Here is a 45,858-nt window from a genome sequence, read left to right as displayed (position 1 = left end):
CAGCGGAAGACGGTGCGCACACTGACTCCATACGCTTTGGCAACGGACTCGGGAGATTGGCCTTCGCCAACCGCTTTCACGGCCTGCTGGCGCATGACCTGAAGGGAGTAATGATCGATGGCACGGCCATCTGAGCTACGTTTACATTTCATGCGCCGATTGTATCACATTTTATGACTTTACTTTTCGAAAAGTTAGTAACAACTATTATAAGCTCTCCTCACACTTAGGTTTCAGCTCTTTGATCAAGTTTATTAGTAGAAAGACCATATCGTTTTGGAAGTACTCCTCTAATATTTATATCTAAACACTTCCATATATTCTCTTGCCATCTTACCCCGTCAGCCAAATATCTAACTATTGAATAGCTGCATTATTAACGGCTTTTTAATGAGAACTGAAAAAAAAATTAAACACGTGATGAACTTCAGTCTTAAATTTATAAATTGAACTAATGAGCACCAAAAACCAAAAAATATACATCCAGGTACTTATATTCTGTCCCCATAAAGTAAAAATAGCCGCACCAGCAACTAAAATAGTTGTGTAAGTATAAAGCAAACCCCGAGGAATGGGCTTCCATACATAAATAGATAGCTCTGTTCTTAAAATAAAGAAAACCCAAAAAGAAATACTAGTACTTACCGCCGCACCTGCAGCACCAAATCGTGGAATCAACAACCAATTTCCAATACAGTTAACGGCAAATGCTACTATTGCCGGCAGCATCGCGAAAATACTGCGTCTGGTTACACCGATACCGACCACAGTGGTTTCTGACAATGTGTAAAGCAGGGGATAACCTAAGCAGGAAACGACAATCCATTGAACTGAACCGTACTCTATTGGCAAAAATAAAGTTAGAATCCAGGACAACAGCCCTGCTAAGCAATAAGCAATAACAACCACTGCTAGGGCATAACGAATCACACCGAGGACTCTGTCCAAACCATCCCCTTTACTAACCCATTTGTACACTGTTGGTATCCATACGGTTGTAAAAATACTTTGCAATATTGTTGCCGCTGCTGCGAAACTAACAGAGACAGAGTAAATACCAAGTTCCTCAAAGTTGGCCAAAGTGCGCAAAAAAAGTTTATCTATGGCCGTTAGCCCCCAAAAGGCGACGCCACCCAGTATTAAAGGCAAGCCAAACATCAGCATACTTTTCAATTGCTGTATATCCAGCTTTGATAAAACGCCTGCAGCCCAATCAGCGCGTGTATTAAACGCAAATATAGCACTCACAAGAACAACGGAAAGAGTGTTAGCTAAAAGTAGATTGTTTAAATTTTTATCCTCGCCAATTATTACGTATAGTCCAATCACACCAAGCAATAACAGTTTAGGCAATACCTGGCTCATTGAAAATGCCAAGCCGCGCTCGCTCATTCTCAGTATAAGAGACAAAAAACGGGATATAAAAGTTGATAATATCGCTACTACTACAAGTAAGGTGAGATACCATTCGTGTCGTTCAAACAACCAACCCGCCAGAGCGCCCCCTCTCGATATTAATAAAACCAGAGTAATAAGCAGTAGTATCAAGCCTGGAAGAACTGCACATTTGAGCAACGCGGCCTTGTCTTCAGCTTCATGAAATTCACGAACATACGCCTGATCAAGCCCTAGGCTAAAAAGTAAGGTACTAAACCCAACTGCCACTTGTAGCATTGCCAACCGGCCTATATCTTCCTGAGAAAAAAACCAAGTTATTATAGGCAGTGTTACAAAGCCCAATAGAGCGCTACCAATAGGTCCAATCGCAAAGGCTGCTACTTTTCTTGGTGTCACTGGTAAAACTCTTTTATCATATCAATGACATACTGCTGTTTTACCTCATTCAACCCATACCACATCGGCAAACGTAGTAAACGTTCGCTTTCGATTGTTGTATATCGATCCTTTCCTATAAATTCTGCATATTTTAAACCTGCCGAAGATGTATGTAGTGGAACGTAATGAAAAGCAGCCATTATGTCATTATCCTTTAGATACGCTATAAGAGAGCTTCTTTCCTCTAAGTTTGCTACCTTGATATAAAACATATGAGCATTATGGCAACAACCTGATGGAATAATTGGGAGACTTAACTTACGAGTGTCCTGCAAAGATAGTAGGCCTTTATAATACCGCTTCCATATTGATAAGCGATTTTCATTTATCTCTTCCGCAAACTCTAGCTGACCCCAAAGGTACGCTGCCTGTAACTCACTCGGTAGGTAGCTACTTCCGATATCGACCCATTGATACTTATCTACCATCCCTCGGAAAAATAGGCTACGATTAGTACCTTTTTCGCGGATGATATCTGCTCTTTCCTTAAAACCCTCATCATTTATAATAAGAAGCCCTCCTTCGCCTCCACTAGTATAGTTTTTGGTTTCGTGGAAACTGAAAGCTCCAAAATGACCAATTGTTCCAAGGGCCTTTCCGTTGTAGCTGCTCATCATTCCTTGTGCAGCATCTTCGATGACATACAGATTGTGACGTGAAGCTATCTCCATAATTATATCCATTTCGCAGCTAACACCGGCGTAATGAACTGGCACAATAGCGCGAGTTTTTTTAGTAATTGCAGCCTCTATAACGTTTTCATCTATGTTCATCGTATCAGGGCGTATATCCACAAATACGACCTTCGCCCCCCTTAGAACAAATGCGTTTGCAGTACTGACGAAAGTGTAGCTCGGCATGATCACCTCATCACCGGGCTTAATATTTATTAATAATGCAGCCATTTCCAATGCTGATGTACAAGAAGGAGTAATTAGTACCTTATTAGCAGGCAGCATTTTTTCAAACCAAGCTTGGCATTTTTTACCGAATGGACCATCTCCCGATTTTTTTTGGCTATTTATAGCTTGAATTACGTATCTTTCCTCATTACCTGTCACGGTAGGACTATTGAATTCAACGGTCAAAATCAACTCCCAAACCTTGTCCTGAACGGAATTTTACCAATTAATGATTCGCCCTTACTATTAACGACATCTATCAACTCAATTAAACCTTCACCGCATATAATAGTCGGGCGCCCTTCCGTCATAAATATAATTTTTCCAATATGCGAAGACCGATCCTCCACGAAGACATCATTTAAGGCTATCGAATCGTTAATTAATATATCTTCACCGTTTATTCTTGATTTTGCACCAAGATATGGATAGCCTACAGCATCGATAAATCGAGAAATATACTCAGCACTTTTACTCCAATTGATCGAATAATCATCCTCATCTCGCCAAGGGCTAAAAGATGCCTTGGAATGATCCTGTTCAATATAAAGCAGGCTTTCCCCATTGATTGTTTTTCTAGATATATCTAATAACAAACGAATATAAAGCTTAGTGATTTCATCTATAGCATCTGCTATCTTTTTCGGATAGATAACCTCAATTGAATTCTGACCGATAATATTCCCAGCATCATATTTAGAATCTGCACGCAATGCTGTAACGCCTATATTCTTCTCACCATTTATCAGCGCATTAACCAAAGGAGCAAATCCACGATATCGAGGTAAAATCGAATCATGAAATACCACAAGATTATCATCATCGTGGATAAGCCAGCGCCAACCTATAGCAAAACTTAGAGAAGATTCTCTTTTATTAAGGGATAGACGATCACTAAAAAAAACATCATTCGCCTCACAAAAATATTTTATATCCTGAAAATAATCGTTCTTAACATTAATATCCCTTGACGAAACCACAAATGACACATATAAAGATCCAAATTCTTCAACAAAGGCAGACAAACAATCAAATCCCTTTTTACCCACAATATAAAAACCGAATCTCTTCATTTACGTAACAGCTTTGAGTATTGTTCTATTAGTTTTTTACGACTGAAATTTTCAATCACGATTTCTTTATTCCTAGCCAACCTAGTTGAATCAAGCGTACTACTATCAAAATCAGCAATATTCAGTATTTTTATACCCTTACTAGAAAACAAATCCCACTGACTGACATCTGATCTCATGTAAACTGTTTTTCCCAACGCCAGCAATGTGATTGTATTACCCATCGCCTGTTGTCTCTCATGATTAAAAATAGCAATATCAATATTTTTAAGAAACTTAAAATAATCGTCGTATTCCATAAAAGAAGTAAGCGGATAAAACCTATCGCCAAACCATTCATATCCCAGAGACATAACCTTTTTTGCATGCTCCTGATCCCCATAAGACAGTGGTACATAGATTCTTATATCCTTATCTCTATACGGTAGAATCTTTTTAAAGGATTCAACATGGTTATTGCTCGGATCTGCGGAATTCCCCACCAGTATATGTAAACCGGAATGCGATTCTGATATCCTCTCTACCGCTTTAATTTTTTCCAAACTCACTACATTACTGAGATACATCAGGCATTCATGGTATTCTCCACGAGCAGCACACCATTTCTGAGCTCGCTTAATATCTCCAGGCACATACGTAACCAAATGCCCTATTTTTTTTATCACCTGACGAGAAAAGAAATTTCTAACTCTCACCTTCCAGTTTTTTTTACCATTTTTATGGGAGTAAAGATCACCACCCCACATAATCCAATAGCATTTATAAGCCACCCATGGCATCATCCATAACATCAGTATAATTCTAGTATCAAATAACCCATGAAGTATCACCTTTTCAGCAGAAGATACATTTTTTATGAAAACAAGGCAGCCTTCCAATCTATTTATGTAACCATTTTTTACTTTATATACATTATTTTCTTTATTAAGTGGATATCTATCATGATCACCATACACCCAAAAATAATGGTTACCTAAATCAAAGGATTCTTCTAAAAAATCAACATATGGCGGAATAATGGGACCCAAACCACAAACATGTAAAATTTCTTTTTTCACTGATCCGATCCCAAACGTAGCAAATATTGCCCATACCCATTCTTAATTAGGGCATGTGCTTTCTTTATCAACTGCTCTTTACTCAACCAGCCACTACGGTATGCAATTTCTTCTAAACACGCTATTTTAAGTCCTTGCCTATGTTCAATCGTCTCAACAAACTGAGATGCTTCGAGCAAGCTTTCATGCGTCCCTGTATCCAACCAAGCAAAACCACGCCCCAGCAATTCAACATTAAGATCTCCACGCTCTAGGTATGCTTGGTTAACGCTGGTGATCTCCAACTCTCCACGATGAGAGGGTTTTACCTGTTTGGCGATTTCCACCACATCATTGTCATAAAAATATAGTCCGGTCACAGCGTAGTTGGATTTAGGTTGAGTCGGTTTTTCCTCTATCGATATCGCACGATTGTTTTCATCAAACGCCACCACGCCAAAACGCTCAGGATCTTTTACCTGATAACCAAATACTGTAGCACCACTACTGCGGGCTGCAGCTTGCTTTAGCTTGGGTGAAAAACCCTGTCCATAAAAGATGTTATCACCGAGAACCAAACACACGCTGTCATCACCAATAAAGTCCTCGCCAATTATAAAAGCCTGAGCAAGTCCATCCGGATTTAGCTGTTCAGCGTAGCTGAGCTGAATGCCAAAATTACTACCATCACCCAGTAGTTTTTCAAAGTTTGGCAAGTCCTCTGGCGTCGATATAATCAGGATGTCGCGGATTCCCGCTAACATGAGAACTGACAGCGGATAATAGATCATCGGTTTGTCATAGATTGGCAACAACTGCTTGGACACACCTTTCGTGATGGGATACAACCGGGTGCCGGAGCCGCCGGCAAGAATAATGCCTTTCATTGTTTGTCCTCGCTGTAATCAGATCTGCCCCAGGCGCTCACGCTGGTATGTGCCATCCTGAACACGGCGGCACCAGTCAATGTTGTCGAGATACCACTGAACCGTTTTGCGAATACCGGATTCAAAACTTTCCTCCGGCCGCCAACCCAATTCGCGCTGGATCTTACTTGCATCAATTGCATATCGTCGGTCGTGGCCTGGGCGGTCTTGTACGAACGTGATCAATTCTTCGTAAGAGCTAATTTTAAGATAGTCTTTTGGCGGTGCCAGTTGCTGAAGAACTTCACAAATGGTTTTAACCACTTCTATATTCCGCTTTTCGTTATGCCCACCAATATTGTAGGTTTCACCAATTTTTCCTTCAGTGATAACTATATAAAGTGCCTGGGCGTGATCTTCAACATAGAGCCAATCACGAATTTGATCTCCCTGACCGTACACAGGCAAAGGCTTACCTTCTAACGCATTAAGGATCATCAGAGGAACAAGCTTTTCCGGAAAATGGTAAGGACCATAGTTGTTGGAACAGTTGGTTATCATAACTGGCAAGCCATAGGTACGCATCCAGGCACGTACTAAGTGGTCCGAACTGGCTTTGCTCGCAGAGTACGGACTGCTAGGCCTGTATGATGTTGTTTCAGTAAACATATACTGCCCTGCATCGTCCATCTCTGACGGGTGTGGTAGGTCACCATATACTTCATCAGTAGAAATATGATGAAAACGAAACGCCCGCTTACGCGTGCTATCCAGCTCCTGCCAATAGTTTCGTGCAACCTCAAGCAGTGTGCAGGTACCAACAATGTTTGTCTCAATAAATGCAGCCGGTCCATCAATCGAGCGATCTACATGACTCTCAGCAGCGAGATGCATAATAGCATCTGGCTGCTGCTCAAAAAATACGCGCTCCAGCTCGGCTCGGTTACATATATCCACCTTCTCAAAAAAATAACGATCTGACTTATAGATTTCGTTCAGATTTTCAATATTACCCGCATAGGTAAGTTTATCGACATTTATGATGGAATCCTGAGTATTTTTGATGATATAGCGAATAACAGCCGAACCAATAAAGCCAGCTCCACCAGTAACAAGAATTTTCATTGTAACAAGTCTCCACTAACATCAAAAATCATGCTAAAAACAATCAAAGCTTATACTCTAATCCCATACTGATATATAGAATTAAAATTGACAGACTATTTTCGATCAGCGTCATAGTATAAAACTAAACTTATCGCACACAATCAGCATTATTATTAAAAATCTATTATGTAATAGGTTACAAGACCGGCAGATCTATCCCTATATTTTATTTATCCATCATCAAGCTGGTAACTACCATTTCATTAAGAACGCAAAAAACGTATTACTGACATAAGTTGCCTATATATCTAGAGAACTCGCGACTACATTCAGGACGTCGTCTAGTATGTTCGTCACCAGAGTGCACGCCGTATTAGCGCTAACTTCTGGCGACAGGGGAGGTTCGTAAGGGCTGTCAACACCGGTAAAGTCTTTAATCACCCCACTGCGTGCTTTTTGATAGAGGCCCTTCGGATCACGCTGTTCACAAACCTCGAGCGGTGTTTCGACATACACCTCGATGAAATCCCCCTCACGGAACAACATGCGTGCTGCATCCCGGTCCGCCCGGAACGGCGATATGAATGCGGTAATGACGATAAGGCCCGCCTCGGTCATCACTTTGGCAAGTTCGCCAACCCTGCGGATATTTTCCGTTCTATCAGCTTCTGACATCCCCAAGTCTTTACATAGGCCGTGGCGAAGGTTGTCACCATCCAGCAGCATGGTGTGGTAGCCCTTCTCTACCAGTGCTTTCTCCAGCGCATTGGCGAGGGTGGATTTGCCGGAGCCGGAAAGTCCGGTAAACCAGATACATTTGGGATGCTGGTTTTTCTGCTTGGCGCGTACTTCAGGGGTTACCGAGGTGTGGTTCCACACCACCTCAGCCTGGCTGTCGTTGGCTCGGAATTCGTATTGGGAGGGTTTCGGTTCATGAGTACGGCCCGATGCCCAGACGTCAGACACCTCCGAGCAGACCATGAACCAAGGGTTCAACAGTGTGTCTTGGCGGGTGTTGTAGCGCATAGGCTTAAGGCTGGGGTACTCCAAAACCTGTCCACCTGCGGCTTCTACCACGGCTTGGGCGGCTGCCGTATCCCACTCGCTGGTCGGTCCAAGCCTTGGGTAGAGGTCTGCCTTGCCTTCCGCCACCAGGCATAGCTTGAGTGAGCTGCCCATGGAGACGATTTCGGCCTTTGGCAGCACTTCGATGAATTCACGGAACTCGTCGCTCTGATGCGAACGACTGCCGACAACCTGCCAGATTTCGCCCTCTTCAGGAATGGGCTTCACCTTGATGGCTTGTGTGACGCCACCTTCGACCTTGAACGCCCCCCGCTCAGCCTCACCGTAATAGGTGATCTCTTTGGCCGGCACGTAGACAACACCCAGCACCGGCTTATGGTTATCGATCAATGCGATATTGACGGTGAATTCGCCGTTTTTCTTGATGAACTCTTTGGTGCCGTCCAGCGGGTCGATCAGCCAGTATCGGGGCCAGCTCATGCGCGCTTCGATATCACTCTTCGAAGACTCTTCCGAGAGAACGGGGATCTCGGGTGTCAGCTTGTGAAGACCATCGACGATGCAGTGGTGAGACGCCAGGTCCGCCTCGGTCAAAGGGCTACTGTCGGCTTTGTCGTAAACAGCAAAATCCTGCGCGTAGATTGCCATGATTTTTTCACCCGCGTGGCGGGCGATCTCAATCACGGCCTGTAGATCGGGCATTACTTCTTCTACTCCGAAAGTGGTGTTAATACTGTGTGCAGACTAGCGTTCCGCGTTCGCATACCGGCGCCAGTGCGGCTTTCAATAACTCTTTGGCACCAAGGTTACCATGCACCAGGCGTATCTTCTTTGGCTTGTGCCTGATCCCTTTGACGAAATTCACCAGCCCCCCGCTGATTCGCATGGGCGGAGTAGCCACCAATGGTCTGGATATGGGGCACAGGTACTCCGGACAAACGGTGAGAGATAAACGACTTGCCGCAGCTATAGGCTCTCTACGCGGCCTGGATCGCCGGACTCTTCAACATCGCCTCAATGCTCAGGTGATAGTCGATCTCCGGCCATTCGATGCCGGTCGCATCGCAGATAAACCGGTAGTTGCGCACCGCTTTAACGGGCGCCGACTCCAGCTCTGGATACCAGGTCATAGGGGTTGAAATGATACGGCCATCCTCCAGTTCGACATGGAGATAACTGTCGTCAAAATGCACAGATTTACCGGCCAAACCAGCCATACCACGCCTCCAGGAACTCGGAACGGTTCTCTTCAATGATGGTTAAACTCTCTTTCAGCTCTTGTGTCTTGGGTGTTGAGCAGCGTCGGCATGGTTACTCACCCCATCACTGATGCACTGCACACTTTACTCAGTGCTGCGCTCAACGCTTGTTTCGCTCCCTCATTCCCATGCACCAACCGAACCTCCTCCGGTTTATGCCGCATCCGTTTCACAAAATTCACCAGCCCGCGCTGATCGGCATGGGCGGAGTAGCCGCCGATGGTCTGGATATGGGCGCGGATGTCGATACGCTCGTCATCCAACCAGACATAGCCGCCGCGCGGGCCATACTGCTGGATATCGCGCCCGGGCGTGCCCTCTGCCTGATAACCGACGAACAGCACGGCGTGTTTCGGCTCACCCAGCATCGCCTTCAGGTAGTTGACGATGCGTCCGGCGTTGCACATGCCGCTGCCCGCGATGACGATGGCGGGACGGCCCGATGTGGCCAGGTGCGCCACCATCTGCTGGTGCTGTGCGTGGCTGTCGACGGTCAGCAGATTGTCGAAGCCGAGCGGTTTATGCCCCTGCGCCAGCCGGCGATGCGCTTCGGCATCCCAGTAGGGTTTCAGCTCGCGATAGACCTGGGTAAACCGCGCGGCCAGCGGCGAGTCGAGCACCACGGGTAGCTCGGTCATGCCGAAATCCGATTGCAGCGCCTCCAGCTCATAGAGGATCTCCTGGGTGCGACCGATGCTGAACGCGGGGATCAGCAGGGTGCCGCCGTTGCGCTGCGCCCGCTCGATGGCGGTGCGCAGGCGTTCTATACGCGTACGTCGGTCATCGTGCAGGCGGTCGCCGTAGGTACTCTCCAACACCAGCACATCGGCGCGGTAGGGCGCACGGGGCGCCGGCAGCAGCGGCGCATAGGGGGCACCCAGGTCGCCGGAGAACACGATCCGCCGGTTCCGGCCGCTGACTCGATCCAGCAGATCGCACTCCACGTAGGCGGAGCCGAGTATATGCCCGGCCCGCTGCAGTTTGATCCTGACCCGTCGCCGGTCGTCATCGATCAGCGTGAACCAGGCTTTGTACGGCAGTGCGATCGTGCGGGCGCTCAGCTGCGCCAGGTAGCGCTCCACCAGCCGGGTGTCACGGCTGATGCCGAGCTTGAACGCATCCTCCAGCACCAGCGGAAGCAGCCTGGCCGAGGGTTCTGAGCAGATGATCGGCCCCTTGAATCCCGCCGCCAGAAGCCAGGGTATCCGTCCCACATGGTCGATATGTACATGGGTAACGATCAGCGCACGGATGCCGTCGGTACTGAACGGGATCGCCTGCGGATCGCTGTCGTCATGTTGTGTGCCCGACACCTCCGCGCCCTGAAACAGTCCGCAGTCGATCAGCAGGCTCTGCCGGTCGTCTATATGGAGCTGGTGGCAGGAGCCGGTGACGCCATCTTTTGCGCCGTGGTGTTCGATGCGTCTGTAAGGCATATCCTTTGCCCTCTTGGTTTTATCGTCTGGTTTAATCGCTTGGGTTAATAGATGTCTCTGGACAGCAGCGTAAACGGGGTCTTCAGCAGGATCTTGATATCCAGCCAGAGCGACCAGGAGTTGATGTACTGCAGGTCCAGCTCGACTCGCCGCTGCATCTTGTCCAGTGTTTCCGTCTCGCCGCGACAGCCACTGACCTGCGCAAGCCCGGTGATGCCCGGCTTGATGCGATGGCGTGCCATGTAGGCGGTGATCTTGTCCGAATAGTAATCGTTATGTGCTATCGCATGGGGACGCGGGCCCACCAGGGACATCTCGCCGCGCAGCACGTTGAACAGTTGCGGCAGCTCGTCGATCGACGTGCGACGAATAAAGCGCCCGACAGCGGTGATACGGGGGTCATGGCGGGTTGCCTGCTTCACCTGCAGGTCGTCATGCATACGCATGGAGCGAAACTTGAGCACATGAAACACCTTGCCGTAACCATGGCGCGGCTGCTTGAACAGTACAGGTCCGGGAGAGGAGAGCTTGACCGCAAGGGCCGTGATCAACAGCAGTGGGCTGATCAGCAGGATGCCGATAAGCGCCAGCCCCCTGTCCATCACCGCTTTTAGAAAGGCCCCGGTGGGGTAGGCGGTCAGCGGACTCTCGTTTAGGTGGATGGCCGGCAATCCATCGATGTCCGATACCGAGTGGTTCAACATCACCATGCTGGCCAGATCGGGTATCCAGACCACATCGACGTTGGTGTCGAGCAGATCGATATAGAGCGACTCGATCTGATCCATTCGCGCCGCGGGAAGTGCGATATAGAGGCGGCGCAACTCGTGCTCGTCGATCAACTGACGCAGATGCGCCGCCTGCCCGATGATCGGGTAGAGGTTGTCGTCCTTGCCCGGTTGATCATCGGTGTCGATCAGGCCAATCAACGGCTCGCCGCGTTTGACGTTTAACGTCTCCGCCAACTGCAGCGCCAGTTCGCCGGTACCCAGTATGGCCGCCCGGCGGCGGGCCCTGAGTTTGCTGTGGTACTGTCTGGATGCTCTATGCAGGGGCAGAAAGGCAACCGCCTGGACGATGAACCCCAGCGTCAGCCACTGCAGCAGCACCTCGCGGGAGTAGAGCTCACTGGTTTTGGTCACGAAGGCCAGCACCGCCAGAAGGCCCAGGAGCAGTAGCCAACCAACCAGCAGATGACGTAAGCCGGCAAGATACCCCAGGCGCTTATCGTAAACCTGGGTGAGGTTGTAAACAGGGACGGAGCCCAACAATGTGAGCGCGGCCAAGGTACGGTAATGGGGCGCGACATCGCCGGTTTTGAGGATGGTCAGGACAACGAGGAGCGAGATCAGCAGCAGGTTTGCCACCGACAGCTGAATCCAGAAGGTCAGCCCGCGTACACGTGTTGACGATGAGTGTCCAAGCTTCATTTGGTTGACTACAGTCCTTTATCTAACCAATTGCGGTCTAATCATGAGTGATCAAACACGCTACCGCCCTGAGGTTGCAAACGGGCTTCCTCAACGCCGGGGTGTCTCGATCCGCTTAATCGTACTAACTTGGGTTTAAAATAAGCGAAAGATCTTACACCATGATGGATGGGCGACACAGAGAAAGGGATAAACCGACCGTTATTCAAAACCGGGTAGCGGAAGACCAATACTCAACACCCGTATCCATCCGGGTTTTGTGATTGCCAACGCCAGGCATCGGCCATCATCTCCTCCAGGCCTCGGCGGGCTGTCCAGTCGAGCTCGGTACGTGCCTTGGCGGGATCGGCATAGCAGGTGGCGATATCCCCCGCTCGTCTGGGCACAACCTGATAGGGCACCGGCCGTCGAGATGCGCTCTCGAACGCCTTGACCATCTCAAGCACCGAATAGCCCTGGCCAGTACCCAGGTTCCAGATATGCGCGCCTGCTCGATCCTGCAGATATCGAAGCGCCGCCAGATGCCCTGCCGCCAGATCGACCACATGGATATAGTCACGCACCCCCGTCCCGTCTGGGGTCGGGTAGTCATTACCAAACACCGACAGCCGCTCCAGCTTACCGATCGCCACCTGCGCGATATAGGGCAACAGGTTATTGGGGATGTCGTTGGGGTCCTCCCCGATAAGCCCGCTTTCATGGGCACCGACGGGGTTGAAGTAGCGCAGAATCGCGATCCGCCAACGCGGATCGGAACGGACGGCATCCTCGAGCATCTGCTCCACCATCAGCTTGCTGCGCCCATAGGGGTTGGTCGGCAATCCTGGCGGACAGGCTTCACTGATAGGGATTTGCTGCGGGTCGCCATACACCGTCGCCGAGGAGCTGAACACCAGTGTGAACACCCCCGCGGCCTGCATCGCCTGGGTCAGCACCAGAGATCCGTTGACGTTGTTGTCGTAATACTTGAGCGGTTGATCGACACTCTCCCCGACCGCCTTCAATCCGGCGAAATGCAGCACCGCACCTATCTTGTGCTCGGCAAACAGCCTATCCAGCAGCGCGCGATCACGAATATCACCTTCGATAAACGCGGGCGAACGCCCGGTTATTCTCTCGACCCTCGCCAGCGACTCGCGACTGGCGTTGCAGAGGTTATCCAGCACCAGCACATCATGGCCGGCTTGCAATAATTCAACACACGTATGTGAGCCGATATAGCCGGCGCCGCCGGTTATCAGGATTTTTTGACTCATACTGCGCTCGGTGCCCCGTTGTCCTTTGCCAATTTTCGCCGCACGAAATCAGTGCTTTGCAATCCGATCCATGTGGATCCCTTCGGTATGCAGCCAATCGACAATGCTAGAAGAGGGTGTGAATCCACGTACGGCGCGTTCCAGAGTATGTCTCGCGGTATTACTATCCGAATTGGTCACCGCAATCTCCAAAGTCTGTAACAGGTCATGTAGCGTCTGTGAGGGCAGGACCTCCTCTTCGGCACGCATGATCTTGGGATGCGTCGTGCCTACGACGTTTTCTCCGATCAGCAACTCTTCATACAGCTTTTCTCCCGGACGCAGTCCGGTGTACTCGATCCTGATCTCTCCGCCGGGTGTTTCATCTGAGTGGATCTCTCGTCCCATCAGGTTGATCATACTCCTGGCGAGATCGACAATACGGACTGGCTCGCCCATATCCAGCACGAATACATCGCCGCCTCGCGCCATGGAACCGGCCTGAATCACAAGGGAGGCCGCCTCGGGGATGGTCATGAAAAAACGGGTAATTTCGGGATGGGTGACGGTAACCGGGCCACCGGCTTGTATCTGTTTTTTGAACAGCGGCACGACCGAGCCGGATGATCCCAGCACGTTACCAAATCGAACCATTGAAAATACGGTTTTCCCATCCGCTCTCGCGGCCAGATCCTGCAGCACCAGCTCGGCTAGACGCTTGGTCGCTCCCATAACGTTGGTTGGACGTACGGCCTTGTCGGTGGATATGAGCACAAACCTTTCCACTCCATGCTTCAGGGCGGCCTCCGCCATTACCTGTGTACCGAACGAATTGTTGCGGACCCCTTCGATTACGTTGTGCTCAACCAGAGGGACGTGCTTATACGCCGCTGCATGGTAAACAGTCTGTACTTCGAACCGCTTTAATATTCGCTCAACTCTGCCGATATCCAGCACCGACCCCAAAATAGGATAGATGGCAACCCCCAATCCATGCTCGTCAGATAGATCTTTCAACTCCTGCTCTATTGAGTACAGTGCGTACTCACTCAGTTCGTAGAGCACGAGCGCCTTTGGAGCGCTAAACAGCGTTTGACGGCAGATCTCCGAGCCGATAGAACCGCCGGCGCCACTTACCAATACCACCTTTCCACGAATACTGCTGTCCAGTAAAGACTGGATAGCCGGTACCGTTTCCCGCCCCAGCAGATCCTCCGGGTCGACATCGCGCAGGCTGTCCACGGCTGCGCCGGAAACTATCTCCACCATCGATGGAATGGTTTTTACATGGACCGAATACTCTGAAAGCTGTTCCAGTATTTTCCGGCGTTCTGACGCACTAATCGAGGGCAAAGCCAGCAGCACATGGGACACCTTGTGCTCCTGGATCAGCTTGCCTAGCGATGCAGGTGAATTCACCGTCAAGCCCGCAACCGTTCCTTTCCAAAGTGCCGGCTCATCGTCGACAAAGCCGACTGGTACGTACTCTGCTCCACTCGACAATGATGCTGCCAACTGGACACCGGCGCCCCCGGCGCCGTAGATGAGCACGGGCTCGCGAGTGGTCTTGCGGTTAAGCAGCCAGTGATAGTAGTTGCGAATAAACAGCCGACTTCCACCCACATACACCAACGCGACCAGTGCAAAGATGACCGGTACCGAGCGTGGGAAAGGATCAACCCTGAATAGAAATGCAGCTGCCCACATAGAGAGAGCGAGCAATACAACGCCCTTGGCAACCGCGAGAATCGCCTGGGCGCCCATAAACCGCACAACTGCGCGATATAGGCCTAACCGCATGAAGATATACAGGCCTGCTATAGGCGTGACGATGAAAAGCCACCAAGCCTCATGCAAGTAATATGACGGCCACCATTCAGCCATCCTGAGCGCATAGCTCGACCACAACGCAAACGGCAACGCGATAAAATCGGCCACCACCATAATCAGCTTCTTGACATTTCGGCTCAGCGATAAGAACCGATAATGAATGGGGGACTGGGGGTTACCCAAAATGTTCATGCATGGAACTCTCTTAGTGCCTGACCCGATCGCCCGTGCCTTTACCCACCAGGGTCATGGCGATATAACGGAAATAGTTCCTCAGCGACATGCTGCTCACCATCTCCTTATCGGTCTTCGCGAGCAGTTCAGGTGTAGACATATCGATCTCGTTGACCTGTGCCAACCCGGTTATCCCAGGCCTAACCGCAAATACGCCCTGCGCATCGCGGGCGGCTATCAACTCCTCCTGGTTGAACAGACAGGGCCTCGGCCCGACCAGGCTCATCTCCCCCTTGAGCACGTTCCACAACTGCGGCAACTCATCCAGCTTACTGCGGCGCAGGAAACGACCAAACGGCGTGATCGAGGTGCTGCTGGCCAAATGAGTGGCAACCGATGCCGTATCCACCTTCATGGTGCGAAACTTCACCAGCGTAAACGGTTTCTTGTTCCGCCCCACCCGCTCCTGGCGAAATATTGGTGAGCCAGTATCGAACAGCCCGATAAGCGTAAGCAGCAGCAATACTGGAAAACCGAACACCAACCCCATCAGGGCAAATACAAAATCCAATAAACGAATCAACACGAAACCCTTCTATTCCGAGCCCTAGACCAAGTGCATACGCCGCAGGGACATATCAACGATTAGCGAAGCAGCGCCTCAACCCCTCTTCCACACCAACCGGCGGCGTCCACCCCAGCAGGTTTCGCGCCTTGCTAATGTCCACCTGCAAAGAGCCAAGCAGACGCTGTGCAACGGCTTTTTTACCCAAGAGTGTAGCCCCCAGCATTAGCACTCCGGTCGGTACTGGAATCAGACGTGGAGGCTTGGCCATCGCTCCAGCGACTCCACGCAACAACTCCGTGGTCGACAAATCATGACCGTCTCCGGCCAGAAATACCTGATTAGCGGCAGCAGGATGCTCGATGCAGGTGACGATCAGGTCAACCAGGTTGTCGAGTGCAACCAGAGAACGTTTATTGTGGATAGAACCTAACGGCAGCGGGATGCCTCTCTCGACCATCTTGATCATGCTGGCGAAGTTGCCTTTGACGCCGGGGCCATACACCAACGGTGGACGCACGATGACGACATCCATACCCGTTTCTTCCGCTATGCGTCGCAGCCCCTGTTCAGCTTCCAGCTTGGAAAGTCCATAGGCGTCTTCCGGCGAGGGGTTATCTTCCGCCGTAAAAGGCGCCCCCGAAAAAGTCTGCTCGCCGTTCACTTTGATGGAGCTGATGAATATAAAGCGCTCGACACCACTTTTCGCGGCTTGGCGAGCCAGGTTGAGTGTGCCGTCAACATTGATCTTTCGATACTCGGCTAAGGGATCTGCCACCTCATCTTTCATGATGTGGGCGCGGGCAGCGGTATGGATGATAACCTGCTGTCCAACAAGTGCGTTGGACCAATCCTGAGCGGAGTTCAGCCCCTCAATGACAACCTGTTCTCCAGCCACCGGGGTGACCTGACGCCTTACCACACAGGTAAGTTGATAGCGAGCGTTCTGCGCCAGACGCCTGGCCAACCGTTGACCAAGAAAACCCGTTGATCCAGTAAGCAGGACCTTCATGACTCCAACCCTTCGAACAGGATATTACTAAAGTTTTGAGCCAGCTGACTGTACTCGTGTTGTTCCAAGGCCGCCTTGCGTCCGTTCTCTCCCAACGCATCTCTTTCCTGGGGGGATAACTGATACAACCTCAGCACAGCATCCGCCAGTTTTTCAGCATCTTGAGCGGGCACTTGCAACCCGGCCCCCGCTTCTTCGATAGGTTTATATTCACCGGAATCAATAGCGTAAATAACCGGCTTAGCCGAATACAGGTAATCGAACAACTTATTGGGCGAAACCCCGAAACGAAACAAAGGGTCTTTGGTCAAGCCAATATAGCAGGCATTAAACTTGGCCAGCATTGCTTGAATTTCAACTTTGGGTATGGGATCTATAAAATAAACGTTATTCAGATCCTTTTCTTTTACCAACTGCTGTAAAGCTACTTTTTCCTTCCCGGCACCGACCAGTACAAAGGCGATATCAGAATACTGCCGAAGCCGCTCAGCGGCATCAACAAGCGTATCCAACGCGTTAGCCGTTCCAATCGCGCCTGTATATCCCACAATGAATTTATCCAGGGGCAGTTGGCCATTAGCCGTTGAATTCAGCGGAGCCTTCAGGCCAACTTCTTCCAGCGAGAAGCCATTGGGTACCCAGGCAAACTTACTTCGGGGCATACCTCGGCTTATCATATGTTCAACAGAGTTCTTGAGATTCGAGATGACTCTCTCGGAATCTCGGTAAGCACGATCTTCAACCCACTGCATCAAGCGGATAAAAGGATGTTTCTGGGAAAAACCGCCAACCTCTGTCAACGTCAATGGCCAGATATCCCTAACCTCAAAAACAAGCCTCGCGCCAAATTTTAAAGCTAGACTTTTAGATCCCATGAATGAGATAAGTGAAGGCGACGAGCACACAACCACATCCGGAGGATCTGGAATTAGCTTAGCCAGTTTTTTAATGCGATATGAAAACAGGAACCAACCTAAAGCTCTTACCTTACTGTGAGCCTCCGAATAGCTCGGCATCCTGACCCAAACCACAGTAAAGTTTCCCTGTCGGTCACATCGAAACATCGAGTCGAACACAGGCTTCTCACGTAACAAGTGATGAGCGCCAGAGGTTATCAAATAGACGTTATAGCCCTGCTTCGCTAACTCCTTACCGAGATAATAGTGGCGTCCAGCATAGCCGTACTCTGGTGTGGAGGCATATTGATTAACAATCCATACAGTTTTCGTCATGCGCCAGTCGACACCAACTTGCTGACGATCCTCTGCGAAGCCTGCCCCCCACCATATAGCTGCTCACTATCCACTACTTTACGGCCAAAGTGCCTAGCGGCGGCTTCCACAATTCTTGTTTTATCGGCCCCAACCAGCTCATTGGCACCAATGTCAATCAACTCACGCCACTCAGTCTGGTCCCGCATGATCACACAGGCCTTGCGGAAGAAGAACGCCTCTTTCTGTACGCCACCACTATCCGTCAATACCAGCTGCGCACGATCGAGCAACCAAACCATCTCGAAATATCCGACTGGATCAATCAAATTAACGTTCAGATCCAAGCCATGCTGGGCAATCAGCTTACGAGTGCGAGGATGCAACGGTAGTACTACGGGTGCCAATGTTTTATGAATGTGGTTTAGTGCAGTAACGATGCTCGACAGTCGCTTGGGATCATCGGTATTCTCTGCTCGGTGAAGCGTGGCCAGAATGAATTGTTCAGGTAGTTCGGCACCAACTGGTGCAGCAGCGCGCTCCGCGAACAGCAACGCCGCGTCTTGCATCACATCACCGACTTGCAGAACCTGAACCGGCTTAGCTTTGAAACCCTCTTTGTGCAGGTTATCTACCGCCGTTGCCGTAGGGCAAAATAGCATGTCACTAACTTGGTCGGTCAGGATGCGGTTGATCTCCTCCGGCATCTGCATATTGAAGCTTCGCAGTCCTGCCTCCACATGCGCAACCGGAATATGCAGCTTTGCCGCGGCCAAAGCACCCGCTAAAGTGGAGTTAGTGTCGCCATACACGAGTACTCTATCCGGTTTGTGTTCTAATAGAGCCTGCTCGATTTCAGCAAGCATACGTCCGGTCATCTCGCCGTGGCTTCCGCCATTAATGTCCAGCTGAACATCTGGTTTAGGGATACCCAACTGATTAAAGAAAATATCGGACATATTGGCGTCAAAATGCTGACCAGTGTGCAGCATGATCTCTTCTATGCCTTCTGTTTTCTGAATTGCACGAGAAACCACGCTAGCTTTTATGAATTGTGGACGTGCGCCGATTACAGTTAGTATACGTTGTTGCATCTACTGACCTTTTATTAGCTAGCATGCCTAATCATTTCAACCAATTTATTTACTGTTTTCTCCTGATTAAACTCGGAGAAAACTCGCTGAAAGCCTAGCTCCGCAAGTTGCCTGCGTCTTTCGTAAGACTCCACAAGATCATCTAGCACCTTAGCCAACCCTATATGATCATGTGGGTCGACCAACTCACCAAAGCGTTCATCGCCTTCGCCCTGAAGCAGCTCAGGTATCCCACCAGTAGAAGTAGAAACTACAGGTATACGGGATGCCATTGCCTCCATGAGACTAACCGGTATTCCTTCATGCAACCCTTTACCGAGATCCTGGCTAGGCAGAACGACCAGATCAATCTTTTTATCGTTATACCAGCTAATTAGAGTTGAGTGGGGAACGTGCCCTTCGAAACGAACCAGCTGGCTTATACTCAAGTTTCTTACGGTTTGCTCCAGCGACCCTCTCAACTCGCCATCTCCTGCAACGATAATATTTACATCGCCCCTGTTTCTCATTACTGAGACGGCTTTAAATAATAAAGAATGCCCCTTTACAGGAATGAGATTAGCTGGACACAAAATAGTTAACTTTCTATTTGAAAAGTCTTTTCCTAAACCATCGCTCGTCGAAAAATCCGATATATTAACCCCAAGATGCAAAATACGGATTTTCGCATCACTCAATAATGCACGATCTTTCGCGAGTACAACACCACTTTTGGATATAAACCTTACAAAGCTAGCCGACGAAAACTTTTCGTTTAAAAGGTTATTGACCACTATATCACCACGATGGGCGGTAACGCTCCAGTTAATTCCCGTCAGCCGGCTCGTAACCATGGCCAATGTAGATGGAGTTGTTAACCAATGGGCATGTATATGGTCTACCGACTCGTTACGTAACTTGGCAGACAACCACAATGCCTTCGGTATCACTATAAAATTTTTAAAACAGTTCTTATAATTCCTATCAGATACTAAACACAGCAACCTAACAAGTGTAAAGGGCCTAGTAAAAATAAATTTCATGAAGTTAAAAAAAACAGTCCAGGCAAATGATGGCTGAGCTACCAGTATTACTCGCTCATCTAATTCAAATGTATTTGGATTGCCTTTTCGTAAAATTGTTGGAAACAGTAAAACATCATTCCCCGCTCGAGCGACTGAGTTAACCTCAGAAATAACAAAGCTTTCCCCTTTTCCGAAAGGCGCTGAACTTGAAATCACAAGAATTTTCATGAGGATAGTATGTCCTCAAAGAACCTAACCCTCACAGTTTCCTTTTTTTCAATTGAAAGAACATGTTCTCCGAATTTTCGCGCACTGTTTCTAACCAAACGATTGCGATGCACTTGAGCAATAAAACCCTCAATCTTACCAATATTTTCAACTACATTATTTTCGCTATTAGGCAACTCAAGATAAAAAGGGAAACTGCCATTTATATCTGTATCTTTACTTGCCCCTACAACAGGTAAACCTTGAGCAAAGTATTGACGCGTTTTGAGGGGACAGGCCTCATTCATTTTCTTGCGATGCAATGCCAAAGTGCCTATACCAACATCCATTTTCAACACGAGTTTCTGTACTTCCCCCCCTGACAAATAGCCATGACAGATTACATTTTCGGGTAAATACCCCCATTTCTCTTCGCACTCCTGACGGTCAGGTCCTGCAATATGCATAGTGCAATGGGGAATTTTTTCGGCTATAACACCCAGCTTATCCAAACCATGCCATGTTTGGCCCGGCGAACCAATAAACACCAGTTGTGGACTATCATTTCCCGTATCTTCACAAAAATCATAATCGGTTACCTCTACGCCATTTGCTATTACAGTCCTTTTAAACGAGAAATCACAAAAATCAGAAGAATTAGCTAGCTCTTCAGTTACAAAAACAAGTCCATGTGCTCCACGCAGAGAAAAACCTCGAAAAAAAGAATTATAAAAGCCCGTATACTTACTCTTTTGCAGATACTCATATCTATCGTTTGAGTTTATTTCAACTACAAACTTACCGGCGAACCTTGGAATTTTATAGACATTAAGCGAGGGAAACAAATATCGACTATAAGTCAAATCTGGGTTAATTTCTTTCAGCGAATCAACAACAAAACCGTACTGCCATGACAACCTCCTCAATAAAGCAATACTGTTTTCACAAACCAATTTTAAAGGTTCTCTTTTAAAAACGACCTCTCCGTCGGAATTAGTTACAATCCCAGTTTTATGCATTACTTTGTATACAGTATGTCCAAGCAATTCCCAGCAGTCTATCTGCTTTTCAATTTTATATTTTAAGCCAGGGTGCTTTTCTAAATCTTCACCCAATAAATATGCAATACGCATTTAAATACCAAAGCAAATCAACATAAAACAAAAAATCTCAGAGAAGAGATGCATCCACACTCAACTAAAAATATTAACTCGATCGTTACTCACGACCACTTTCAGGAAAAAAGTGATGCCAGCACCTTAACAACTTTTTCTTGTTCATCAATTGTTAAATATGGATGCATCGGAAGACTCATCACTTCGCCGGACACTATATCTCCCACTGATAATTGTATGAGTTTATTTGAAACAGCTGGCTGCTTGTTAAGCGGTATTGGATAATGCACTGCTGTAGGGACTCCATTCTCTTTAAGCTTTAGCTGAGCCACATCTCTATTTTTTACTCGAATTGTATACTGTGCCCAAGCTGACACGTTGTGTAGTTCTACCTCTGGGGTTGTTCTTATACCTGCCTCGCTCAACAGCTCTGTGTAGGATCCAGACACCTGATTACGAAGTTCGATCTCTTCAGATAATATTTCAAGTTTGGGAAGCAGAATCGCCGCCTGAATTGTATCTAAACGACTGTTCACTCCCACTCGAATATGGTGGTATCGCCTATCCTGGCCATGACGGGCGATTTGTCGCATGACGATTGCCAGCTCTTCATCATTGGTGAAGATCGCCCCGCCATCGCCGTAACACCCCAAAGGTTTGCTGGGGAAGAAACTAGTACAGGCAATAGTACTGAGGTTGCAGGATTTTTTGCCCTTATAGCTGGCACCGAAGCTTTGTGCCGCATCCTCTATTACGGGGATACCATGTTTCGCAGCTATAGCGTTAATGGCATCAAAATCGGCACACTGCCCATAGAGCGAAACCGGAATGATCGCTTTTGTTCTAGGCGTAATCGCGGCTTCAAGCTTGGTGGGATCGAGGTTATAGGTGCGAGGATCGATATCAACGTAAACCGGTTTCGCACCTAAAAGGGCTACTGTTTCTGCCGTTGCGATATAGGTAAATCCGGGTGTAATCACCTCATCGCCTGGGCCGATGCCAAGTGCCATTTGGGCAATCTGCAGAGCATCCGTTCCGTTAGCGCAGGTTATACAATATTTGGCGCCGGTGAATTCAACCAGCTTTTCTTCTAGCTCGGACACCTCGGGACCAAGGATGTATTGCCCATGAGCCAGTACTCTTTGAATGCCTGCATCAATCTTGTCTTTAATGCGGGACTGTTGAGCGGCCAGATCGATGAATTGCATAGATTCCTATTTACGCTTCACATGCGAAGTACAAATGAGTTAATTACTGTCTGGTAAGGCGCTCGCCATTGAGCATATATGCAGCGCCAGTATGCTGACATATCGCCGTCGCCTGTCCTGATAGCGGCAGGTCGAGCTGCTCTCCGAACTCGCTCATCCAGCCAATCTGCCTGGCAGGCACACCCACCATCAGTGCATAAGCGGGCACATCCTTGTTGATTACGGCGCCTGCTCCGATAAAGGCATATTCACCGATGGTGACGCCGCAGACAATCGTGCAGTTGGCCCCCAAGGTCGCCCCCCTTTTCACCAAGGTGTCACGATACTCACTTTTTCGCTCTATTAGCGAACGTGGGTTATAAACATTGGTGAACACCATGCTGGGACCGCAGAAGACGCCCTCCTCCAAGTGTACATTGTCGTACACGGAGACGTTGTTCTGGATCTTGCACTGATCCCCGATGATGACCCTGTTACCGACAAAAACGTTTTGGCCCAGCGAAACCCCCTTCCCGATTCTGGCGCCGCCACACACATGCACGAAGTGCCAAACGCGGCTACCCTCACCAATCTGAGCGCCATCATCGACGATAGCGCTGGGGTGGATCATCACACTCATGCAATCACCTGTTTCAGGAAGGGGTGATAATCACCTGTCAGGCCCTGCGGTTTTGAATCACGGATATGTGATACGGTTTCGATGGCCACTCTGTTTTCGTCCAAGCCGAAGCCATTACCCTTCAGAATCTCTTCGTAACTGCGGGTATGCAGATCGGTAAAGCCGCCCGAAAACTCGATCTCTTCGCCTTCACAGGTAATGGAACGATAGGTGCGCTGCCCGGTTGCCCGAACCTCGGCGGGCACGTCGTTGATATCGATAGACAGGAACCAGCGAACACGCGCCTGCGCATATTCCAGATAACCAGCGGCTTTGGTATCCGAGCTATAGTGCACTACATTCTGCTGCAACTCTCCGAAGACGAAGTGCAGCATGTCGTAAAAATGAACACCGATATTGGTGGCTATACCACCCGATTTTTTGGTGTCGCCTTTCCAGGATTGAAGATACCAATGACCACGCGAGGTGATGTAAGTCAGGTCAACTTCGTGCTTATGTGCCCTGGAGCCACTTTGAACCTTGTCACGCAGAGCGATGATGGCAGGATGCAGACGCAATTGCAGGATGGTATTCACCTTGTGCCCTGTATCACGCTCGATCTCCTGAAGACCATCTATATTCCAGGGGTTCAATACCAACGGTTTCTCGCAGATGGCATCTGCACCGGAACGCAGGGCAAAACGCATGTGTGAGTCGTGCAGGTAGTTGGGAGAACAGATGGATATGTAATCCACCTTTTTATCGCTGTTGGCACGGCGCAACTTGTCGACATGACGGTCAAAACGCTCAAACTCGGTAAAGAAGTCCGCATCCGGAAAGTGGCTGTCGATAATACCAACGGAGTCATTCACATCCAGCGCAGCGACCAGTTCATTTCCCGTGTCCTTGATCGCTTTCATATGACGCGGAGCGATGTAACCGGCCGCGCCGATCATGGCAAACTTTTTCATTATTGAATCTCTTAAGCTTTGATGATGTGGGCCGCCGGCTCGCGGAATTTGCCGCGGCTGTCGATGATCAACTTGGCATTCTGCTTGATCAGTTCATAATCGAAACGATCATGATCGGTCGCCAAAACCACGGCATCGAACCTCGCCAGGTTTTCAGCGGTCAACGACTCGCTGGAGAGTTCGAAATGGTGTTCACGCATTTTGGGGAATACCGGCACATGGGGGTCGGAGTAGGCAACGCTGGCCCCCTTGGCCTCGATCAGTTCCATGATCTCGACAGAGGGCGATTCGCGCATATCATCAACGTTTTTCTTGTAGGCAATTCCCAACACCAGCACGGAGCTGTTTTTCAGCGCCTTGCCGGAATCATTCAACCCGTCCATCAGTTTGCTAACGACATATTCCGGCATGGCACGATTGACCTCACCCGACAGCTCGATAAACCGCGTATGAAGCCCGTACTCACGCGCTTTCCAGGTCAGGTAGAAGGGGTCAATCGGAATACAGTGGCCACCGAGCCCAGGGCCGGGATAGTAGGCTGTGAAACCAAACGGTTTGGTCTTGGCTGCATCTACAACTTCAAAGATATCGATCCCCATGCGGTCAGCGACGATCTTCATCTCGTTCACCAAACCGATATTGACCGCTCGATGGATGTTCTCCAGCAGCTTGGTCATCTCGGCAGCCTTCGTGGAACTGACCGGCACCACTTGATCGATTGCCTGTTCGTACAGCGCGACTCCTGCTTGTAAACAGGCCTGCGTATGCCCTCCCACTACTTTGGGAATTGTGCGGGTTTCAAAATCCGGGTTACCTGGATCCTCACGCTCTGGTGAATAGACGAGGAATATATCCTCACCGACGACCAGTCCGCCCTCTTCAGCCCGCGGCAGCAGTTCTTCCTCGGTAGTGCCTGGATAGGTGGTGCTTTCCAGTGAAACAACTTGCCCTGCGCGCAGATATGGCTTAAGCGCATCCATGGTATTGATGACAAAGCTGATATCGGGCTCTCGGTATTTGTTCAGCGGGGTAGGCACGCACATAATCAAGGCATCGCACTCAGCCGCTCGACTGAAATCAGTGGTCGCTTCAAACCCCGACTGTCTCGCAGCCGCTATACTGGCTGAAGGGATATGCTCGATATAGCTGCTACCCGAATTCAGGCGTCCAACTTTTTCTGCATCAATATCGATCCCGAGTACGCGGTAACCGATAGAGTTGTAACGCAGCATCAAGGGCAAGCCGACATATCCGAGGCCCGCTATACCGATCACAGCTTCTTTTGTTTGAAGTTTTTCGATGGTGGTTTGATGTATGGACATGTATTTCCAACTTTACATTTCAAAAATATAGAAACCAAAACGCAGACCGTTTCTAGCCGACGTCTTACTTAATTGGGCAAATCAAATTGGATATAACCAAAGCGGTTATTTCAGTGGTGCTTTTTTAAAAAATTACCTCAAGAATCGCTACCAAACAGATCCCGCGTATACACCTTCGACCCAACATCGCGAATCTCGTCCGTCATGCGATTGGCGAGGATGACGTCGGCCTCCTGCTTGAACGCTTCCAGGTCGTGAATCACACGCGAGTGAAAGAACTCATCCTGCTCCAACACCGGCTCATACACCACAACCTCCACACCCTTCGCCTTGATCCGCTTCATCACCCCCTGAATGGCAGAGGCGCGGAAGTTATCGGAGCCGCTTTTCATCACCAGACGGTAGATACCGACAACCTTCGGGTTACGCCGCAGTACCGAGTCGGCGATAAAGTCCTTGCGGGTGGTGTTGGCGTCGACGATGGCGCGGATCAGGTTACTGGGGACATCGGCGTAGTTGGCGAGCAGCTGCTTGGTGTCTTTCGGCAGGCAGTAGCCGCCGTAGCCGAAGGAGGGGTTGTTGTAGTGGCTGCCGATACGGGGATCCAGGCCGACGCCTTCGATGATGTGGCGGGTATCCAGGCCGTGGGTTTCGGCGTAGCTGTCGAGCTCGTTGAAGTACGCGACACGCATCGCCAGGTAGGTGTTGGCGAACAGTTTGATCGCTTCGGCTTCGGTGCTGTCGGTGAACAGGGTCGGCACATCCTGCTTGATCGCGCCCTGTTGCAACAGGGCTGCAAAGCGTTTCGCGCGTTCGGTCTGCTCGCCGACGATGATACGGGAGGGGTAGAGGTTGTCGTGAAGCGCCTTGCCTTCACGCAGGAATTCGGGCGAGAAGATGATCTGGTTGGTGTTGAACTGCTCGCGTACGCCGGCGGTGTAACCCACCGGTACGGTCGATTTGATCACCATCACCGCATCGGGATTGATCGCCATTACATCCCGGATAACGGCTTCGACACTGTTGGTGTTGAAGTAGTTGGTCTCCGGGTCGTAGTCGGTCGGGGTGGCGATGACAACGAACTCGGCGCCTTTGTACGCGCTCTCCTTGTCCAGGGTCGCACGAAAGTTCAGCGTTTTCTCCGCCAGGTACTGCTCGATCTCGACATCCTCTATCGGGGACTTGCGATCGTTGAGCAGTGCGACCTTCTCCTCGACGATATCGAGCGCCACCACTTCGTTATGCTGGGCAAGAAGGATGGCGTTGGAGAGACCTACATAGCCGGTGCCGGCAATTGCAATTTTCACTGTTCTGTCTTACCCGTTGATCGAGAAGTACCGAACATAGCGCTGACCACCCGGCGTTTTACCGCCCGGTTTTGACCTTTCCTGGTCTTCAGACACGCTACCGCCCGGAGGTTGCCTGTCGGATACTCCCCAAAACCCTGCTTTGGACACCTTTTGCGAAGGCGCCCCCACCAATTTGAACAGGCCGATTCTACACGACTTTGGTTGGCTGCCCTACAGGCCTATAATCCGAACTGGCTTTTCGATTGATTGGGTACAAGATGTCTGGCTATCACTGGTATGTCGTGCAATCCAAGCCGGGGCAGGCGGCGCGCGCCTGTGCCGAGCTTGAAAATCAGGGCTATGACGTTTTTTTCCCGCAGATAGGGGTCGAAAAGATCAAGCGCGGCAAACGTGTGGAGCAGATCGAGCCTCTGTTCCCCGGCTACCTGTTCATCTATCTGTCGGAGATTGAGAGCAACTGGCGCCCGATTCGTTCCACTCGGGGCGTAGCGAAAATGGTCAGCTTCGGCAACAAGCCCGCCATTGTGCCGCACGACGTGGTTGAAGCCTTGCGACGCAAACTGCGCAGCGGCAGGGAACCGGAGCATCAGCTCAAGGTGAACCAGAAGGTCGAGATCGCGGGGGGGCCCTTCCGCGGCCTGGACGCGGTGTTCCTGCAGTATGACGGCGAACAGCGTGCGTTTCTGCTGCTGGAACTGCTGGGACGCTGGCAGAAGTTGTCCGTCGATCTGAAGGATATCAGTGCTGAATAATCTAACCCTCCGTAGTACGCTTAATCGTACTGTATACAAGCACTTTCGGTGCTGGGGATAGAAACATGAACACAATGACGGCCAATGAGCTGAAGACCAAAGGGGTTTCGGCGGTAGTAGCCCGTTTAAAGACCGATGAAGAGGTCATTATCTCCGTGAGGGGGCAAGACCGTTCCAGGGGCGTTTAAGCGGACTATCCTCCGTCTCGATCAATATGAGTTATCGCACCCCAAAATAGCGCTTGGCGGTGGTGGAGACCTTCCTTGAGCGCCTCGCAGAACCTTAACACAAGTCAATCCGGCTTGTCGGCCCGATTGTGGTACAGGGGTGGCAGACCTTCGAGCACCTGTTGTACCTGCTGGTACAATCCCGGAAGGTCTCTGTGGATCGTCTTCCAGACGATTTCCAGGTCAACCTTGAAGTAGGCATTGCGCATCTGATAGGCAAACGCCAGTGGCAATTCAGGATGTTCTGCTGCGAACTCAGGGTAATGCTTTTCGATGTTATTGCTGGCCTCACCGATGATCTCGAAGTTGCGGATCACGGCATCCTGAGCCATCTCATTCTCCAGAAATGTAACTTCGCTCATCTCCTCGGTATAGCGGTCGATGCGCTCGATGGCTTCGAGGATGTGCGTCAGATAGTCCGCGATGCGTTGCTTGTCACGACTCATACCGGTACTGCCTCGGCAAGAACGGACGCCCGAAACTTCTCCGGCAACGCCTTTGGGGTCAGAACATCGACCGGCACGCCAAGCAGTTGTAGCAGTTCGTGCCGGATCGCGCCGATATCGAACAGTGTTGTCTCTGGCATCGGGTCGATGAGGATGTCCAGGTCGCTGTCTTCGGTGTCATCGCCGCGGAGGACGGAACCGAAGACGCGGGCATTTCCGGCACGGTGGGACGCCACCACGCGCCGGATAGCCTCTCGATTAGCGGCCAGGGCTTCGGACGGTTTCATGCCTTTTACTCCACAGTAAGATCCGATTTCATGATAGCGTGACACTGGGGAAGATGGGAACAAGTCCGAATTTTCTACCCAGTGTCATACTTCGTTTTCGGACAGCCCCCCCTCAAATTCAGACTCCCTTGTTTGATAGCTGTCACTCCCTGGACCCAAGATAGGTCCGCCAGCCGCCATATGCGGTGATCTCCTCGGCACCCTCCAGCCCATGCGGCTCGCAGATAAAGCCCGAGACCGAATGACCGTCGGCGAGACGCACCTTGCCGATGCCCAATGGCGCCGGTATACCTGCAACGAAGCTGCCGAACTCGGCTGTCGGCAGCGACCAGATCTCCACGTCGATCGCGGCACCCCGCTCTTCGTCCAGCACCAACCCCGGCCGATAGGGAGGACCACCCGCCAGCGCATAGAAGCGATAGATCGGTGCAGTGGTTGTCCTCTGCTTCAGCAAGGCACCACGCTCGGTCAGTTGCCAGTTCAACGGTAAACCTTCCAGATGGGCACCACACACCAGCAGATCGATCCAATCCGGGTTACCCACCGGGTTAGCGCTCATGACGGGCTTTTCCGTTGTCTTTTCGCCCCCCAGAGGCAGCGCCAGCCCCTGCTGAATGCGGTTGGCGATCGACAGCAAGGCGCGATCGCTGAAGTGGTTACCCACTAACGTGATGCCGAACGGCATGCCTGCATCGGTGAACGCGGTCGGTACCGCGACCGCCGTCATATCCAACAGGTTCATGAAGTTGGTGTAATAGCCGAGTTGGGAGTTGAAGAGGATCGGCTCCGCCAGCAGTTCGTCGACGGTGAACAGACGCCCGGCCGTGGGTGTCAGCAGGCAGTCGAGTCCGGCCATCTGTGCCAGGCAGCTCTGTTTCAGCGCCTCCAGGCGATACTGCGCCCGGAACAGATCGGTGGCCAGGGGCTTGGCACCCGGTTCGATGATCGCACGCACCACCGGATGGATAGCCTGCGGATTGTCATCGATCAGTGGCCGGCAGGCGATATAGCGCTCGGAGACCCAGGGGCCTTCATAGAGCAGCAGCGCCGCTTCGTTGAACGGCTCGTAGTCGAATTCGACGAACTCAAACCCCAGCCCCCGCAGCTGTTCCAGGCTCTCTTTATAGGCGTCCTCATACGCCGAGTCGCCAAAGAACTTCAGCTGAGATTCCGGGATGATCCCGACCTTGAGCGCCCCATCGCGGTAGCCATAGTGGCGCGCCTGGTTGGCGAAGGGGTTTTCGCGGCTGTAGCCATCGCGGGTATCCAAGCCCTCGGCACAGGCCAGTACTTCGTTGGCATCATCCGCGGTCAGCGCGAAGATGCTGATGCAGTCGAGGCTGCGACAGGCCGGCACCAGACCGCTGCTGGAGAGCAGGCCCCGGGTCGGTTTCAGCCCGATCAGGTTGTTGAAGCAGGCGGGCACACGGCCGGAACCGGCGGTATCGGTCCCCAGACTGAAGCTGGCCAGCCCCAGCGCCACGGAGACGGCGGAGCCGGCACTGGAGCCGCCGCTGATGTAGTCGGGATCGAAGGCGTTGCGGCCCGGACCGTAGGGGGAGCGGGTGCCGTTCAAGCCGGTGGCGAACTGGTCCAGGTTGGCCTTGCCCACCGGGATGGCACCGGCGTCGATCAGCTGCTGCACCACCTGTGCACTTTGGTCAGGGGTGTAGGCAAATTCAGGGCAGCCGGCGGTGGTCGGGATGCCGGCCAGATCGATATTGTCCTTGATCGCGAAGGGGATGCCCCAGAGCGGGTGGCTGTCTATTTGCTTATCGTTCAGCGCTTCGAGATAGGGCGCCAGCTCCGCTTCGGTCAGTTGATGGATCCAGATATTCCGATCCAAGTACTCGGCCGAACGTGCACGGATATCCGCCATCAGTTGTGCCGGTGTCAGGGTGCCCGTTTTGTACGCCGATCGCAGGTGTGCGATGGTCATCTTGCAGCTCATATCCAACTCCTTAAACCTTCTCTTCAATGACGACGAGCGCCTGTCCCGCGTTGACACGGTTGCCGGCGCTCTGCAGCAGTTGGCTGACCACGCCGGCAGTTGGCGCATGGATCGGGATCTCCATCTTCATCGACTCGAGGATCATCAGTGTCTGCCCCGCCTCCACCGTATCGCCCGGTTGTATCTCGGTCTGCCAGACGCTGCCGGAAACCGGGCTATCAACGATGATCGCGTCCTCCGGCCAGTCGACGCTCTGCTCGGAGGACTCCAACTCCTCGGCCTCGAAGTTGAACTGGCCGTCGGCGTGCCAGCGCGCCAACTCCTCCTCGAAGGCGGCGTTGCGCCGCGTTTTGAAGGCGTCGAGCTCAACCGCGTTCCGCTCGATAAACTGCTCATACTCGGCCAGCGAGAAGCTGGACTCTTCGATCTTCAGCGGATAGCGTCCCTGGGGGAAATCGCGGCGTATTCGCTGCAGTTCATCGTGGCCGACCTCGTAGAAGCGGATCTGGTCGAAGAAGCGCAGCAGCCAGGGGTTCTCGAACTCCGGGGTCTGGCGGTAGCGGTTCCACATCTGCAGGGTGCGGCCGACGAACTGGTAGCCACCCGGCCCCTCCATGCCGTAGACGCAGAGGTAGGAGCCGCCGATACCGACCGAGTTTTCCGCGGTCCAGGTACGCGCCGGGTTGTACTTGGTGGTGACCAAGCGGTGGCGCGGATCGATGGGGGTGGCCACCGGCGCGCCGAGGTAGACATCGCCGAGGCCCATCACCAGGTAGGAGGCGTCGAAGACGATCTGCTTGACCTCTTCGATGCTGTCCAGTCCGTTGATACGACGGATAAACTCCAGGTTGCTCGGGCACCAGGGCGCGTTCCTGCGCACCGACTGGGTGTATTTCTCGATCGCCAGTCGGCACGCCACGTCGTCCCAGGACAACGGGATATGGACGATCCGCGACGGCACCTCCAGCGCGGTGAGCTGCTCCGCCAACGCTGTCTCTGCGCTTTCCAGATGGGTCAGCAGTTCGGTATGGCTCAGGACCTGGGAATCGAAATGGATCTGCAGCGAGCGGATCCCCGGGGTCAGTTCGCGCAGGCCCGGCACTGGATTCTGCTGCAGCCACTGCATCAGTGCGTGGGCACGAAAACGAAGCCGGATATCCAGTGCCTGCTCGCCATACTCTACCAGCAGGAAGTGATCGCCCGCCGCGCGGTAGACGATCTCGTCGCCGAACCGGGAAGCGTCCAGACGCGCCAGCACCGGTGTTTCCGGCTCGACCGGCTGCCATTGAACCGGCTGTTCGGTCAAAGCGCCGATCTGTGCGTGCTGTGCCGCTTCCAGCGCCACCGCCTGCTCGATGGAAAGGGGTACAAAGCGCACCCGGTCACCGGCGCGCAGTTGACCCAGCTTCCACAGGTCCGCCGTGATCACCGTGGCCGGGCAGACGAAGCCGCCCAGTGACGGGCCGTCCGGCCCCAGGATCACCGGCATATCGCCGGTAAAATCCACGGTGCCGAAGGCGTAGGCGTTATCGTGAATATTGGAGGGGTGCAGCCCCGCCTCGCCGCCATCCTTGCGCGCCCATTTCGGTTTCGGACCGATCAGACGCACCCCGGTACGGCTGGAGTTGTAGTGGATCTCCCAGTCGGTGGCAAAGAGGGTGGCGATATCCTCGTCGGTAAAGAAGTCCGGTGCACCGTGTGGGCCGTAGATCACCCGCAGTTGCCACTGGTTGCCGAGCTCCGGTTTCAACGCCTCAGGCAATACCGCTGCGGCCACCGGCTCTGCCGCGACATCCAGTTTCAACACGTCCCCTGCGCGCAGGGCACGGCCGTTATGGCCGCCGAACTGGCCCAGGGTAAAGGTGGACTTGGAGCCCAGATAGTCCGGACACTGGATGCCGCCGCGCACCGCCAGATAGGCACGGGCACCGGCCTCCTTGATCCGCCCCAGGTGCAGTTGCTGGCCCGCTTTCACTGCAATCGTCTGCCACAGGGGCAGCGGCTGCTCACCCCGTTTTTCATCAATAAGCCGCGCCTCGATCTGGGCACCCGCGAGCACAATCTGGGTATCGCCGGCGAAGCTCAGCACCGGCCCCTGCAGGGTGATCTCCAGTGCGGCCGCGTCATCGGCGTTTTCGAGCAGGCGGTTGGCGATACGGAAGGCATAGCTGTCGAACGGACCTGAGGGCGGCACCCCCACATCCCAGTGCCCCGTGCGGCCGGGAAAATCCTGGATCGTGGTCTGGGTGCCGCCCTGAATTACATCGATACGCGCAGGCCGATAGATGAAATCGTTCAGATAGCGCGTGGTCACTTCACCGCGCGCCAGCACGGCATCGCGGCTCAGTGCACGCAGATAGCCGAGGTTGGTCTCGCTGCCGTAGAGTTGGATGTCGTCCAGCGTCCGCTGGAGTTTGGCCAGTGCCGCCGGTCGATCCTCGGCGTGAACGATCACCTTGGCCAGCATCGGATCAAAAAACGGCGGTACGTCGATGCCGGACTCGATCCAGTGGTCGATACGTATCCCCTCCCCCTGTGGGAACTCCACCTGGGTCAGCAGCCCAGCACAGGGCTGGAAGCCGCGATAGGGATCTTCGGCGTAGACCCGTACCTGGATCGCATGGCCGCTGGGCTTGAGTTCGGCGCGCTTCTGATCCAGCGCCATCGTTTCGCCCGCCGCCTGGCGCAGCATCCACTCCACCAGATCGACGCCGTATACCTCCTCGGTGACGCCATGCTCCACCTGCAGGCGGGTGTTCACCTCAAGAAAGTAGAAATCGTCGCTATCGGCATCGTAGATGAACTCCACTGTACCGGCGTTGCGGTAGTGAACGCCGGCGAGTAGCCTCTCGGCGGTGGCGTGCAGCTCGGCACGCACCGCGTCACTCAGGTTCGGTGCCGGACACTCCTCCACCACCTTCTGGTTGCGACGCTGGCTGGAGCAGTCGCGCTCACCCAGCGCCAGCGCATTACCCTCACCATCGCCAAACACCTGCACCTCGATATGGCGGGCGCGCTGGATACACTTCTCCAGGAATACGCCATCGTCGGCGAAGTTGTTGGCGCCCAGGCGTTTAACGCTATCGAAGGCGCCAACCAGATCGGCCTCGTCACGACAGAGCTGCATACCGATACCGCCACCGCCGGCGGTGCTCTTCAGCATCACCGGGTAGCCGATCCGTGCCGCTTCCGCTTTGGCGGCCTCCAGATCGGTCAACAGATCGGAGCCGGGCAGCAGCGGTACCTTGGCATTCAGTGCCAGCTCGCGGGCGCGGTGTTTGAGACCGAACGCCTGCATCTGTTCCGCCGTGGGGCCGATAAAGGCGATCCCGGCCGCTTCGCAGCGCTCGACAAAGGTGGCGTTCTCGCTGAGGAAGCCGTAACCGGGGTGGATCGCCTGGGCACCGCTGTCGGCGGCGATCTGCAGCAGGCGCTGCATATTCAGGTAGGTATCGGCGGCACCGCCCTCGCCCAGGCAATGGGCCTCGTCGGCCAGGCGCACATGTAGGCTGTCGGCGTCACAGTCGGCGTAGACCGCCACCGCGCCGATGCCGAGGCGCTTCAGGGTACGGATGATACGGGTGGCGATGGCGCCACGGTTGGCAATCAGGACTTTGGTAAACATGGTCGAAACCCTGGCGCGGGTCGTCCCGGCGCTTGTTTAGTACGACAGTGGTCGTCCACTGAAGGGCAAAGATCAGTTATCAGTGGTCCCAGACCAGCAGCTCCACCGGCGTCGGGTTGTAGCCGTTGCACGGGTTGTTCAGCTGCGGGCAGTTGGAGATCAGCACCACCACGTCGATCAGTGCGGTCAGCTCCACATACTTGCCCGGCGCGGAGATGCCGTCCTCGAACGTCAGCCCGCCCTGCTCGGTCACCGGCACGTTCATGAAGAAGTTGATGTTGTGGCCGATGTCGCGCTTGGAGATGCCGTACTCGGGGTGCTCGGCGATCGCCAGCATCCAGCTGTCGCGACAGGCGTGCATGCAGCGCTTCTCCAGGTCGTAGCGCACGGTGTTGCTCTCGCTGGCGCAGGCGCCGCCCAGGGTGTCGTGGCGGCCGCAGGTGTCGGCGACGATCTCCAGCATCGGCCGGTTCTCGTTGGAGCGCAGCAGCGAGCCGGTGGTCAGGTAGACATTGCCCTGCTCGCGGAGGGTGTCCATGGCGCTGTAGCGCTCGCTGGGATCGGCGGCGCAGTAGAACAGGGTGTCGGCGGCCTGGTTACCCTCCAGATCGAGGATACGCAGCGTCTGGCCCGCCTTCACGGTGCCGATGTAGTAGTCGCCGGCATCGATGGTCGTGCGGGACACCGCCTGCTCGGGCCGGCGTGTGCTTTCGGTCAGCATGGCTCGCTCCTTATTGGCCCAGGTGATACAGGGCGTTGTTGTGGAAGCCGCGGCGGTTTTCCGGGCGGAAGTTCAGGCAGTAGTCATCGGCGGTCACCGGTTCCGCTTCGCCCAGCTCGATTCGCACCGGCTTGCCCGGATATTCGGCGGCCTGGTTAAGCGGATGCGGGCAGGCGTGCAGCAGCACCAGGCTGTCCATCTCGAAACGCAGCGTCACCGAGCTGCCCGGCGCGCTATGACCTTCAATCAGCGCCAGGGTGCCCTCGGCATCGGTCTCCACCTTGCTGAACCAATTGATATTGGCGGCCATATCGGCACGGCCGAGACCATACTTGGCCAGCTCGACCAGGAAGGCGTCATGACCGTTCTGATGCCAGGCGTTGCGGTCCTGCTGGTAATCGCGCTTGCCCCAGCGTGCGGCGACCTGCTCGGCGTGGCTGTTGCCGCACACCGTCTCGTGCCAGCCCAGGCTGTCCTCGACGATGGAGGCAAAGATCCGCCCCATATCGGAGTAGAGGCAGTTGCCCCGGGTCAGTTTGAAGGTGTGCTGGCACTTCAACGTATCAGGGGCGTTGTAGCGCTCGAGCAGGTTCTCCGGGTTGTAGAACAGCATGCCGACATTAGCGCCACCGTCGATATCGGTCAGCCGCATCTGCGTGCCCTTGCGCAGTCGCAGCGACCAGTGGCCGCCCGGCGCGATCTCTGTTGTATATCGGATCTCGTTCATCTCTTGCTCCTTATCCCGACCTCGGCTCGGCCGGTCTTTCGACACTCGCTCGGTTTGTCGCTCAGCCAAGCCGGGCGACGGGCCGCAGGTTGTCATCGATCTCTTCGTAAGTAGCGTGGTCCAACTGCCCCACGGACAGGTCGTAGGTGATGCCGGCGCCATAGGCGTTGGGCGCATGGGGATCCTGTCTGAGCTTGTCGAACACCCAGAGCCGGGTGCCGAGGTAGAACCCCTCTTTCAGGTCATGGGTGACCATGAATACCGTCAGTTTGTGTTCACGCCAGAGGTTCAGTACCAGCTCGTGCATATCGGCACGGATACCCGGGTCCAGCGCGCCGAACGGCTCGTCCAGCAGCAGGATCCGCGGTTTGCCCAGCAGTGCCTGGGCGATGGCAAGGCGCTGCTTCATGCCGCCGGACAGTTCGTGCGGATACTTATCCAGCGCATGGCCGAGCCCCACCTGATCGAGCATCGCCCGTACCTCATCCTGCGCCTGACGCCTGGCGGCGCCGAACAGATAGCCGGTGAGCCCCTTGCGGGCGAAGGCCCTGGCTGCCATCACGTTCTCCAGCACGCACATGTGCGGGAACACCGAGTACTGCTGAAACACGATGCCGCGGTCCGGCCCCGGCTCGTTCGGGATCGGTTTGCCATCAAGCAGCAACTCGCCGCTTGAGGGCGACTCGGTTCCGAGCAACAGCTTCAGGAAGGTGCTCTTGCCGCAACCGGAGGTGCCGACCAGGGTGACGAACTCCCCCTCCTGGACGCGCATGTTGATCCGCTCCAGCACCACATTGTCGCCGTAGCGTTTCCACAGATTTTTCGCTTCGATCATCGCGGACATTACTGGCCTCCTTGCACGTTCCAGGGGTAGAGCCTGCGGCTCACCCAGGCCAGCGTGATATCGAGCAGGAACGCCAGCAGCGTGATCCAGGCCACGTAGGGCAGGATCAGATCCATCGACAGGTAGCGGCGCACCAGGAAGATGCGGTAACCCAGGCCGTCGGTGGAGGCGATCGCTTCCGCCGCGATCAGAAACAGCCAACCGGCACCGAGCGACAGTCTGATGGCATCGATCAGTTTCGGCATCAGCTGCGGCAGCACCACGCGGATCAGGATCTGCAGGGTACTGGCACCCAGCGTCTGCGCCTTGACCAACTGCTCGGTGGGGATCTCCTCGGTGCGCCGCTGAATATCGCGCGCGATAAACGGCGTGATGCCGATGGCGATCAGCACCACCTTGGACAGCTCACCCAGGCCAAAGACGATGAACAGGATCGGCAGCAGCGCCAGCGGCGGCACCAGCGAGATCACCGTCAGCAGTGGCGACACTCCGGCGCGAATCATCGGCAGCGCGCCGGTCGACATCCCCAGCAGCAGACCGAGCAGCGCCGCAATGCCCACGCCCAGCCCGAGCCGGGTCAGGCTGCTGCCGGTATCGGCCCAGAACAGGTATTCACCGGTGCGCTTGCTTGGCTCAAACGCCATGCGTTGGATCGCGTCCCCCATCTGCTCGAAGCTGGGCAGCAGCTTGTCGTTCGGGTTCAGCTCCAGCCGGGCATCGGAACCTGCCATGTAGATCAGCAGGATCAGCACGAAGGGCAGCAGCCCCAGCGACATCCTCAATACCGATCCCGGTGTCTTGTTGATCATGCGTGTCATGAAAGATCCCTGCGGGGGTCAAGCCCCCCGTGTCGGTTCTTCAACGAATTACAGCGTGCCGTCGGCGGCCATCTGCATGTAGGTGGGATCGAAGCGCAGCTTGATATTGCTCTCGCTGCCGAAGATACCGGCCGGGGTTTCGATACCGATAAAGCCGGCATCCGGCGCGCCATCGCCGAGCAGGCCGTGATCGAAGGAGAACTCGGCCACATGCTGCATGGTGGTTTTCAGGGTGTCGCTGTTGGTCAGCTCGAGCGCGGACTGCGGGGTATAGAACATCTCGGTACTGGCCAGCTGAGAATCGTATCCGGCCAGGTCGGTGCCGGAGGCCTGGGCCATGTAGGTGCGGGCCGTTTCGGCTTCAGCGCCCGCGCCGCTCATCAGCCCCATGATCTCGTACCAGGCACCGACCAGCGCTTTGCCCAGCTTCGGATTTTCCGCCAGGGTATCGGTATTCACGACCAGCAGGTCGATGATCTCGCCGGGGATCTGCGAGGAATCGAACACCTTGCGGGAATCCGGCATCGCCGCAATTTCGCTGAGCAGCGGGTTCCAGGTCACGACGGAGGTCACGTCGTCGGTACCGTAGACGGCGACCATATCGGCATCGGAGGTGTTGACCACCCGCACATCCGCTTCGGACATGCCGACACTTTCCAGGCCACGCGCCAACAGGTAGTGGGACACGCTCAGTTCGACCAGGTTGACGCTCTGGCCCTTGATATCCGCCAGGGACTCTTTGCCCTTGAGCACCACGCCGTCGTTGCCGTTGGAGAAATCGCCGACAATCAGCGCCGTGCTGTCGACGCCGCCGGCGGCCGGGATGGTCAGCGCGTCCATGTTGGTCATGGTGCAGGCATCGAAGCCGCCGGCGGTGTACTGGTTGATCGACTCGACGTAGTCATTGATCTGCACCACGTCGATACTGATGCCGTACTTGTCGGCCCACTTCTTGACGATCCCCTCTTCGGCGCCGTAGGCCCATGGCATCCAGCCGACATAGATCGACCAGCAGATCTTGAAATCATCTTTTGCGAACGCGGGGGAGGATAGCAGTGCGGTGGTGAGTGCCAGCGTAGCGGCTTTTGTGGGCAAGCGCTTAAGGGAAAGCTTCATCTGTTAAACCTCTTCAGCTTCAGTTTCAGGATTCGTTGTGTGCTGCGTTTTCGGGTTTACGGCTGTTACGGAGTACTCTTGGCCAATACGCCAAACAAGTCTCCCGGGCTTTTGTCCCGCCGTGTAACCCATCGCCAAGCCGAATCGCTCTGACTGAGAGGTCGAGTGCTCTCGGACCAGTCATCACGCCTGTCAATCTTTCGATCGATCAAACGCAATCGGAACCCTAGCGCTCTATTTTCCAAATTGTATTCGCCGTATCGCCAAGAGTACGGTCAGTTCAAACCATACAAGGATCGGGCCAGAACTCACGCAGGCAAGCGATATCGAATCAATAAGAAAGTTAATCGATTGAATTGATTTGGAAAAATTACAAAAAACGGAAGATCGAATCCCGTCATAGAAGCATCGACAGCAAACTGACAGACGGCCCGGCAGGGGATAAACCGCACCGCCGAAACGCACTGCAACAGTGCACTCGCACTAAAAAGGAACATTCGCCCACGCAGAGCAAATACCCTCTCTCGATCGAAAAATTCGAACTTAACCACGGAACTTTCGATACTTTCCTCGACGAAAAGCCTATACATATAACGTTTCAAAACAGCATGATACACTTCCGTCCACATCGAATTACTGAACTGCATGACTGACAGGAGTAATCCCCAGCCATGAATCTGATATGGGTACCACTGCTGCCTCTGCTCGGCACTCTGGTGCCGCTGCTGACCGAGCGCGCCGGACGAACCTCTTGTGCCTGGGCGACATCGCTACTACCGGCCCTATCCCTTCTCATTGTGCTGTTTCACGCACCGGCTGTGCTTTCAGGTGCAACGCTGAAAAGCTCTTTACCCTGGATACCGGCACTCGATCTGGAGCTGGCCTTCCGGCTCGATGGCTTGGCCCTGCTGTTTGCGCTGCTGATTCTCGGCATGGGGCTGCTGATCATCCTCTATGCGCGCTACTACTTGTCGCCCAAGGACTCGATGGGGCGTTTTTACAGCTACCTGATCCTGTTCATGACCGCGATGCTCGGCATCGTGCTGTCCAACAACCTGATCCAGCTCTGGGTGTTCTGGGAGCTGACCAGTATCAGCTCGTTCCTGCTGATCAGCTTCTGGTCCGACAAGCGGGAAGCTCGCCGCGGTGCGCGCATGGCGCTGACGGTGACCGGTGCCGGTGGCATGGCGCTGCTGGCCGGTATTCTGCTGATCGGCAACGTGGTCGGCAGCTACGATCTGGACAGGGTGCTGGCCAGCACCATCCAGATCCGCAACTCCGGCTACTACCCGGCTATTCTCATACTGATGCTGCTCGGCGCGTTTACCAAGTCGGCGCAGTTCCCGTTCCACTTCTGGCTGCCCCATGCCATGGCGGCGCCGACGCCGGTCAGCGCCTACCTGCACTCGGCGACGATGGTCAAGGCGGGCATCTTTCTGATGGCCCGCTTCTACCCGGTGCTGTCGGGTACCGATATGTGGTTCCTGATCGTCAGCCTGACCGGCCTGATCACGCTGCTGACCGGCGCCTATTTCGCTCTGTTCAAGCATGATCTCAAGGGGCTGCTGGCGTACTCCACCATCAGCCATCTGGGCCTGATCACGCTGCTGCTGGGGATGGATACCAAGCTCGCGGCGGTGGCGGCGATCTTCCATATCATCAACCACGCCACCTTCAAGGCGTCGCTGTTCATGGCCGCCGGGATCATCGACCATGAGTCGGGCTCGCGCGATATGCGCAAGCTCAACGGCCTGTGGAAATACATGCCCTACACCGCCACGCTGGCGATGGTCGCTGCCTCGGCGATGGCCGGTGTGCCGCTGCTGAACGGTTTTCTGTCCAAGGAGATGTTTTTCTCCGAAACCCTGCATCAGAGTACGCTGGGGGCACTCTCCTGGCTGGTACCGGTGCTGGCCACCTGTGGCGGCGTATTCTCGGTCGCTTACTCGCTGCGCTTTATCCACGACGTGTTCTTCAACGGCGAGCCGATCGATCTGCCGCGTACCCCCCATGAACCGCCGCGCTACATGAAACTGCCGGTGGAGATTCTGGTCGCGCTCTGTCTGCTGGTGGGGGTGCTGCCGGGCTACGTGATCGGCGATCTGCTTAACAGCGCCTCGTCGGCAGTCATTCAGGGGCTGGTGCCGGAGTATAGCCTGGCGATCTGGCACGGCTTCAACCTGCCGCTGGCGATGAGTACGATCGCCTTTATCGGCGGCCTGGTGATCTATTACAACCGCAAGGTGCTGTTCCAGTTCCAGGCCCAGTTCCCCGAAGCCGACGCCAAGGAGGTGTTCGAAAAGCTGATTCAGCTGCTGATGGCCGGATGCCGCTGGCTCAATGATCGGCTGGAGAACGGCTCGCTGCAACGCTACCTGATGCTGATGCTGCTGTTCACGGTTGCGCTGATCGTGACCCCGATGATGACGCTGAACCAGCCTGCAGGGGACCGGCCTCAGTTGCCGCTGGGTGGCGTCGAGATCACCGGTGCGGCCCTGCTCATCCTCGGTGCCCTGGCAACCGTTATCTGGCACCGCAAGCGGATGATCGCGCTGATTACGCTCTCCATCGTCGGCCTGATCGTCTCCGTTACCTTTGCCCGCTTCTCGGCCCCCGACCTGGCCCTGACCCAGCTGTCGGTGGAGGTGGTCACGGTGATCCTGCTGATGCTGGCGCTGTTCTTCCTGCCCCAGCGCACACCGAAAGAGTCGAGTCCGCACCAGATGATGCGGGATCTGGCGATCTCGGCCCTGGTCGGCGGTATGATCGGCACGCTCTGCTATGCATTGATGACGCGGCCGCTGCACTCGATCTCCGACTTTTTCCTGGCCAACAGCAAAACCGGCGGTGGTGGCACCAACGTGGTCAACGTCATCCTGGTGGACTTCCGTGGCTTCGATACGCTGGGTGAAATCACCGTATTGGGGATCGCTGCACTGGGGATCTTCAAGCTGATCAACCGAATGCGCCTGTTCATGCCCGCCGGCGACGAGCGCGGACGCCCCTGGTCCAACGACCGTTACCCGGTCATCCTGGCCACTGTGTCGCAGCTGCTGCTGCCGCTGGCGCTGCTGGTATCGGTCTATATCTTCCTGCGTGGGCACAATATGCCCGGCGGCGGCTTTATCGCCGGGCTTATCACGGCAGTGGCGATCATCCAGCAGTATGTGGCCAATGGCGTCGATTTCATCAAGGAACGATTGAGGCTCAATTACCAGTGGTTGATCGGTTCCGGGCTGTTGATCGCTACGCTGACCGGGATCGGCAGCTGGGCCTTCGGGCGCCCCTTCCTGACCTCCTGGTTCGGTCACTTCCATCTGCCGCTGGTGGGCGATTTCGAGCTGGCCAGCGCCATGCTGTTCGACCTCGGCGTCTACCTGACCGTGATTGGCGCCACGCTGTTGATTCTGGCCAACCTCGGCAAGCTGACCACCTCGGAACGACCGGTACTGACCAAGGAGGAGCTCTGATATGGAGATGCTCTATGCACTGTGCGTCGGCATTTTGACCACCAGCGGTATTTTCCTCACCCTGCGTGGCCGGACCTTTCCGGTCGTTGTCGGGCTCACCCTGCTCTCCTATGCGGTGAACCTGTTTCTGTTCGCCAGCGGCCGCCTGGGCGTCGATGATGCGGCGGTACTGCAAGAGGGGCCGGCCAACTATACCGACCCGTTGCCACAGGCACTGGTGCTCACCGCCATTGTGATCGGCTTTGCCATGACCGCCTTCGCGGTCATTCTGGCGATGCGCGCCCGCGCCGACCTGGGCAACGATCATGTGGACGGTCGCCTGCCCACGATCCCCGACGAGTCGACCGCCAGGGAGAAGCCATAAATGGAACACTTGGCCATATTGCCGATTCTGATTCCGCTGCTCTGCGGCGTTCTGATGCTGCTGCCGCCGATCAGCGGACAGATCGCGCGTCAGCGCTCACTATCCCTGGCTGCGCTGGGCGTGCTGGTTTTGATTACACTGCGCTTGTTACTACAGGCGGACAGCGACGTGATACAGCTCTACGTGCTGGGCGACTGGCACCCGCCATACGGCATTGTGCTGGTGGCCGACCGCCTGTCGACGCTGATGCTGCTGCTCAGCTCGGTACTGGGGTTCGCCTGCATGCTTTACGCCTGCGCCGGGGACGACCGTCAGGGGGCGTATTTCCACCCGTTGTTCATGTTCCAGCTGATGGGGATCAACGGCGCCTTCCTGACCGGCGATATCTTCAACCTGTTCGTCTTCTTCGAGGTGCTGCTGATCGCCTCCTATGCCCTGCTGATCCATGGTGGCGGCAAACAGAAGACCCGCGCCAGCGTACACTATGTGGTGCTGAACCTGGTGGGGTCGTCGATCTTCCTGTTTGCGCTGGGCATCATCTATGGCACCACCGGCACGCTCAATATCGCCGACCTGGCGCAGAAGGTGAGTCAGCTGGATGCAGCCGAGCAGGCGATCGCCGGCGCCGGTGCCTTGATGCTGCTGGTGGTGTTCGGCCTGAAGTCGGCGATCCTGCCGCTGCAGTTCTGGCTACCGCGCACCTATTCCGCGGCCAGCGCACCGGTAGCGGCGCTGTTCGCGATTCTGACCAAGGTGGGGATCTACAGCATTCTGCGGGTGTTTACCGTGATCTTCGGTGAGGATGCCGGTGCCCTGGCCCAGATCGCCATCCCCTGGCTCTGGCCGCTGTCGATCCTGACACTCATCGCCGCCACCATCGGCGTACTCGCGGCCTCCAGCCTGCGCCAACTGGTCGCCCAGCTGGTGGTGCTATCCGTCGGTACCCTGCTGGTGGGGTTGGCAATGGCGCGCAGCGAGGCCACCGGCGCCCTGCTTTATTATCTGGTGCATTCGACTCTGGTCTGCGCCGGCCTGTTCCTGCTCGCCGACATGATCAGCCGCCAGCGCGGCAAGGCGGAAGACCGTTTCGTCGCCGCACGCCGTATGTGTCAGCCGGTCGGTATCGGCATCGCGTTCTTCATCGGCGCCCTGGCGATTGTCGGCCTGCCCCCCTTCTCCGGCTTCGTCGGCAAAGCCCTGCTGCTGAAGTCGGCGGCGCTGGAGGGAGAGGCGGCCTGGATCTATCCGACCATACTGATCGGGGGGCTGGCGGCGTTGATCGCCATGTCACGAGCCGGTACCACCCTGTTCTGGCACACCAGCCGCGAGCCCGACTCCTGCGAACCGGTGTCCAGACTGCAACTGACGGCGGTGTTCCTGCTGCTGGCCATCTCACCACTGCTGGTGATCTTCGGCGGTCCGGTATCCGACTTCACCTTTGACACGGCCGAGCAGCTGCACAACATGAGTCGAGCGCTGGGCCCACTGTTGCCGGGAGGTGGTTCATGATCAACGCCTTTACCCGCCGCTGGTTACCGATGCCGGCACAAAGCCTGATCCTGTTCGCGGTCTGGCTGTTGCTCAACAACACGCTGGCAGTCGGACACATTCTGCTCGGTGCCGTTCTGGCACTGGGTATCCCGTTGCTGGTGAGCCCCATGCAGTCACCCCAGCCCAGGGTGCGCTCCCACCTGCGGGCGTTGCGCTATGCCCTGATGGTGCTGTACGACATCCTGGTGGCCAACTTTGAGGTGGCGATGCGGGTTATCGGTCCGATGGGCAGGTTGCAACCGGCCTTTGTCGCATTGCCGCTGGATATCGAAGGCGCTGTGCCGATCACGATTCTGGCCAGCACCATCTCGCTGACGCCGGGCACGGTGAGCGCCGAAGTATCGGAAGACAGGCAGTGGCTCTATATTCACGTACTCCACCTGACCGACGAAGCGCAGTTGATCGCGCAGATCAAGTCCCGTTACGAGGCGCCGCTGAAGGAGATATTCGGATGCTGAGCACCACCATCGTCATCGTCAGCGCCCTGATCTGTGTCTCGTTGATCATGAATCTGATCCGTCTGCTTAGAGGCCCGGACCTGCCGGACCGCATCCTGGCGCTGGATACGCTGTATATCAACAGCATTGGCCTGATTCTGCTGTTCGGGCTGTACAAGGGCTCCGCGCTCTATTTCGAGAGTGCGCTGCTGATCGCGATGCTCGGCTTTGTCAGCACCGCCGCGCTGTGCAAATACCTGCTGCGCGGCGACATTATCGAGTAGGAGATGACCATGCCCCCTGTAATCGAACTCATCATCTGTGCATTCCTGCTTCTGGGCGGTATTTTCGTGCTGCTGGGCTCTTTCGGCCTGCTGCGCCTGCCCGACTTTTTCACCCGCCTGCATGCCCCGACCAAGGCCACCACCCTGGGTCTGGCCGGACTGCTGATAGGCTCCATGATCTACTTCTTCGCCGTCGAGCAGCGGCTGGTGGTACACGAACTGCTGATCACTCTGTTTCTGCTGATCACCGCGCCGGTCAGCGCGCACATGCTCGCGAAAGCGGCCCTTCACCAAAAGGTGCGCGCACTCAAACGCACCCAGGGGCAGGCGCTGTGCAACGCCGTCCGCAAGCGTCAGCCACCGCCTGCCGACAACTGATCGGCCCTCATAATCGATCGCTGAGCGGCGTCATGTGGGCGCTAACCGCTTTATGGTATTGTGTGCGAATTAATTTACCGAGTTACAAGGGTTCAAGATGCTGACTAAAGTTGTGATCCCCGTCGCGGGGCTGGGTACCCGTGTTCTGCCGGCCAGTAAAGCGATCCCCAAAGAGATGCTGACCGTGGTCGACAAGCCGGTGATTCAGCATGTGGTCGAAGAGGCGATCGAAGCGGGATTCCGTGAAATCATCCTGGTGACACGCAGCGGCAAACAGGCGATAGAGGATCACTTCGATCACCACTACGAGCTGGAGGTGGAGCTGACCCGCAAGGGCAAGCATGAGCTGCGTGCGGCAGTGAACGACACCATCCCCGACGATGTGGAGATCGTATCGGTACGTCAGCCGCAGGCGCTGGGCCTGGGCCATGCGGTGCTCTGTGCCGCTCATATCGTCGGCGACGACGACTTCGCGGTTATCCTGCCCGACATGATCATCGACAACCCGGATGGCAAGCGCGACCTGAGTGCGATGACCGCCCGCTATGCGGAGTCCGGCAAGGGCCAGATCATGGTCGAGTCTGTGCCGCAGGATCAGGTACAGCGTTACGGTATCGTCGACTGCGGCGGCAGCAAGGTGGAATCGGGCCAGAGCGCCGAGATCAAGGGGATGATCGAAAAACCCAAGGCGGAGGAGGCCCCGTCCAATCTGGCCATCGTCGGCCGCTACATTCTGCCGGCAAGGGTGATGCAGCTGTTGAAGGAAACGAAACCGGGTGCCGGCGGCGAGATCCAGCTCACCGACGCACTGCTGGCACTGACCCGGGAGTCGCCGCTGGAAGCCTACAACATGCGCGGCAAGATCTACGACTGCGGCAACAAGGCCGGTCTGCTGCAGGCCAATATCGCACTTGGGCTGCGCCATCCGGAAACCGGGGCGGCTCTGCGCGACTTCATCAGCGGTCTTACCCTCTGAGCAGGGATCCCAGGATCCTCTCGAACCCGGGCAAGGAGTTACCGTGACCCCCGATA

Annotated in this window: 42 protein-coding genes and 1 riboswitch (1 of these 43 cut by a window edge); of the genes, 9 read left to right on the top strand and 33 right to left on the bottom strand. The window is 54.3% G+C overall.

Features of this window, described 5'->3' with window-relative positions:
* The 24 genes from KQ940_RS15300 to KQ940_RS15185 all read right to left on the bottom strand — a co-directional run.
* Positions 1–152 (bottom strand): helix-turn-helix domain-containing protein (locus KQ940_RS15300; protein ID WP_217414610.1); only part of this gene is annotated, 152 nt, incomplete at its 3' end.
* Between the two features lie 235 nt (positions 153–387).
* On the bottom strand, positions 388–1,794 hold the full coding sequence (locus KQ940_RS23095) for a lipopolysaccharide biosynthesis protein (RefSeq protein WP_343222667.1): 1,407 nt from the start codon (positions 1,792–1,794) through the stop codon (positions 388–390).
* A complete protein-coding gene (gene rffA / locus KQ940_RS15290) occupies positions 1,791–2,924 on the bottom strand; it encodes a dTDP-4-amino-4,6-dideoxygalactose transaminase (RefSeq protein ID WP_217414604.1) in 1,134 nt (377 codons plus the stop codon). Before rffA ends, KQ940_RS23095 begins: the two co-directional genes overlap by 4 nt.
* 2 nt (positions 2,925–2,926) lie before the next feature.
* Entirely contained in the window at positions 2,927–3,811 is an 885-nt protein-coding gene (locus KQ940_RS15285) for a formyltransferase family protein (protein ID WP_217414603.1), read from the bottom strand.
* The gene (locus KQ940_RS15280) at positions 3,808–4,869 is read right to left on the bottom strand and encodes a TDP-N-acetylfucosamine:lipid II N-acetylfucosaminyltransferase family protein (protein WP_217414602.1); all 1,062 of its coding nucleotides are present in this window, start codon (positions 4,867–4,869) and stop codon (positions 3,808–3,810) included. The genes KQ940_RS15285 and KQ940_RS15280 overlap by 4 nt, the downstream gene beginning before the upstream one ends.
* Complete coding sequence (gene rfbA, locus KQ940_RS15275) at positions 4,866–5,735, bottom strand: glucose-1-phosphate thymidylyltransferase RfbA (protein ID WP_217414601.1); 870 nt, start codon at positions 5,733–5,735, stop codon at positions 4,866–4,868. The genes KQ940_RS15280 and rfbA overlap by 4 nt, the downstream gene beginning before the upstream one ends.
* Positions 5,736–5,753: 18 nt before the next feature.
* On the bottom strand, positions 5,754–6,839 hold the full coding sequence (gene rfbB, locus KQ940_RS15270; RefSeq protein WP_217414600.1) for a dTDP-glucose 4,6-dehydratase: 1,086 nt from the start codon (positions 6,837–6,839) through the stop codon (positions 5,754–5,756).
* A gap of 282 nt (positions 6,840–7,121) precedes the next feature.
* Complete coding sequence (cysQ, locus tag KQ940_RS23230; protein ID WP_425515643.1) at positions 7,122–8,549, bottom strand: 3'(2'),5'-bisphosphate nucleotidase CysQ; 1,428 nt, start codon at positions 8,547–8,549, stop codon at positions 7,122–7,124.
* 275 nt (positions 8,550–8,824) lie between these two features.
* The gene (locus tag KQ940_RS15260) at positions 8,825–9,064 is read right to left on the bottom strand and encodes a DUF2442 domain-containing protein (RefSeq protein WP_217414599.1); all 240 of its coding nucleotides are present in this window, start codon (positions 9,062–9,064) and stop codon (positions 8,825–8,827) included.
* A gap of 98 nt (positions 9,065–9,162) precedes the next feature.
* Positions 9,163–10,542 carry an MBL fold metallo-hydrolase RNA specificity domain-containing protein gene (locus tag KQ940_RS15255; RefSeq protein WP_217414598.1) on the bottom strand — a complete coding sequence of 460 codons (1,380 nt, stop codon included), beginning with the start codon at positions 10,540–10,542 and terminating at the stop codon, positions 9,163–9,165.
* 44 nt (positions 10,543–10,586) lie between these two features.
* A complete protein-coding gene (locus KQ940_RS15250; RefSeq protein WP_217414597.1) occupies positions 10,587–11,972 on the bottom strand; it encodes an undecaprenyl-phosphate glucose phosphotransferase in 1,386 nt (461 codons plus the stop codon).
* 233 nt (positions 11,973–12,205) lie between these two features.
* Complete coding sequence (galE, locus tag KQ940_RS15245; RefSeq protein WP_217414596.1) at positions 12,206–13,228, bottom strand: UDP-glucose 4-epimerase GalE; 1,023 nt, start codon at positions 13,226–13,228, stop codon at positions 12,206–12,208.
* Positions 13,229–13,276: 48 nt separating this feature from the next.
* A complete protein-coding gene (locus KQ940_RS15240; RefSeq protein ID WP_246590103.1) occupies positions 13,277–15,229 on the bottom strand; it encodes a polysaccharide biosynthesis protein in 1,953 nt (650 codons plus the stop codon).
* Between the two features lie 13 nt (positions 15,230–15,242).
* Positions 15,243–15,794, bottom strand: coding sequence for a sugar transferase (locus KQ940_RS15235; RefSeq protein WP_217414607.1), 552 nt, complete (start codon positions 15,792–15,794; stop codon positions 15,243–15,245).
* Between the two features lie 55 nt (positions 15,795–15,849).
* A complete protein-coding gene (locus tag KQ940_RS15230) occupies positions 15,850–16,788 on the bottom strand; it encodes a UDP-glucose 4-epimerase family protein (RefSeq protein WP_217414595.1) in 939 nt (312 codons plus the stop codon).
* Positions 16,785–18,020 (bottom strand): glycosyltransferase family 4 protein, encoded by a 1,236-nt coding sequence (locus KQ940_RS15225; RefSeq protein ID WP_217414594.1) that lies wholly within the window; start codon positions 18,018–18,020, stop codon positions 16,785–16,787. Before KQ940_RS15225 ends, KQ940_RS15230 begins: the two co-directional genes overlap by 4 nt.
* Positions 18,017–19,093 (bottom strand): non-hydrolyzing UDP-N-acetylglucosamine 2-epimerase, encoded by a 1,077-nt coding sequence (gene wecB / locus KQ940_RS15220; RefSeq protein WP_217414593.1) that lies wholly within the window; start codon positions 19,091–19,093, stop codon positions 18,017–18,019. Before wecB ends, KQ940_RS15225 begins: the two co-directional genes overlap by 4 nt.
* Positions 19,094–19,107: 14 nt before the next feature.
* Positions 19,108–20,325, bottom strand: a complete 1,218-nt coding sequence (locus KQ940_RS15215; protein ID WP_217414592.1) for a glycosyltransferase — start codon at positions 20,323–20,325, stop codon at positions 19,108–19,110.
* Entirely contained in the window at positions 20,322–21,437 is a 1,116-nt protein-coding gene (locus tag KQ940_RS15210; protein WP_217414591.1) for a glycosyltransferase family protein, read from the bottom strand. The genes KQ940_RS15215 and KQ940_RS15210 overlap by 4 nt, the downstream gene beginning before the upstream one ends.
* A gap of 101 nt (positions 21,438–21,538) precedes the next feature.
* Positions 21,539–22,627, bottom strand: a complete 1,089-nt coding sequence (locus tag KQ940_RS15205) for a DegT/DnrJ/EryC1/StrS family aminotransferase (RefSeq protein WP_217414590.1) — start codon at positions 22,625–22,627, stop codon at positions 21,539–21,541.
* Positions 22,628–22,670: 43 nt separating this feature from the next.
* Positions 22,671–23,246, bottom strand: coding sequence for a UDP-2-acetamido-3-amino-2,3-dideoxy-D-glucuronate N-acetyltransferase (wbpD, locus tag KQ940_RS15200; protein WP_217414589.1), 576 nt, complete (start codon positions 23,244–23,246; stop codon positions 22,671–22,673).
* Positions 23,243–24,196: a Gfo/Idh/MocA family oxidoreductase gene (locus KQ940_RS15195; protein ID WP_217414588.1), complete on the bottom strand. Its 954-nt coding sequence runs from the start codon at positions 24,194–24,196 to the stop codon at positions 23,243–23,245. The genes wbpD and KQ940_RS15195 overlap by 4 nt, the downstream gene beginning before the upstream one ends.
* An 11-nt stretch (positions 24,197–24,207) precedes the next feature.
* Positions 24,208–25,518: a UDP-N-acetyl-D-glucosamine 6-dehydrogenase gene (wbpA, locus tag KQ940_RS15190; RefSeq protein ID WP_217414587.1), complete on the bottom strand. Its 1,311-nt coding sequence runs from the start codon at positions 25,516–25,518 to the stop codon at positions 24,208–24,210.
* Positions 25,519–25,655: 137 nt separating this feature from the next.
* Positions 25,656–26,825, bottom strand: a complete 1,170-nt coding sequence (locus tag KQ940_RS15185) for a nucleotide sugar dehydrogenase (RefSeq protein WP_217414586.1) — start codon at positions 26,823–26,825, stop codon at positions 25,656–25,658.
* Between the two features lie 260 nt (positions 26,826–27,085).
* Here KQ940_RS15185 and rfaH point away from each other — a divergent pair, with 260 nt between their 5' ends.
* Positions 27,086–27,580 (top strand): transcription/translation regulatory transformer protein RfaH, encoded by a 495-nt coding sequence (gene rfaH / locus KQ940_RS15180; RefSeq protein WP_217414585.1) that lies wholly within the window; start codon positions 27,086–27,088, stop codon positions 27,578–27,580.
* A gap of 292 nt (positions 27,581–27,872) precedes the next feature.
* On the opposite strand, the gene KQ940_RS15175 is transcribed toward rfaH, so the two are convergent.
* The 9 genes from KQ940_RS15175 to KQ940_RS15135 all read right to left on the bottom strand — a co-directional run bounded on the left by KQ940_RS15175 (position 27,873) and on the right by KQ940_RS15135 (position 38,342).
* The gene (locus tag KQ940_RS15175; RefSeq protein WP_217414584.1) at positions 27,873–28,253 is read right to left on the bottom strand and encodes a HepT-like ribonuclease domain-containing protein; all 381 of its coding nucleotides are present in this window, start codon (positions 28,251–28,253) and stop codon (positions 27,873–27,875) included.
* Positions 28,250–28,540, bottom strand: a complete 291-nt coding sequence (locus KQ940_RS15170) for a nucleotidyltransferase family protein (RefSeq protein WP_217414583.1) — start codon at positions 28,538–28,540, stop codon at positions 28,250–28,252. Before KQ940_RS15170 ends, KQ940_RS15175 begins: the two co-directional genes overlap by 4 nt.
* A 142-nt stretch (positions 28,541–28,682) precedes the next feature.
* A complete protein-coding gene (gene atzF / locus KQ940_RS15165) occupies positions 28,683–30,491 on the bottom strand; it encodes an allophanate hydrolase (RefSeq protein WP_217414582.1) in 1,809 nt (602 codons plus the stop codon).
* Positions 30,492–30,501: 10 nt separating this feature from the next.
* On the bottom strand, positions 30,502–34,116 hold the full coding sequence (gene uca, locus KQ940_RS15160) for an urea carboxylase (protein ID WP_217414581.1): 3,615 nt from the start codon (positions 34,114–34,116) through the stop codon (positions 30,502–30,504).
* A gap of 79 nt (positions 34,117–34,195) precedes the next feature.
* A complete protein-coding gene (locus KQ940_RS15155; RefSeq protein ID WP_217414580.1) occupies positions 34,196–34,837 on the bottom strand; it encodes an urea amidolyase associated protein UAAP2 in 642 nt (213 codons plus the stop codon).
* Between the two features lie 10 nt (positions 34,838–34,847).
* Entirely contained in the window at positions 34,848–35,564 is a 717-nt protein-coding gene (locus KQ940_RS15150; RefSeq protein ID WP_217414579.1) for an urea amidolyase associated protein UAAP1, read from the bottom strand.
* 61 nt (positions 35,565–35,625) lie between these two features.
* The gene (locus KQ940_RS15145) at positions 35,626–36,408 is read right to left on the bottom strand and encodes an ABC transporter ATP-binding protein (protein WP_217414578.1); all 783 of its coding nucleotides are present in this window, start codon (positions 36,406–36,408) and stop codon (positions 35,626–35,628) included.
* Entirely contained in the window at positions 36,408–37,226 is an 819-nt protein-coding gene (locus KQ940_RS15140) for an ABC transporter permease (RefSeq protein ID WP_217414577.1), read from the bottom strand. The genes KQ940_RS15145 and KQ940_RS15140 overlap by 1 nt, the downstream gene beginning before the upstream one ends.
* Before the next feature lie 48 nt (positions 37,227–37,274).
* Positions 37,275–38,342: a putative urea ABC transporter substrate-binding protein gene (locus tag KQ940_RS15135; protein ID WP_217414576.1), complete on the bottom strand. Its 1,068-nt coding sequence runs from the start codon at positions 38,340–38,342 to the stop codon at positions 37,275–37,277.
* Positions 38,343–38,440: 98 nt separating this feature from the next.
* A riboswitch (guanidine-I (ykkC/yxkD leader) is annotated at positions 38,441–38,583 on the bottom strand.
* A 430-nt stretch (positions 38,584–39,013) separates the two neighbouring features.
* On the opposite strand from KQ940_RS15135, the gene KQ940_RS15130 reads away from it, so the two are divergent.
* From KQ940_RS15130 to pgi, 8 genes are all read left to right on the top strand, one after another.
* A complete protein-coding gene (locus KQ940_RS15130) occupies positions 39,014–41,812 on the top strand; it encodes a monovalent cation/H+ antiporter subunit A (protein ID WP_217414575.1) in 2,799 nt (932 codons plus the stop codon).
* Position 41,813: 1 nt separating this feature from the next.
* Entirely contained in the window at positions 41,814–42,176 is a 363-nt protein-coding gene (locus tag KQ940_RS15125; protein WP_217414574.1) for a Na+/H+ antiporter subunit C, read from the top strand.
* Entirely contained in the window at positions 42,177–43,685 is a 1,509-nt protein-coding gene (locus KQ940_RS15120) for a monovalent cation/H+ antiporter subunit D (RefSeq protein ID WP_217414573.1), read from the top strand. It abuts the gene before it with no gap.
* On the top strand, positions 43,682–44,185 hold the full coding sequence (locus KQ940_RS15115) for a Na+/H+ antiporter subunit E (protein WP_217414572.1): 504 nt from the start codon (positions 43,682–43,684) through the stop codon (positions 44,183–44,185). The genes KQ940_RS15120 and KQ940_RS15115 overlap by 4 nt, the downstream gene beginning before the upstream one ends.
* On the top strand, positions 44,179–44,448 hold the full coding sequence (locus KQ940_RS15110; protein WP_217414571.1) for a K+/H+ antiporter subunit F: 270 nt from the start codon (positions 44,179–44,181) through the stop codon (positions 44,446–44,448). The genes KQ940_RS15115 and KQ940_RS15110 overlap by 7 nt, the downstream gene beginning before the upstream one ends.
* 9 nt (positions 44,449–44,457) lie before the next feature.
* Positions 44,458–44,826: a Na+/H+ antiporter subunit G gene (locus KQ940_RS15105; RefSeq protein ID WP_217414570.1), complete on the top strand. Its 369-nt coding sequence runs from the start codon at positions 44,458–44,460 to the stop codon at positions 44,824–44,826.
* 97 nt (positions 44,827–44,923) lie between these two features.
* Positions 44,924–45,802: a UTP--glucose-1-phosphate uridylyltransferase GalU gene (gene galU, locus KQ940_RS15100; RefSeq protein WP_217414569.1), complete on the top strand. Its 879-nt coding sequence runs from the start codon at positions 44,924–44,926 to the stop codon at positions 45,800–45,802.
* A gap of 43 nt (positions 45,803–45,845) precedes the next feature.
* Positions 45,846–45,858 carry the beginning of a glucose-6-phosphate isomerase gene (gene pgi / locus KQ940_RS15095; protein ID WP_217414568.1) on the top strand. It continues 1,619 nt past the right edge of the window, so only the first 13 of its 1,632 coding nucleotides appear in the window; it begins with the start codon at positions 45,846–45,848; the stop codon falls past the right edge of the window.

It is taken from the genome of Marinobacterium ramblicola (assembly GCF_019084545.1).
Lineage (GTDB): Bacteria > Pseudomonadota > Gammaproteobacteria > Pseudomonadales > Balneatricaceae > Marinobacterium_D > Marinobacterium_D ramblicola.
This window is presented reverse-complemented; position numbering and strand designations above follow the sequence as displayed.

Excerpts from the sequence above, each read along its gene's own strand:
- KQ940_RS15175 (WP_217414584.1), bottom strand. The coding sequence starts at position 28,253 with ATGAGTCGTGACAAGCAACGCATCGCGGACTATCTGACGCACATCCTC.
- KQ940_RS15225 (WP_217414594.1), bottom strand. The coding sequence starts at position 18,020 with ATGACGAAAACTGTATGGATTGTTAATCAATATGCCTCCACACCAGAG.
- KQ940_RS15115 (WP_217414572.1), top strand. The coding sequence starts at position 43,682 with ATGATCAACGCCTTTACCCGCCGCTGGTTACCGATGCCGGCACAAAGC.
- cysQ (WP_425515643.1), bottom strand. The coding sequence starts at position 8,549 with ATGCCCGATCTACAGGCCGTGATTGAGATCGCCCGCCACGCGGGTGAA.
- KQ940_RS15130 (WP_217414575.1), top strand. The coding sequence starts at position 39,014 with ATGAATCTGATATGGGTACCACTGCTGCCTCTGCTCGGCACTCTGGTG.
- KQ940_RS15105 (WP_217414570.1), top strand. The coding sequence starts at position 44,458 with ATGCCCCCTGTAATCGAACTCATCATCTGTGCATTCCTGCTTCTGGGC.
- wbpD (WP_217414589.1), bottom strand. The coding sequence starts at position 23,246 with ATGAGTGTGATGATCCACCCCAGCGCTATCGTCGATGATGGCGCTCAG.
- rfbA (WP_217414601.1), bottom strand. The coding sequence starts at position 5,735 with ATGAAAGGCATTATTCTTGCCGGCGGCTCCGGCACCCGGTTGTATCCC.
- KQ940_RS15205 (WP_217414590.1), bottom strand. The coding sequence starts at position 22,627 with ATGCAATTCATCGATCTGGCCGCTCAACAGTCCCGCATTAAAGACAAG.
- KQ940_RS15120 (WP_217414573.1), top strand. The coding sequence starts at position 42,177 with ATGGAACACTTGGCCATATTGCCGATTCTGATTCCGCTGCTCTGCGGC.
- KQ940_RS15195 (WP_217414588.1), bottom strand. The coding sequence starts at position 24,196 with ATGAAAAAGTTTGCCATGATCGGCGCGGCCGGTTACATCGCTCCGCGT.
- KQ940_RS15170 (WP_217414583.1), bottom strand. The coding sequence starts at position 28,540 with ATGAAACCGTCCGAAGCCCTGGCCGCTAATCGAGAGGCTATCCGGCGC.
- galU (WP_217414569.1), top strand. The coding sequence starts at position 44,924 with ATGCTGACTAAAGTTGTGATCCCCGTCGCGGGGCTGGGTACCCGTGTT.
- KQ940_RS15150 (WP_217414579.1), bottom strand. The coding sequence starts at position 35,564 with ATGAACGAGATCCGATATACAACAGAGATCGCGCCGGGCGGCCACTGG.
- KQ940_RS15285 (WP_217414603.1), bottom strand. The coding sequence starts at position 3,811 with ATGAAGAGATTCGGTTTTTATATTGTGGGTAAAAAGGGATTTGATTGT.
- KQ940_RS15250 (WP_217414597.1), bottom strand. The coding sequence starts at position 11,972 with ATGAAGCTTGGACACTCATCGTCAACACGTGTACGCGGGCTGACCTTC.
- rfaH (WP_217414585.1), top strand. The coding sequence starts at position 27,086 with ATGTCTGGCTATCACTGGTATGTCGTGCAATCCAAGCCGGGGCAGGCG.
- KQ940_RS15260 (WP_217414599.1), bottom strand. The coding sequence starts at position 9,064 with ATGGCTGGTTTGGCCGGTAAATCTGTGCATTTTGACGACAGTTATCTC.
- KQ940_RS15230 (WP_217414595.1), bottom strand. The coding sequence starts at position 16,788 with ATGAAGGTCCTGCTTACTGGATCAACGGGTTTTCTTGGTCAACGGTTG.
- KQ940_RS15140 (WP_217414577.1), bottom strand. The coding sequence starts at position 37,226 with ATGACACGCATGATCAACAAGACACCGGGATCGGTATTGAGGATGTCG.
- wecB (WP_217414593.1), bottom strand. The coding sequence starts at position 19,093 with ATGCAACAACGTATACTAACTGTAATCGGCGCACGTCCACAATTCATA.
- KQ940_RS15125 (WP_217414574.1), top strand. The coding sequence starts at position 41,814 with ATGGAGATGCTCTATGCACTGTGCGTCGGCATTTTGACCACCAGCGGT.
- KQ940_RS15145 (WP_217414578.1), bottom strand. The coding sequence starts at position 36,408 with ATGTCCGCGATGATCGAAGCGAAAAATCTGTGGAAACGCTACGGCGAC.
- rfbB (WP_217414600.1), bottom strand. The coding sequence starts at position 6,839 with ATGAAAATTCTTGTTACTGGTGGAGCTGGCTTTATTGGTTCGGCTGTT.
- KQ940_RS15110 (WP_217414571.1), top strand. The coding sequence starts at position 44,179 with ATGCTGAGCACCACCATCGTCATCGTCAGCGCCCTGATCTGTGTCTCG.
- galE (WP_217414596.1), bottom strand. The coding sequence starts at position 13,228 with ATGAGTCAAAAAATCCTGATAACCGGCGGCGCCGGCTATATCGGCTCA.
- KQ940_RS15210 (WP_217414591.1), bottom strand. The coding sequence starts at position 21,437 with ATGCGTATTGCATATTTATTGGGTGAAGATTTAGAAAAGCACCCTGGC.
- KQ940_RS15215 (WP_217414592.1), bottom strand. The coding sequence starts at position 20,325 with ATGAAAATTCTTGTGATTTCAAGTTCAGCGCCTTTCGGAAAAGGGGAA.
- KQ940_RS15240 (WP_246590103.1), bottom strand. The coding sequence starts at position 15,229 with ATGAACATTTTGGGTAACCCCCAGTCCCCCATTCATTATCGGTTCTTA.
- uca (WP_217414581.1), bottom strand. The coding sequence starts at position 34,116 with ATGTTTACCAAAGTCCTGATTGCCAACCGTGGCGCCATCGCCACCCGT.
- KQ940_RS15135 (WP_217414576.1), bottom strand. The coding sequence starts at position 38,342 with ATGAAGCTTTCCCTTAAGCGCTTGCCCACAAAAGCCGCTACGCTGGCA.
- KQ940_RS15255 (WP_217414598.1), bottom strand. The coding sequence starts at position 10,542 with ATGCCTTACAGACGCATCGAACACCACGGCGCAAAAGATGGCGTCACC.
- KQ940_RS15155 (WP_217414580.1), bottom strand. The coding sequence starts at position 34,837 with ATGCTGACCGAAAGCACACGCCGGCCCGAGCAGGCGGTGTCCCGCACG.
- atzF (WP_217414582.1), bottom strand. The coding sequence starts at position 30,491 with ATGAGCTGCAAGATGACCATCGCACACCTGCGATCGGCGTACAAAACG.
- wbpA (WP_217414587.1), bottom strand. The coding sequence starts at position 25,518 with ATGTCCATACATCAAACCACCATCGAAAAACTTCAAACAAAAGAAGCT.